Source organism: Novosphingobium sp. ST904, assembly GCF_001298105.1.
Lineage (GTDB): Bacteria > Pseudomonadota > Alphaproteobacteria > Sphingomonadales > Sphingomonadaceae > Novosphingobium.
Genome location: NZ_LGJH01000134.1, coordinates 1 through 55,613, shown reverse-complemented (window position 1 = coordinate 55,613; position 55,613 = coordinate 1). Strand labels below are relative to the sequence as shown.

The window sequence follows — 55,613 nt, the reverse complement described above, 5'->3', positions numbered from 1 at the left end:
CCACAGCGAGCCCGTGCCGATGAGGAGGGCCGCGCAGGCGGCGATGGCACCCGCGCTCACGATCCGGTGCAAGGCGCGGTTCCGCAAGCTGGGAGCCACCGCGTGAGCTGCGGGGGGCAAGTCTTCCAGCAGGCGGCCGGGATGTTCGGCAAGGGCGCCGAGACTGGCCCAGGTCGATCTGGCGTGGGCAAAGGCCGCCGCATGGCGACGATCTGCCTGGAGCCAGGCATCGAGCGCCTGCTTTTCATGCTCGCCGAGAGGTTCGCCGCCGAGCCGGATGATCCATTCCACCGCGATATCGTCGATCCGCTGCCCGTCGGCAGGTGTTTCGCTGTTCATGATCGCCCGCCCCTGACGGAAGATCGCCTCGTGCGATCACCATGGAGGACGGTCGGCGCGTCCATCGGGAGTAAAATTCGCTGCATCGCCATGTCTATTGGAGCTTCAGGCGCTTGATCGCATGGGCCAGCGCCATACGCAGGTGCTTTTGCACGGAACTCTCCGAAATGCCGAGGCGGTCTGCCGTCTCGGCATAGCTGAGGCCCTCGATCTTGTTCAGCACGAACACATGCCGGGTTCGTTCCGGTAACTCGCCTACTACGTCATGCAGGCGTTCGAGCGTCTGCCGAGCCGCGACGGTGTCATCCACCGCGGGGATATCTTCGGGGACATTGGCAATACGCTCGTCATCCGCGTGTTCGGTGTAGCGCCGTTCCGGCTTGCGGACGTGGTCTATCGCGAGGTTGTGCGCGGTGCGATAGAGATAGGACCGGGCATTGCCGATCGTATCCAGCCGTCCGCTCTCCGCGATCCGCACGAAAGCATCCTGAGTGAGGTCTGCGGCCAGAACCGGGTCTCGCAGCTTCCGTGTAAGATAATCCTGCACCGAGCGCTTATGCGTCAGATACAGGCGTTTCAGCGCCCGATCCGCCAAGACTCGCCACCCGTTCAAGCATTACAGAGAGATAGCCGCTAGGGCATTTGCGACCGGTTCGCAACAGTGTTGCCGGCCTTAGGCTGCGTGGAAACTTCGCCGCCTAGCGCAGTGCCATCCGGTCCATCTTCTTGAGCAGGCCTACCCGGGAGAGGCCCAGTTCACGCGCGGTATGCGTGTGATTGTGGCCCGTGCGTTCCAGCGCTTCGGTGATGCGCCGCCGTTCCAGTTCCATCACTTCCTCCTGCAACGACTGGCGGGAGGAAGGCGGCGGGCTTTCGGCGACGGCCGTTGCGGCATCCTCTCCCATGGCGAAGGCGAGGTCGGCGATGCCGATGACCCTGCCACCGGGGCTCTGGGGGGCCAGCGCGGCGGCGCATTCGACTACCGAACGCAGTTCGCGCACGTTTCCGGGCCAGCCATGGCCTTCCAGCCATTCCAGTGCGCCGGGCGCAAAATGGGCGGGAGCACCATCGATGCGCCGCAGGAACACCCTGGCCAGCAGCGCCACGTCTCCGGCTCGGTCCTCAAGGGCCGGCACCTTGAGGACGACGCCTTTCAACCGGTAGTAGAGATCCTCGCGGAAGCTGCCCTCGGCCACGGCGGCGGCAAGGTCGCGGTGCGTGGCGGCAATTATCCGGACATTCGCATGACGAACGTCCCGTGCGCCGACCGGCTGGTAGCTGCCATCGGCGAGAAAGCGCAGCAGCTTGACCTGCATCGCCGCCGGCATCTCACCGATTTCGTCAAGGAACAGGGTTCCGTGCGACGCGGTTTCGACAAGCCCGGGTCGGTCGGCGTGGGCCCCGGTGAAGCTGCCCTTGAGGTGGCCGAACAATTCGCTTTCGAGCAGGTCCGCCGGAACCGCGCCGCAATGGACCGGGACCAGCGTGCGCGCCGCGCGCGGCGAGGCAGCGTGTATCGCCCGCGCCACGAGTTCCTTGCCGGTGCCGCTCGGCCCCAGCACCATGACCGGCAAGGTGGTGGGGGCCACGCGGCGGATCAGGTCGCGCAAGGACACCATGGCCTGCGATTGGCCGATAAGGCCCATGTCTTCGGCGGCATGTTCGCGGGCCTGGGCCGCGGCGAGTTCCCGGGCCAGACGCGCGCGTTCCAGCGCGCGTTCGACGACGACCTTGAGCATGTCCGGGTCGACCGGCTTGGCGAGGAAATCCCATGCACCCGCCTCGATCGCCTTGAGCGCGAGGGGCTGGTCCGCGTGGCCTGTCATCACCACGACCGGAGAGGGCGCGAATTGGCGGATCAGGGCGAGACCGGCTTCGGGATCGTGGTGGGGCGGCATTGCGAGGTCCAGCAGGACCACGTCGGCTCCATGGGCCTCGAAGGCGGACCGCGCCGTGTCGCCGTCACCTGCGGTGATCACCTCGTGTCCCAGCGAGCGCAGCCATCCGGCGGTCAGGCGCTGGAATGCGGGTTCGTCATCGGCCAGCAGGATCATAGGGCTCTCTCGAAAGTCAGGCGAAAGCAGGTTGACCAGCCGGGGCGGTCGGCGAGTGTCACGGTGCCGCCGTGTGCCTCCATGATCCGCCGGACGATGGCGAGGCCAAGGCCCGTCCCTCCCGGACGGCGAGACACGAAGGGGCGGAACAGGTTTGCCGCGATTTCGGGCGCGATGCCCGGGCCATCATCGCAGACGTCGATGGTGACGGCGCGACCATCCTCGGCGATCACCGACACCTGTGTTCCCATGGCGCGGGCATTGTCGATCAGGTTCGTCAGTGCCCTGACCAGGGCCATCCGGTCCGCCATCACTTCCAGGTCCGGCGGCACCTGGGTGTCCACCCCGAACGAGGTGAGCAGTTCACTCAGACGCAGCGGCCGGGGGGCGACCGTCCAGGCGCGGGCATAGTCGAGAATATCGGTGACGAGCGCGTTCATCCGCGCCACCTGCTCGCCGATTTCGGCGCGGACGCCGGGCGGTGCGGCTGTGGCGGCCATCTGGACGATGCCCAGCGGGTTTCGCAGATCGTGCGCCACCGTTGCCGCAAGAGCGCCCAGTTCGGCAAGGCGCGCTTCGCGTTCCGCATCGACGAGGCGGCGTGCGGAGGACAGGCGCCTTGCGCTTTCGGCGGCAATCTCGGCGAAGCGCTCGGCAGCGTGGCGGGTGGCTGCGGGGGCATCTTCCCAACCGCGCAGGGAGACGGAATCCCCGTCTATCCGAAGGTCGGGCCCCCCTGCAGGAAGCGCAAGGTGTCGTTGCAGCAGCTCATTGGCCATGGCCGTCAGTTCTGTCTCGTCGGAAGCCTGTGCCAGAAGGTCGCGCCATCCCGCGATGTCCGCTTCTTCGATCCGCGCGCCGGGAAAGACGAAGCGATCGGCCATGCGCTTGAGCGGGGTGAGGATCGCCAGTCCCAGCATGAGCGTGGCGGCCAGTGCGGTCCAGGTCGCGAGGAAACCCATCGGACGATCCGCAAGGGCCAGCGGCAATGCGGCGATGAATACGCTTGCCCCTCCGGCCCCCGCGATGAGCAGCAGCCAGACCAGGGCGCGGCGTGCCCAGACATCGGCCAGCATGAAGTTGTGGCGCACGATGCCGTAGACGAGCGCAACCGAATAGAGGGGCAGGAGCAGTACCGGCCATGGGTAGGCATCGATCCCGAACGCGGGAAAGGCAAAGCCGGAGAGAGCCGCGAGGCCAAGCAGGCTGGAGACGAATACGGCGCCGGCCTGTTGTCCCTGCAGCCCGGCCTGCCGCCGCCGGACCCGGAGGAGCCGCAGATGTCCCGCGACCGACAGGACGCCGCCACGCCCAGCACACCCCATCCCACCGGCGAAGGGACGAAGAAGCCCGCAAACCCGTGCCAGGGTATGACCTCGCCGACCCCGAAGAGGAGCCCGACCATGGCGGCGAAGCTTGCCAGGGCATAGCTTGCCAGCGCGACAGGGCGCAACGATCCGCATAGCGCGAATGCAAAGACAAGGTGGACGAAGGCAGCAGCGGGCAGGGGCGAGAGAGCGATGAGGGGGACGGTGAACGGCCCGGCCCGCAGGCCGATGACGGCCGGCGCCACTTGCGCGATGCTCCAGATGCCCACTCCGGCAAGGAAGGCGGCGAGCAGTGACGATCCCGGCAGCTTTCGGGCGCGCATCAGCACGAAGCCTCCCAGCAGCAAGCTGGCAATCGCTGTCAGCGTGAGCGCGCCGACGTAGGCAGTGATGCCGATCGCTGTATCCATCGTTGACGGCTCTATCATCGTTTTCCGTTCACGTCGTTAACATCTGCGCGGGCCGGGACCTCGAAAAAGCTCGGATTCCGGGCATTCACGGAATGATCGAGCAATTGGCATGCCACTTGCGAATGGGTTGCCGACGCCGCGCCAAGCCGGAGCGGCGATTCCGAAGGAAACTGCCATGTTGATACCGATTGCCGCCCTTCTGCTGACTTATGCGCTGACTGCGCTGATCGCGACGCTTGCTGCGGTAGTGCTGTGGCGACCGCTCTCGATCCTGCTGGCCGAACTGTGCGGGACGGAGCAGCGCTCGCGGTTCTGGGCAGTCTGGTCGGTGGTGATGATGGTGGCCACGCCGATGCTGTCCGTTTCGCTGAGAGGCGTTGCCACGATCCGACCGAGCTTGTGCAGGGGACCATGACGAGCGCTCTCATGGGTGTGCTTCTGGCGCTCGTCGGCATGGGCTTCGCGGTATGGAGCCGCACCCCCCGCCACGCTTTCCATGACGCCTGAGGAGGAAGGGATGCGGGTACTCGTCGTCGGAGCCGGAGGCTTCATCGGGCGGCATCTGGTAGGACGGCTGGTAGCCGAAGGACTGCAGGTCGTCGCTGCCGGGCGCGAACCGACGAGCCTGTCGCGCAGGCTTGCCGGTGTGGAAACCATCGCCTGCGATCTCGCCCGCGACGATCGCGCGCAATGGGCCGAAAGGCTGCGCGGGGTCGACGCGATCGTGAACTGCGCCGGGATCATCGGACGGGGAGCCGACTATGCCGGCGTGCACGAACACGGTGCCACAGCGCTGTTCGACGCGGCTCTCGCGGCAGGGGTGGGCAGGGTGATCCAGGTTTCGGCGCTGGGGGCTGACCACACCGGCGTCACGCCTTACCATGCAGCAAGCGCGCGGCGGACGATTATCTCGCGCGGCTCGGAGCGGATGGGACAGTGATGGGCTGGGCGGTCGTGCGGCCGTCGCTGGTGCTCGGCAGGGGGGGCGCGAGCATGGCGTTGTTCGCGGCGCTCGCCGCCTTGCCCATCGTTCCGCGTCTCGGAACCGGGCAATGGCAGGTGCAGCCGATCCATGTCGACGATCTCGTCGATATCCTGCTGCGTCTGCTTCGAGCGCCTGCCCCGCTGCATCATCGCCTCGATGCCGTTGGGCCTGAGCCGATGACCACCGATGAACTGACTGCCGTCATCCGGCGCTGGCTGGGCCGGGGCAGGGCGCCGCAGCTTGCTGTCCCCCGCAATCTGCTGGCGCTGGCCGCTCGCCTCGGGATCGGTCCGGCGACACCGGAGAGCCTGGCAATGCTGGAGGCAGGGAACACCGCGCCGATGGCGCACCTTCTTGAAGCGACGGAGGGCAGGCCCAGCCCCGTCGAGCAGATGCTTGCATTGCATCCGGCGACGGCGGCCGACGTGGCGGCAGCCCGGCTGGCGCCGGTGATCCCGGTGGCGCGGTGGTTGCTGGCGCTGGTCTGGCTCGCCGGGGGACTGGTCTCGATCGGAGCGGCGCCGGGCTTCGCGATCGATGCCTGGCTCGCAAAGCTGGGATTGGGCGGCGCGGCTGCTTTCGCCGTGCTCTGGGCCGGATCGCTGGCCGACATTGCGGTGGGACTGGCCATTGCGGCCCGGCGGCACGGCGCCGCGCTTGTGGGCGTGGCGCTGATGGGCGTCTATACCGCGATCCTCACCACGATCGCCCCCGAACTCTGGGCGGACCCGTTCGGGCCGCTCGTCAAGAACCTTGCCGTGCTCGGCCTTTCGCTGGTCGTGCATGTTCTGGAGACGCGCCGTGGATGATTACCTGCTTCTCAAGCTGATCCATATTCTCAGTTCCACGCTGCTGTTCGGAACCGGCCTCGGCACCGCGTTCCACGGCTGGATGGTGAACCGGAGCGGACCGCTGGCCGCGCGTCGGGCGGTGAACCGCAATGTGGTTCTGGCAGACTGGCTGTTCACGACACCCGCCGTTATCGTCCAACCGGTGACGGGCGTGTGGCTGGCGCGGATCGCGGGCTTTCCGCTGACGAGCGGCTGGCTGGTGCTGGCCATGGCGCTCTATGTCGTCGTGGGGGCCTGCTGGGTACCGGTGGTCTTCATCCAGATCGCGATGCGCCGGATCGCCGACGAGACCCCTGATGGCGAAGCGCTGCCGGCGTGCTACTTGCGTCTCTCGCGCTGGTGGTTCGCGCTCGGCTGGCCGGCATTCGCCGGGGTGATCGTCATCTTCTGGCTGATGGTAGCCAAACCGGAGATCGTGTTGTGAGCCCGCCGTTGTTTCGCCAGTTGCTCGGAAAAGAGATGGATGCACTGCCGCCGCTGCTGCAGGAGGCGCATGACGCTTCCGACAGACAGCGTTGGGAGGGGCTTGCCGACATCACGGTCAGCCGTAATCCCGCCGCTTGGCTGCTGTGCCGAGTGATGAATCTGCCTGCGCGGGGCCGGGGCGTGCCGGTTACGGTGATCTTCGAGAGAAGTGAGGGCCATGAGAACTGGCTGCGGACATTCGCTGGCCGCAGCTATCGAAGTGAGCTCTCCGTCAAAGGCGGGCGCGTGGTGGAGCGGATGGGCCCGGCCACAAATGTTTTCCGGCTGTCGGTGAAGGACGGACGGTTGCTGCTGGACCTTGAGGAATTCCGGTTTCTCGGCCTGGGCCTGCCTTCCTGGCTGCGGCCTCGCTGCCACGCCAGCGAGCGGGAGGAGCGGGGGCGCAACATATTCGACGTGCCGGTCAGTGTTCCTTGGCTGGGCCGTGTCATTCGCTACACAGGCAGCATGGAACGGCGCGATGCCTGAAGGTCACCCGATCATCCTGTTCGACGGGAACTGCGTACTTTGCTCCGCCAATGCGCAGTTCGTCCTGAAGCACGACCGGGCGCGGCGGTACCTTCTGGCGCCGATGCAGGGCGAGATCGGGGCTGCGCTGTTCCGGCAGCACGGCGTCGATCTTCTCGACCCTGACACGATTCTGGTGATCGACGGTAAGAAGGTGCTTCGGGACAGCGATGCCGTCATTTCCATTTACGCGGGATTGGGATGGCCGTGGCGCATCGCCGGCGCGGCCCGCTTCGTCCCTCGTTTCGTGCGGGACCGCGCCTATCGCCTGATCGCGCGCAACCGCTATCGGATCTTCGGCCGCCGGGAGACGTGCTGGTTGCCCCTGCCGGAGGATGCGGATCGCATGCTCTGACAGCCGCCCGGATACGGTACGGCGCTCTGCCTACAATTCGCGTCCGATGGGATAGAGCCCTGCGCGGTCGTCGCCGAACGGCGTATGGGCAACAAGCCAGGCAAGGCGCGCATCGGCATCGTTCGCGAATTGCGCGTCCTGCGCCAGCCTGCTCTCGAATTGGGCGCGAACCTGGGGGTCGGCTCGGAGCAGTTCTTCCGCCACGGACAGGCTGGCAAGGCGGTCAGGTGTATCCGGCATCTGGATCATGCCGGGAAAGAAGCCCCAGGCGAGGAACGAATCCACTGCTTCGGGTTCCAGCAATTCGGCGGCAAGCAGCCCGCGCGGCTGATCCCGCGGAATGCGCAGGGAGCCTGAAGGCATCGTTTCCCGGCGGGTCTCGTGAATCATCTCGCCGGCTACCGTCATGCGTCCTTCGCTCACCGGGCCGGGCCGGGCGTGGATCAGCCGCACCATGTCGAGATCCAGGGTGCGCGGAGCCTCGATGCGTTCATAGGCGATGCCGTGCAGGTCTAGCCGCCGGATCACTTCGGTGGCGCCCGCAGGAACCCACCAGGCTTCGGGCAGGGTGACGGTCAGCACGGGCTTCTGCCCGAACACCGGTATTCGCAGTTGGCGGGGCCTGGCGAGGTAGCGCAGTTCCATCTCGCCCGTGGCCGGGGAGCGATAGGTCTCGTGCGCCACGCCGGAAAACGTGATCCATTCCAGCGGACTGTCATCCCGCTGCCAGCGCAGGGCGAGCGTTTCGGGACGCTCGGCACGGTCGCGGGAAATGGCTCCCTGCAAGTGCGGCAGGTCCCGGGCGGTCTGGCGCAGTGCGGCTTCCATCATCGCATAGGCGCCCAGCACCCGCTGGCGGTAGGGCTTGAGGTTGTGCATTTCGACAAGGACCGTCGGTATGCGCGCGAAGTCGCCATAGCCGGTCGAATAGCGCGGTCCTTCGGCGGCGATGCGCAGGCCCTTGTCGAGATCGCGGTCGTCATTGGCGCTCGGATAGAAATGGGGGTTGTGTCCCATCCCGCGCAGGAAGGCATCCACGCCGCTGCGAAACGGGCCGTTCAGCCATTCGGTTATCGCCTGCGACTGGAAATGCCGCCCCCAGCCTGCCGAAGTGTACGTCACGTCATAGGCGTGGTCGAAGCCTTCCGAGACGTGCATGTCAATGTAGAGAACTGGGTCCAGCCGGCGCAAGAGAGACAGCATCGCCTGCGTTTCCGGTGCATCGGCTTGGCATAGTCGCGATTGAGATTGAGACCTTGCGCCGTGGCGACCGTGCCCGGATTGTCGGGGCCGCGCAGGTGCGGGAAGTTTCGCGGGCTGGCGCGCTCGTGGCCGTCGGCATTGTATATCGGAACGAAAACAAGATCGACCTTGTCGAGCAGGTCTGCCTTGCCGCGCAGCGCAATGTCGCGCAGCAGCATGAGACCGGCGTCCTTGCCGTCGATCTCGCCAGCGTGGATGCCTGCCTGTATCAGCACGACCGGCCTGTTGCTGCCGCTGCTGGCGCGGACGTGATAGAGATCCCGGCCTTCGGCGCTCTTGCCGAAGTTCTCCAGCGCCAGCAGCGGCGAGGCGGCGACCAGCTTCTCCAGCCAGGCCCGCGTTTCCTCGTGACTGGGCGTTTTCCGGAAGCCGGCCCATTCGGCGGGGGTGATCCAGGGATCGTCCATCCGGGCGATCGACCTTTCGCTTTTCCCCGACCAGGGCAACACCGGCGGGAGCGCAGGGCGCTCCTGCGCGGCTGCAGGGCCGATGGCAAGGAGCAGGCCGATCACGCCCGTTGCCGCCCCTCTCAGGGAGCGAGACGGGCATCGCAGGCGTCGCGATGGGGTAGACGATTTGTGCACGGCGATTTCGGCCTTTTTTGATCTTGCGTAGCTCGGCACCGGCTTTATGTGACAATATATCATTACGCAATTGCTCCCGCCGAAAATCGGCCGCGGGCAACACTTTGTCAGAAAGCGCTTAGACCATGCGGACCCCGCAAATGCCCGATCGTCCGGTTTCCAACGTGCTTGGTGCCGCTCTCATGCTTGGTGCTGCCACGGCGCCTCTCCCGGTCCTTGCCGCCGAAACCGATCACGAAGAGACGCGTGCCCGGGAAGAGGATCGCGATCACGACCACGCCTCGGTGGACGAGATCGTGGTGCTTGGTCGTAGCCGGATCGACCGGGTAAACGGTTCAGACCTCGTGACCGAGCGCATGTCGCAGGCGAGCATTGCCCTCGACCGGACGATCCTTGACGATTACGGCGTCCGCCGCCTCGCCGATGCGCTGGAACTGGTGAGCGGCATTTCCCAGCAGAACAATCTCGGCGGGCTGCGGGACAATTACGCGATCCGCGGATTTCTAGGCACGCCCGATACGGGCGCGGAGTATTTCGTGGACGGCTTTCTTGCCAATCGCGGCTTTGGCCCGCCGCGCGATCCCGCGAATGTCGAGCGGATCGAGGTGCTGAAAGGCCCGGTGGGGGCGGTGTTCGGTTCGGTGGACCCGGCCGGCGCGGTCAACGTGGTGACCAAGAAGCCGCAATTCGAGCAGGGCGGCACGATGACCGCGAGCGCGGGCTCCTTCGCCACCTGGCGGCTGGAGGGCGACGTGGAATCGCTGCTTGCCGCAAACCTTGCCATCCGGCTGGTCGCGCGATCGAGAACAGCGACGGTTTCCGAGACCATGTGGATTTGCGCCGCCGTCTCTTCGCGCCCTCGATCGGTTGGCGCCTCGCGCCGGGCACGACCCTGATCTACCAGGGCGAGTACATCGCCTTCCGCTCCCCCTTTGACCGGGGCATCCCGGCTATCGGCACGGATACCGAAGCGGTGCCGCGTGACCGTTTTCTCGGCGAGCCTGGCGACGGACGTGTCTCATCGACCAACTGGCGGCATCAACTCACCGTCGAGCAGGATCTGGGGCAGGGCTGGTCGCTGGTCGGCGGGGGTGCCTACCGCGATGCGCGCATCCACGGCTTCTCCTCGGAAGCCTCGACGCTGCTTGCCGATCGTACGGTGCGCCGCCAGCGCCGTTTGCGTGACTGGAATCTTGAAGACCGGTCCGCGCGGGCGGAGCTTCGCGGTGTGTTCGAGGCATTCGGCACGCATCGGCCCAGCCTGGGGGTGACGTGGTACGATCTCGACTTCGACACCTGGCAGGCCCGCTTCCGCCCCACTGCCGACAATTCCTATCCGATCGATGTCTGGAACCCCGTCTATGGCGGCGCGGCAGGATTGCTGACGCCTTTCACGTCGACACTGGAGCACCGGCAGGCCAGCGCCATCTACGCACAGGATATGTGGGAGGCGACCGACAGTCTCAGTTTCGTGGCGGGCATGCGTTACGAGCGTCTTTCGCAGAGCATCGACAACCGGCTGACCGGGCAGTCCAGCAGGATGAAGCGCAAGCCGCTGGAGTTTCGCGGAGGTGTGCGTTTCCGGCCCGATCGTCGCATTGCGTTTCACGCCAACTGGGGTGAGGGCTTCCGGCCCAACTCCAGCGTGGGCAGGGACGGCAACGCCTTCGCGCCGGAAACGGGGAAGGGCTATGAGATCGGCGCAAAGCTGGTGTTTACCGCCTTCCGCGCCGGTGTAAGCTGGTTCAGTGTGTCGAAGCGCAATATCCTGGCGGCCGATCCCGCCGATGCAAACTATCTCGCCACGGTGGGCCGCATCCGTTCGCGAGGGGTGGAGTTCGATGGTGAGATCGATCTTACGTCCCGCATCCGGCTGATCGGCAACTACGCCTACACCGATGCTGAGGCGCGCGATCCGGCGTTTCCCGGCAGCGACGTGCTCAACGTTCCGCGTCATTCCGGAACCGTGCAGCTTTTCGCGAAGCTGCCTCTGGCCGGACGCGACCTCGATCTGAGCGCGGGCGGCACTTATGTCGGGCCGCGCGCGGCGGCGCTCGACGGCGGCGACTTGAGGCTGGACGGCTACCTCAAGGCCAAGGCAAGCCTTGCTTACCCGATTACGCGGCAGCTTATGGCACGGATCGAGGTGGACAACATTCTCGACCAGACTTACGCGCAGAGCAGCTACAGCGCCTTGTGGATCTACCCGGGGGCACCGCGTTCCGTCACCGGATCGTTGGCGATGCGCTTTTGAGGAAACGCGGTTAGTGCTTCTTGCGGGCGCGTCCCTGTTCCTTTCGGGACAGTCGCGCGCCCCGCTTGCAGGTTACGGGTTACAGCTTGCCGCGCAGGGTCACCGTGACGTTGCGCGGCATGCCGTAGCGGGCGCTGCCGAGGAAGAGGCCCGAATAATACGTCTTGTCGAAGACGTTATCGAGGTGGACCGCAAGCGACAGGCGCTGCGAGAAGCGATAGCTAGCCAGCAGGTCGACGACCGCAAGGCTGCCTTGCGTGTAGACTTCGCCGTTGGGCCCTTCACCTTCCGCCGTGGTTTTGCCCTGCCAGCGCAAGTTGCCGCCCAGGGTCAGTCCTTCCAGGTTTCCTGGCAGGCGGTAGGAGGTGAACATCTTAAAGCTGTCCCTGGCGATTTGCGGCAACTGGCGCACGCCGTCGCGGTCCTTCGCCTTTGCATTGGCGAAGCCGCCCGCGACCAGCCAGCCGGGCAGTATCTCGCCGTTCACTTCCAGTTCGAAGCCGGTCGACTTCATGCCCGACACCGCGTGATAGGCGGCGCTGCCGTCGGGTGCGAAGATGCCGGGGCCATCGGCCATGGCATAGTTGTCCTGCTTCATGCGGAAGACCGCCGCGCTGGCGCTCAGCTTGCCGTCGAGGAAATCCGCCTTGAGACCCGCTTCGTAAGTATTGCCTTCGAGCGGGGCGATCACGTTGCCGTCGACGGTGCGCTGGGTCTGCGGCTCAAAGACGCTCGCATAGCTTACATATGCCGAAATGGTCTTGCTGAAGTCCAGCACGAGCCCCGCATAAGGCGTGAAGACGGCCTTTTCATCCGTTTCCCGCGTCCAGGTGCGGATGCCTGACGTGTCCTCGGCATAGCTGTCGCCCTTCCACCAGGTAAGTCGGCCGCCCGCGATCACGGAGAGCGGGGCGATCGGCTTGAGGCGGGCGACACCGGCAGCGGCGCTGGTCCGGATGCGATTGCCGGCAAGGTCGCCGGTGGGCGTCAGGTCGGGCTTGGTGGTCTCGCCGTTCTCGAAGAATTCGAAGGCGTTGACCGATTTCATGTAGTCGCCGCCATACCACCAGCCGGGGTAGGGGGTCTGGTCGTCGTCGAACTGGGCGTGGCTGAGCGAAGCGCGACATGCTGTTCCTGGCCGAATGCCTCGAAGGTGCCGCGAAGGTTGGCATATATCGCATCGAGCGTGAGGTCGGATGCCCAACGGGTGGAATAGAGCGTGCCGCCAAGGCCGGTGTCCTTGTCGATCGCGGTGCCGAAGAAGTATCCGATCGTCTCGTCGTAGGAACCGGACTTGTGCTCGGCATCAACCTGCAAGTGCCAGTTCGGGCTGAAATCGTGCGCCACCGAGGCGAACAGGTTCACGCTCTTGCGGCTGAAATCGGACCAGTTGGCGCCGCCGTTGGTGGAGCGCGAGAAGTGCGTCCGGGTGCCGTCCGTGAAGTAGAGCGGAACGCCTCCGCGTGAAGCGCCCTCGTTGCGGAAGTTCTGGTATTCCACCCCCGCGGTCAGCAGCGTGTTCGGGCCGAGGTCCGCTTCGACCACGCCATAGAGCGCCTGCCGCTTGGCGTGTTCGCGATCGATGAAGGTCTGGTTGTCCTGCCATGCCCCGGCAACGCGGGCGCGGACGTGTCCATCGGATGTCACCGCGCCGCCGAGATCCCCTTCGAGCCGGTACATGTCCCATGAGCCGAGCGTTGCCGAGACGCTGGCGCGGGTGGTTTCACCTGGGCGCTTGCGGATCATGTTGATCGCGGCGGAAGGCTGGCCGGTGCCGGTCATCATGCCGGCGGAACCGCGGATGACCTCGATCCGCTCGTAGGCGATCATGTCGGCGGTGTCTTCGGTGAAGCCGTAGAGGTTGCTCGGGCGCGCAACGCCGTCCACCAGGTAGTTCTTCACCTCGAAACCGCGCGCGGTGTAGTTCGTGCCGTCCGTACCCAGCGCGCTGGATCGGTTCGTCTGGATGCCGACGATCTGCTCCAGCACTTCGGAGATATCGTAGAGCCCCTGTTCCTGCATCCGCTCGCTGTCGATGACCGTGACCGACTGCGGCGTCTCGCGCGAGGAAAGGCTGAGGCCCGTCGTTTCGGTGGCGCCGGTAACGACGATCGCGTCAGGGTCAGGCCCTTCGGTAACGGCTGCGTCAGGGGCGGTTTCTTCGGTGGCGGCTGCGGCATGGGCATTGGCAGCCGTCAACAGGCTGATCGCGAGCACGGATGAAAGGGAACAACACGCGCGGATCTTGGCTCTGACGGACATTCTGGGTTCCCCTCATGGCGATGTCCGGAGAACCCGGCATCAGTTGGGGGCGGCCACTAATGAGAATGCTTCTCACATGCAATATACTGGCAATGTTCGATTGGACGAACAGCAATTTATCGGCCGGATTATGCTATGTTGTTGCAAATAGGTCGCAGTATCGCTTCAAGGGCGACCGTCAGCCCGCGCTGAAGCGTAGCGCGGCGCCGTTCATGCAATAGCGCAGGCCCGTGGGCGGCGGTCCGTCGTCGAAGACATGGCCGAGGTGCCCCGCGCAACGCGCGCAGCGAACTTCCTTGCGGATCATTCCCAGGCTGCGGTCCTGCCGCAAGGTGATCGCGCCGGGAAGATGATCCTGGAAGCTGGGCCAGCCCGTGCCGGTGTCGAACTTGGTTTGCGATGAAAACAGCGGCAGGGCGCAGCCGGCGCAGAGGAACCGGCCCTTGCGGTGTTCGCCGAGGAGCGGGCTCGAATAGGCACGTTCCGTGGCGCCCCGGCGCAGGACGGCGAAGGCCGGCGGCGGCAGGCGGGCCCGCCATTGGGCGTCCGACAGCGAGAGCCACGGCTCTGACGCCGCGCCGAGGCATGGGGCCGAGCAGAGGGCCGCGGCGATGAAGCCGCAACCGGCAAGGAATGCGCGGCGGCTGGGCCCTTGATCCTTGGGGTCTTGATCCTGGGTGTTCATCGGCCGTCATCCTGAAGGATTGCGGAGGCCGTCCACGGGAAGTCGGCTTCCGCCGGAATCCCGTGGATGAGCCGGTTCATCATCTCACGGCATCAGCACCGTGTCGACGACATGGATCACGCCGTTGGACTGCATGACGTCCGCGATGGTGATCCTGGCCTTGCCGCCCTTGGCATCGGTCAGCCACCATGCGCCTGCCTTGTCCTTCCACGCGGTCAGCATTTCGCCTTGCACGGTGGTAAGCATGGCCTTTCCGCCGTGAGCCTTGGCATTCGCGGCGATATCGGCGGCGCTCATCCGTCCCGGCACCACGTGATAGGTCAGTATGCCGGTAAGCATGGCCTTGTTCTCGGGCTTCAGGAGCATATCTACCGTGCCCGCCGGAAGTTTGGAAAACGCGGCATTGGTCGGGGCGAACACCGTGAACGGCCCCGCGCTCTTGAGCGTGTCGACAAGCCCGGCCGCCTTTACCGCGGCGACAAGGGTGGTGTGGTCCCTGGAATTGACGGCATTGTCGATGATGTCCTTGTTCGCATACATCGCGGCCCCGCCGACCATGGGGTCCTTAGCTTCGACGGCCGCCGCGCCGGTCATGAGAACGGCGGTGGCGATGAGGGCTGCTAGTGTTCTGGATCGCACTTTCATCTGAGGCATCCTTCTTCCCGCACTCCATTCTTCTGGAATGCGCGGAAGATACGGAGCCGAAGCGGCGATGGACGCAGCGGCCTTCAGATAGTGGTGATTTTTCCGGTGAGGATCGGCGCGGTGCTGGGTGCCTTGTGCGGCGCGCCGGCGCTGTCTTCCAGCGTGATCGCCAGCGTCGCCCCGTCCGTCAGCATCGGGCGCATGTCGGGCGATATCGCCAGGACCGCCGATTGCATGACCCCCAGCGAACGCGGCACGCCGTCCTCCGGGATGACCCATAGTTCCGGGCTCTTGCCGTTGCCGCCCAGCGAATGGGGGCTGAGGTGGAGCATTCCGGCTTTGGGATCGTAAGCGACCGCCATGGTGGCGGAGCCTTCGGCCCCGGCCAGTTGCGAAACCGACATGGGCATCTTCGTGCGATCTTCGGCCGGACGGACGAGGATGAACAGGGCCAGGCAGGCGGCGATGGAAGCGGCGAAAATCGCGCCCGCGCGCCAGGCACGCAGACGGCGGATGAGCGCCGGTTCCGGGTTCGGGGGCGCGCCGGAATCGATGCGGGCGGCAACCTTGTCCCAGAGGTGTGCTGGAGGTTCTGCCGCAGGGATCGCCGCCAGCAGGGGTGACAGGCGCGCGGCCCATGCATCCACTTCGCCCGCGAAGACCGGATCGGACAGGCGCAGGCGCTGTGCGGCGGCGCGGTCCTCGCCTTCGAGCAGGCCGAGAGCCAGTTCCGCCGCCACATCACTGCGGCCGAAGGGATCGGCGGGGTCAGCCATCGCTTAGGCAGTCCTTCAGTCTCTGCATTCCGCGCCTGATCCAGCTCTTGATCGTCCCGAGCGGCGTCTGCAACTGGTCGGCGAGCTGCTGGTAGGTCAGGCCATCGAGAAAGGCGCGCCGGATCGCGTTGGACTGGTGGCTGTCGAGCCCTTCCAGGCAGCCGAGCAACCGCCGATTTTCCTGCTCATCGGCAAACACGGCATCCGCCAGGGGCGCTTCGTCAGGGATGGCCGCCAGAATTTCTTCCGACACCGCGACATGCCGATGCTGGGACCGGCGCCAGTCGATCGCGCTGTTGTGTGCGATCGCCGCGAGCCAGCTTATCGGGCTGGCGCGCTCCGCATCGAATGCGCCTGCACGGCGCCAGACCTTTACATAGACATCCTGCAAGACATCCTCCGCGGCCCCCCGGTCGCCGCAGATACGCAGGCAGATGCCGAATAGTTTCGGCGCGGTCATTTCGTAGACGGCGCGCAGGCCGGAGGGTTCGCTGGCCGCGGCAAGATGGAGCGCGGCGACGAGCCTTGCCCGCTCCTCCGTTGGTTTAGCGCTGCTCCCGTTTCGCACTGCCAGCTTCTCCGATGCGGCGATCCTGCCCGTTCGCCGCGAGGAGATCAACGATTGTCGCTCGTCGCCTGCCGGCTCACGGCCGGACAAGGACGGGCGTGCTGCGATAGAGCGCGGGGAAGGCCCTTTTGAGCGCGGCGATCTTGGGCTGGTCGTTCGCGCGGATATAGGCGGAATCGGGGTGGAGCGTCAGGAAGTCCTGATGGTAGGCTTCGGCGGGGTAGAAGCCCTTGAACGGTTCGATGCGCGTGACGATCGGCCGCTTCCAGACGCCTGCGGCCGCAAGCTGGTCGATATAGCGCCGGGCGATCTCCTGCTGCCGGGGGGACTGCGGGAAAATGGCGGTTCGATACTGCGTGCCGTGGTCCGGCCCCTGGAAATCGCGCGTGGTCGGGTCGGCGGCCACGGTGAAGAAGATCTGCAGCAGCTTGCCGTAGCTGACCTGTGCCGGATCGAAAGTGATCCGCACCGCTTCGGCATGTCCGGTCCGCCCGCTTGCGACGGCGGCGTAGCTTGCGTTCGTGCGGTCGCCGCCTGAGTAGCCCGAAACGGCGCTGCGCACGCCCTTGACGTGCTGGTAGACGCCCTGGATTCCCCAGAAGCATCCACCGGCAATAACGGCGGTTTCGCTTCTGGCGGGGTTGGGACTGTCGTGGAGAGGGGCGGGAACCTGCACGGCTGCGCGCTGCGGGGCCGCAGTGGAGCGGCTCTCCAGAACGGGCGCCGCGACGGCGAGGCCGCAGGCAAGGAATACGAGGCTGCAAGGAAAAGCCTTCATTTCGTCCTCCCGGCAAAGTTCGAGTACCGGAAGATACGTTCCGGAAAGCCGGAAAGATGCAGGCGCGAAAATATAGTTTCCGATGCGATCGCGGACAGCGCAGGTTCATGCGCCGATGCGCCTGATCGGCAGGCTTCATGTTGGAGGAAACAGCCGATGATCCTCTTTGTCCTTTCCTATCTGGGCGGTGTGCTGACCATCATCAGCCCCTGCATCCTGCCAGTTCTGCCCTTCGTCTTCGCGCGGGCCGATCAGCCGTTCCTGCGCAGCGGATTGCCCATGCTGATCGGCATGGCGGTGACATTCGCGGGCGTTGCCACACTGGCGGCCGTGGGCGGGGGCTGGGCGGTTCAGGCCAACGGCCTGGGGCGGATCGTGGCTCTGGCGGTGCTTGCGCTGTTCGGCTTGCTGCTGCTTTTCCCGTCGTTGGCCGATCGCGCGACCCGGCCGCTGGTGGCGATGGGGGCGCGGCTGTCCCGGTCGGCGGAAGGAGACGTGGGCGGCTCCTCCGCCACGTTCTCCGCGTCGCTCCTGCTCGGGGTTGCCACCGGGCTGTTCTGGGCGCCTTGCGCGGGACCGGTGCTCGGACTTGTCCTGACAGGAGCGGCGCTGAACGGCGCCAGTGCGCATACCTCCCTGTTGCTGCTCGCCTATGCGCTGGGCGCGGCAACTTCGCTGGCGCTGGCGCTGCTGGTGGGCGGGAAGGTGTTTGCGGCGATGAAGCGATCCATCGGCCTTGGCAACGGTGTTCGCCGCGTGCTGGGCGTGGCGGTGCTCGCCGGGGTGGCCGCGATCGCGCTGGGGCTGGATACCGGCCTTCTCACCCGCCTTTCGCTTTCGGGCACGGCGCAAGTCGAAGAGAGGCTGCTCGCCAAGTTCCGCCCCGGTACGCCTGCCGCTTCGGCCATGCGCGCCGGCCGGGCCGAATTGGGAGACGAAGGCGCGTTTCCGTCTTTGGCAGGGGCGAGCGAATGGATGAATTCGCCGCCGCTCACCGCCGAGGCGCTGCGCGGGAAAGTGGTCCTCGTCGATTTCTGGACCTACAGCTGCATCAACTGCCTGCGTTCGCTTCCCTATGTTCGTGCATGGGCGGAAAAGTACAAGGATCAGGGGCTCGTCGTCATCGGCGTTCACGCGCCCGAATTCGCCTTCGAGAAGAACCCGGCGAACGTGAGCCGCGCGATACGCGATCTCGGCATTTCCTATCCAGTGGCGCTCGATAACGATCGCGCGATCTGGCGCGCCTTCCAGAACCTCTATTGGCCCGCGCATTACTTCATCGATGGCAAGGGACGGATCCGCTATCATCATTTCGGCGAGGGGGATTACGCGGAATCCGAAAGGGTCATCCAGCGCCTGCTGGCCGAGAGCGGCAATGCCCCGCCCAGCCTGGAGGTCGTGGCGGTCAAGGGCTCCGGCGTGGGCGAGGCGCCGCAGAAGGCCACCAATCGCTCGCCCGAAACCTATCTGGGCTATTCACGAGGCGAACGTTTCGCTTCGGCGGGCGGTTATGTGCCGGACCGGCCCCACAGCTATGTGCTGGGGCAGTTGCCCGGCCGCAATGACTGGGGAATTGCGGGATCGTGGACCGCCGGGCCGGAGTTCGTCTCGCTGGATGCGGCGGGCGGGCGTATCGCTTTCCGCTTCCATGCCCGCGATCTTCATCTCGTGCTGGGGCCGGGGCCGCAAGGACGCCCGGTCCGCTTCCGCGTCACCGTGGACGGCAAGGCTCCGGGCGGCGATCACGGCATGGACGCGGACGCGGCCGGGCAAGGCACCGTGACCACGCAGCGGCTCTATCAACTGGTTCGCCAGCAGGGCACCGTGACCGACCGGACCTTCACCATCGAGTTCCTCGATCCGGGCGTGCAGGCCTTCGCCTTCACGTTCGGCTGAGGAGGCGGCGCGCGTCTCGGCCCGTCATGCGGGGCTCAGCCGTAGGAAGGGTCTTCCAGCGCGTTCATCCAGGCGGGACATTCGTTCTCCACGCCGCCACGGAACGAAGCGCTGTTGAAGGACAGGAAATCGTGCGCGGCGTCGCGCGCGGTCATCGATGCGGGGATACGATAGCTGGCGGCAACCGCATCGCCGCAGGTTGCCGTCCATCCGGCGATATCCCGTTCGCGCTGCATCCACAGCTGGACGAGCCAGAGGAAGTCGTGTCGCTTGTCCTGTATCGTGGGCATCCCTCGGTCCTTCAAGGTTTCGGATGCCCTAGGTTGCACAACGGCTTTATTCCCGCAATATCCGCCACTTGCGGCACAGGCCGGAAAGGGCGCCGCCCCGCCTCGTTATCCGGGAACTGCCGAAGGGCTTGCATGGCCGCTGTCTTGCCGCCAATCGGTCCGGATGCGTATTGCTCTATTCGAACCCGAAATTGCCGGAAACGTCGGCGCCGTGCTGAGGCTTGGCGCGTGCCTGGGCGCGAGCGTGGATATTATCGAGCCGATGGGCTTCGTATGGGACGATCGGCGCGTAAGGCGGGCTGCCATGGACTATATCGACCATGTCACGATTACACGGCACGCCAGCTTCGATGCCTTCAGGGCCGATATCGGGCTGAGCAGGCTGGTGCTGTTCACGACCAGGAGCAGCCATTCGGCCTATGAATTCGGATTCAGGGCAGACGATGTCCTGCTCTTCGGAAAGGAGAGCGCAGGGGTGCCCCCCTCAGTGGCGGATGTCTGTGATGCGCGCGTGCGCATACCGCTGCGGCCGGAGGTGCGCTCGCTGAATCTCGCCACGTCGGCCGCGCTCGCGCTTGGCGAAGCCCTTCGCCAGACCGCGACTTTGCCGGGGTGACGGCTACCCGGCCCGCTTTCCCGGCGCGGCGGGCGAAAGCATCGCCGTAACAATACCTCACCTGCCAATACACTCTTGAACACATTTCTTGCGTGGGTTAGCGGACTGCAACCGTTTCCTTCTTTCGAAGGCGGCGGGCAAGATCGCGCCGGTGCCTCGAAAGAGGCTTAATAGGGAACGCGGTGAGAGGGCTTCGGCCTTCGAATCCGAGGCTGTCCCTGCAACTGTAAGCGGTGAGCGCGATGCATATCGCGGCAGGCCAAGGAGCCTGGCCGCAGCCACTGGGCCGGACGCTAAATCCTGCGAGGCCTGGGAAGGCCGTGCATCAAGCGATGACCCGCAAGCCAGGAGACCTGCCGGCGTCTGGTCGCTCTCGCTTTGGTCCAGGGGATGGCCGAGGCCCGGTAATTTTTCCGTCTGAGCGACGAACGAGCGGTGGAAGCCGCATCGGTTCGTGTCGCGGTCGCCTCGGGCGTCCGGCCGATGGCGCGTGCCGACCGTCTTGGACGGCACGCTTCCACCTCCAGTCGCAGGCGCCGTGGGAATTGTTATGCAAATCAACACAAAGGCGGCATTCGCCCGCCTCGCCATGGGCGGGATCGTCGCGCTTGCCTCCGTTCCGGCTCTTGCCGGCGAAGTGGCTTCGGACGGGTCGGCTTCGGATGGCGGCAACAGCGAAATCCTGGTTTTCGGACGGGGAGAGACCAACATCGGCGAAGCCCATGCCGCCAGCGAAGGCAGCGTGGCAGGCTCCGACCTGCTGGTCCGTCCGCTGCTGCGCGTGGCCGAACTTCTCGAGGCTATTCCCGGCATGGTCGCCGCCCAGCATTCGGGCAGCGGCAAGGCGAACCAGTATTTCCTGCGCGGGTTCAACCTCGATCATGGTAGCGATTTCACGACCTATATCGACGGCGTGCAGATGAACCTGCGGACCCATGGTCATGGGCAGGGGTATCTCATCTCAACGGTTTGATCCCGGAGATCGTTGCGCGTGAAGACTTCCGCAAAGGGCCTTATCGCGCGGACGGCGGCGATTTCGCCTTGGCGGGCACGGCCTACATGACGACGATCGCCGGCTTCGACCGCCCGTGGGTTTCGCTTGAGGGGGGCTCCTACAACACCGGCCGTCTTGCGGCGGGCGGCACGATCAAAGGGCTTGGTTCCGGCGATCTTACGGTGGTGGGGCAGGCGAAGCGCTATGACGGGCCGTGGCAGCAGGAGGAACACCTGCGCCATTATGCGGGCTTTGCGAAGTACAGCATGCCGCTGGGCGAAGGTGCGCTCCAGGCTTCGCTTCATGCCTACCACGCAACATGGCGTCCAACCGAGCAGATTCCCGAGCGGATCGTCGGTTCCGACATATGCGCTGACGTGTTCTGTTCGCCCGACCCGACGGCGCGCGGCCGGACCACGCGGTTCGTCGGCAATGTGGGGATCACGCAGGCGAGCTGGAGCGCCAACGTCTACGCCCAGTATTACGACTGGAACATGTATTCAAACCCGACTTATGCCGATCCCGACGGGACCAGCGGCCAGATCGACCAGTTCGACAAGCGCTGGGTTACCGGCCTCACGGCACGCAAGCACTGGAATCCGGCGCCGGAACTGGAACTCTCCATCGGCACCGAGAACCGCTTCGACCATATCGGCAGCGTTGGCGTGAATCGCACGGAAAGTCGCGAATTCCTGTACTCGCTGGGCCGTTATCACGTCGAGGAACTTTCCGGTGCGATCCATGGCGAGGCAACCTGGCAGCCGTTGGCGGGCCTGCGCCTGACGGGCGGTCTGCGGGGCGACTACTATCACTATTCCGTGCGCGCCAGAAACGCAGCGGCGGAAGAGCTTGGTGAGGGAAGCGGGCACGATTCGATCGTTTCGCCCAAGTTCTCGGCGGCCTATGAAGTTACCCGGCAGTTCGAACTCTATGCCAACTGGGGGCGCGGATTCCACTCCAACGATGTGCGAGGGGCGGTGAATGCCGAAACGCCGGTGCCTGTTCTGGTACGCGGCACCGGCAAGGAGCTGGGCGCCCGTTTCCAGACGGACGGTTTCTCGCTGACAGGAACCTACTGGTGGCTCGACGTTGGAAGCGAACTGCGTTTCGTCGGTGATTCCAACGCGGTCGAGCCGACCGGCGCCAGCAAGCGTCATGGCTACGAACTTGTCGCTTTCTGGCGGCCGCTGCCCTGGCTTGCGCTTGATGGCAACTATACCGCCAGCCGTTCGCGATACGACAATGGCGACCGCATTCCCAACGCCTTCGAGAATGCAGCGTCAGCGGGGGCGTCCATCGTGCTGGACCCGTGGGAGACGAGCATCCGCATTCGCCATCTCGGCCCGTACCCCCTGGTCGAGGACAACAGCGTGCGGGACAGCGGCAGCACCGTAGTCAATGCCCGTGCCGCCTGGAAGGGAGGCCGGATCGAGATATATGGTGAAGTGCTCAACATCCTCGACAGCCGCGACAAGGACATTGCCTATTATTACGAATCCTACATTCCGGCTTACGATGCGGCAGGTCCCGTCGATGGGCGCCTGAGCAGGGTGATTGAGCCGCGCACTGTCAAGATCGGCGCGCGGTACACCTTCTGAGGACAGGGCGTGCCGCGGCCCTCATGCGCCGCGGCACTACTTGGTGGTTCTAGGTGGTGCTTCCGGGACCGATTGCGGTCATTCGAAGAAGGTGTAAGAGCGCCGCGAGTGCAGTGAATCAGGAACAAGAGACATGCTGGCGGCAATCGAACCGGGCGCGACCTTCAAGGACAATCTTCAGCTATTGCCGCCGATTGACGGCCTGGAACGCATCGACCTGGTCGATGATGCGGGGAACGTGGCGGCCTCCATCGCCAACCAGCCGGGCAAGCAGGGTTCGCTCGCCGTCTACAACTACCTGAAGCAGCGGTTCGACCACCTGGATGCGGCTGCCGCCGAGCATGGCCTTGTGGTGTTCGCCGAACATACCGCGGATGCACGCGAGCGTCCCGGTGCGCATCCGAATGTCGACCTTCTGCTGGATATCGCCGCACGCGGCGGCCGGCTGGGCATCGAGGTCATTCCGGCCGGGCATTGATCGCAGGTACGGGCGGGGGTTGGACCTGACGTCACCCTTTGCGTACGAATTATTCAGTAAAAATTGTTAATCATACGGATGGGATCTTAAGTATAGTTCCCATTCGATCGCGCGTTTACTGTTGTCTGCCCGCGTTGGAAATGTCACTCATTGTCGTGTGCGAAGCGGGGGCTTTGCAGATTGTCATTTCATGACAGCTATCGGGGGGCAGGAATGTGTCCAGCGCACCTACCGGAGAAGAAATCGCGCCGGAACGGCGTGCCGATGCGGCTGCGCCGCTTGCCGAACCCAAGCGGATCGTCGTGTTCTCGGACGGCACGGGCAACAGCAGCCGCGCGTTGTTCCGCACGAACGTCTATCGCCTCTATGATGCGCTCGATCTGGGATCGAGGCCCGGCGGCCCCGATCAGATTGCCTATTACGACAATGGCGTAGGCACTTCGAGTTTTCGTTTCCTGGCGGTTCTGGGCGGCATTTTCGGCTTCGGGCTGAAGCGCAATCTTCTGCGGCTCTACGAATATGTCTGCCGCAACTACAATGGCCAGTATCCCGGCACGGACAAGGGCGACACGATCTATGCCTTCGGGTTCAGCCGGGGCGCGTTCACGATCCGGCTTCTCGTGGCGCTCATCTGCACGCAGGGCATCGTTCCTTATGAGGACGAGCGCGAACTGAAGCGCAATTGCGCCGATGCGGTGCGGCGCTTTCTGGGCGAGAATGCGCCGGACCTGTTCCCCTGGCTCTTCCAGACCGTCCGCTGGTTCAGGGACAGGATCATACAAGGCTGGCGCCGGTTGCGGGGGCAGGCTTTCAACCGCGAGGCGGAGAGTTTCCCGGACATCGAGTTCGTGGGCGTATGGGATACCGTGGCCGCCTATGGCGGGCCCATCGTGGAGATCACGCGCGGTATCGATCAGTACGTCTGGCCGCTAACCATGACCGATTACGAGCTGCATCGCCGGGTCAAGGTGGCACGGCATGCGCTGGCGCTCGATGATGAGCGGGACAGCTTCTGGCCGCTGCTCTGGGATGAAATCGCCGATCAGCGGGCGCATGCCGGCATCAACAAGGAGTGCAGGGACTGGAATGCGGCGGAGCGTCTGCGGGCCGGTTCGCGGTTGAAGCAGGTATGGTTCGCCGGCATGCATTCGGACGTGGGAGGAGGTTATCCCGATGACAGCCTCGCCTATGTGTCGCTCAAGTGGATGATCGACGAGATCAACGCCCTCGGGCCTGACCGGCTGGCGCTGATCCAGAGCGAGGAAGCCCGCATCCGCGCCTTTGCGAACCCGCTGGGGCCGATGCATGATTCCCGAAGCGGGCTTGCCGGATACTATCGCTACCAGCCGCGCAAGATCGCAGCCATGCTTCATCGCAGCATTGCCGATACCGTTGGCATGAACCAGACGCGGGTCCTGCGCGATCCGATCATTGGGGAAAAGCGCCATCGCCCGCAGGGCCTGTTGACAGCGTGCCATGTCCATCGCAGCGTGATCGAGCGGATCTGTCTCGGCAACGACAACTATGCGCCGATCGTGCTGCCCCGCAAGTTCGAGATCGAGCCCCCCTATGCCCCTGCGGACAAGTCCGCGCTGGCCGCCGCGAGCCGCACTTTGCAGGAGCGGGACCCGGCAAAGGGGCGAGGCGAAATCCAGGAAAATGCCTGGGACAATGTCTGGCTGCGGCGGACCTGCTATTTCGCCGTTGTCCTGCTGACCGCGTTCCTGGCGCTCGCTCCGTTCTGGGGGGACGGGTCGGGCTTCACGCCGGGAATGGATTCGCGATGGGTGCTGAGCGACATTTTCGTGCTGGGGCGCAAGTTCGTGCCTTCCTGGCTCCTGGCATGGTACGATCCCTGGACCGCCAACTGGGCCTTGAGCCTTGTGATCCTGGGGCTCATCGGGCTGATAGCCAATGCGATGCGGGCGCTGGAGGCCGACCTCAGGGACCGTGTCCGCATTGCCTGGTGGGACGCGCTGGCCGGGCAGACACTCGAACGGTTCGAGCCCACCGCCCTGCGCGCGCTTCGCAACAGCCTCGGCTATCAGGCAGTGATGCAGTTCTGGAAATGGCGGGTCCTGCCGTTCCTGTTCGGTGTTTCGATCCTCCTGTGCGTACCCTGGCTCGTTCTCGTACTCTGGACGCAGACGAGCCTGATCGGGCTGGAACGCGGCGTGGCCTTCTGCAAGGATCCGCCGAAAACGATACCCCGGCAGCCGTACTCAAAACGCGATCCGCTCCGCTGGCACTCGATCCCAAAAACCCCTGCCTGCCGTTCGCGCCGCTTGCAGCCGGGCGGGGGCAAGCATCGCCCGCGATACAAAGCAAGGCGGCAGTGGCGGCGCACGGCACCGTCGTCAAAGGGCAGCGCTATTATGTCATCCTGACCTGGCCCGAACGGGGCGATCCGTGGCGGGACAAGACTCACCCTGTGGCTGCGGCAGGGCGCAACACTTTCGATTTTCCGTTTCCTGCGAATGTCGTGATGGCGGGCGGGGCGCCGCTGCGGCGCGTGGTCCTCGCGCGCTGGCTTGAGCCGCTGGTCGAGATCCGAGACCCGAAACCTGACCTGTCGCCCAGTGGCTATCGCCGCACGATCATGATCCAGCGGCTGACGCCTGTAGCGCCGGTCATCAAGGAAGCAGACGAGAGCGACAAGGGCCAGCGCAAACCGCCCGCAATCCGCTGGATGGGTTCCTTCGTTCCCACCATGAGCGGAACGGCCTGGATATTCCTCAACGACGCCGCGCTGCCGGAAGGCACGGGAGGCGCGACCTACTTCTATGCCAACAACAAGCGTACCTTCGACAATTCGCCCTCGGCAGGGGCCACGCTGTGGAAAGGGCCGGACTTCGAGCAGACCGCCCGCCAGTGCGAGGCGGCACTCGGAGATTTCGCGAAGATATCCGAATGCCTGAGACGTAAAGGCATCGACCTGAGGCCCACCGCTACAGGCGACCCCGGCTAGCGCCAGAATGTCATCCCCGGCCGGAGAGGCGAAATGTGGCCCAGATCGTGAAGGCGGCCTCTACCGCAGCGGTGCCGAGGGCTTTCCGAAGATCATGAAGCTGGCCCACATCTTCGGATCGTTGGCATAGGGTCTTTCGCCTTTTGCGTTTCGGGCATTCATCGTGGCGAACTGGGCCTTCTGCATGGCGATTTCCGGTACGTCCCCGGCCTTCAGCCGCTCGACGAACCGGGTCATCAGGATTGCGGTGGCCTGATCGCTCACATTCCAGAGGCTGGCCACGACCTGTCCCGCGCCTGCTGTAGTCCAGCTGCGGGCAACGCCGAAGCCGCCGCCGTCGAACACGCGGCCCAGCGCGGTCTGGCAGGCGCTGATGACGACCAGCGGGTGGTGCCGCTTCCAGTCCGGGAAACGGGCCTGCCGGATATCTCCGGCATAATAGTGCCCCTCATTGCCCGACATGGCGATGAACCCGCGGGTAAGAGGGTTCCTGGGGTCGGACACCGCGTGTGTCGCCAGATAGACCAGTCCGGCGTCCGGCCGTGCTGCGATGGCTCGTGTCAGGTTGCCGCGCGTGGCCTGTGTTCCCGTCATCAGCACCGTGGCGGGATCGTCCAGTTCCCTGGAGACCATGACAGCCTCTCGCTGTGCGCCGGGAAGCGGCGCCCAATCGAACTTCCTATCGCTCGACAAGTCCGGGTTGCCCACGACAATGGCCTTGCCGATGTCGAGCGCGCGATAGTCGAACGTGGGATCGGCGCCTGTCAGCGTGTCGACATCGGGAAGGATCACGAAAGACCAGTGCGACACTGCAGTCCCATTGCGAAGCGGCAGCGCGGCATAGGGGGCGGTTCCCGTGTCCATCGCCGGGATCACGAGAAGCCGGCCGCTCCGCGTTCCCAGCGCATCGCCCACCGCGCCGGGCAGCAGCATTTCGCGGGTGCGCTCCAGTGTTTCTCCGCGCAGTTGCACGGGCTCGGGGGAGCGTCCCGGATCAGGTTGCCGCGTTCGACATCGGGCGGCGGGGGCGGCGTGCCTTTGGGCCGGTTGCCGCGCGTGGCGGCGAGACGGCGCACGCCCAGTCCGTCAACCATCAGCGACAGTCCGGTGTAGTCCCGATCGTAGAACCCGTGCGCCACGGCCCCGTCGGGGCCGATGAGCCAGGCGTTCATCGCCGCGCCGCCGCGCAAGGTGTGGATCAGCGCGAAGGTCGGCATGCCATCGCCGGAAAGTGCTGCCAGCCGTTCGCGAATGGTGGCAAGGTCGCGTTCGGCCTTGGCCAGATCGCGCTCCTTTCCAGGCGCCACGACTTTTCCGGTGCGCTCCTTGTTGCGCAGGACCCTGGCGAACAGTTCGGAGCCCGCGATGGCTTCCAGAAGCAGCGCGCGATCCCCGGGGGTAAGCTCCGCAGGCATCGGTGCGGGGGGCGGCGCGGCAGAAGCTGGCGGGGCGGGGGAAGCGGCCTTGCTCTCGCTGCTTGCCGCGCGGTCGGCAGGCGGCTTTCGCGGCTCGGCGTTGCAGCCGGAAAGAACCAGCGCAGACAGGGCGAGGACGGCGACCGGGATCTGGCGCGGTCGCTTCATACCGGAACCGTGATCTGCTTTCCGGCGAAGACCGCCTGCCAGCTTTCGATCTCGGACACGACGATGGAATCCATGTCATGCGCAAGCTGCGCCACCACGGCATAGTCGATCCGCGCCTCATCGTCGGCGGCGAGAATTTCGATACGGCGGTCCAGCCCGTCGAGGCGTTCGGCGGTGATCCGGGAGATTGCGGAAAAGCGCTCGAAATCGCCGAAGTAGCGGATACCCGCGATGGCCGCGCCGAAGGTGGGGAAGCATACGCCGAGGAAAGTGAAGACCTTCGATGCGGCGTGCGGGAACCCCTCGGCAAGCAGGCCCGTGGCCGCGGCGATTTCGATCAGCAGGTAGATTGATACGGAAACCACTGCGAGAATGAACAGCGTCTCGGAAATACGGTCGAGGCTGTGATGGACATGCCGCAACCTCCGTGCCTTGCCGATGTGATAGTCCCGCTGCTCGGCGACGTGGGGGCTGAGCAGGCGCGTCATCGCGGTGCGCAGGTATTCATGCGTCATCGGTGCGGCGGGCAGGCCGACCTCGCGCAAGGCGGCACGTGCATAGTATTCCGGCCAACTGGTGTAGATCCCCTGGGGCCAGCGGCCCGGCGGGCGCGCTACGCCAAGGGCGAGCAGGATCGGGGCGTGACGCAGGTATTCGGCGACCCGGCGGGTGGTGAACCAGCGGCTGTGCCAGCGCCGCCGCACGCCCTGCCAGGTAATCAGGATGATGGCGATCAGCAGCAGGAATTCGATTCCGGCGAAGAACCACTTCTGCGCGCCGAGAGGCTGATAGGCGATGCCGGCGGCGATCGCGAGCGAGGAAAGCACGAAGTTCGCCACCATGCCGCCGCGATAAGCATCGGACAGGTGCGTCGATATCCCGTCCGCCCAGGCGAAGCGGCGTAGCAGGGATCGCTCCACGTTGCCGGCAAAGTCGCCGTCCAGTCCTGGAAGGGCACGTATGTCGGCCAGGAGCGGCGCGCCGCTGCCGCTGGCGAAGGCCTCGGGCGGTTCATAGCGCAGGGCCAGCGGGCGGAACGGCCTGCCGTCGCCGGAAAACATCGCCTCGATCCGGCGGTATCCGCCTGAAAGCGGGTGACTGCGGGAGGGCCAGGCCTCGTCCCCGAGGCTGGCGACGCCTGCCGGAAGCTGGGCATCGCTTTCCGGGCGCAAGGCGGATCGGATGAGCCGGCGCAGCACGGCGTCGCGGCCTTCCGCCGGTGGACGCGTGACGAGCGCTTCGGGAGACTGCATGATCCGCCAGTCCGAAGGCGCGGCGGGATCGATGCAGATCACGGCGCCGTTCTGTTGGAGCGTCCTTGCGATGGTATGCCCGGTACCGCCTACAAGGCTCCGGGTCGCGCCGTCCCACACCGCGATCACGATGTCCGCCTGTTCGATCATCACCCGCCCCGCCAGCGCCACCCGCTCCGAACAGCAGGCGGAGAAGGTCTGGGTCTTGGCGGCACAGCCGGGATCGTCCAGCATGGCGAGAAGAGCGTTCGACACTTCGCTGTCACGTTCGGCCAGTTCGAACAGCCGGACCGTCTCGAAAATTCGATCCAGCGCGAGCGCGCGTTCCAGCACTTGCGGATCGGCGGGAGGACGCCCTTCAAGCAAGGCGCGCGCGTCAGCCCCGGTGGCTGTGTGGCTGGCCACGGCCCGGTAAAGCGCCCGGCCGAACGGCAATGGGGCGATCACTTCCCAGCCGAGCGCCAGTGCCATCGCGGCGACCATCTGGTCGGTTCCGTCAGCCAGCAGGCCGTAGAGGCGCACCGGTTCGATCGGCCCCAGCGCCAGCGCTTCGCCCGCGAGGCCGGACTGGATCGTATCGCAAATCTCGGCAAGCACGGCGGCAACGGCGTGGCGGTGGGCGGCGAAGGAGGGATTGTCTTCCCGGTGGCCGGTAACGCCCAGGGTCAGGCGAAGGGCAGGCAGCGGCGGAACTTGAACCATCTGGCGGCATCCCCCGGATTGCATGGAAACATATCCCGAATTGCCGCCGGTGACGGTAGTGCAAAGTTCCGCGTGTTCATGTTAACAGTCAAGCTATCCTAACGTCTAATACGATAAGGGCGGCGTTCTGCTCAAATTCGGGGGAAGCATGGAAAATTACTCGCCCGATGAAATAGTTGTCCGGACGATATTCCTCAGCTACTCGCGCGATGATCGCGATCGCGTGTTGCCGATCATTGCTGCGCTGGAAAAGCGCGGCCTGATCGTGTGGTGGGACGGTTTGCTGGCGGGCGGGCAACGCTTTGCCCACACCACCGAAAGCGCGCTGGAAAGTGCCGACGTGGTCGTGGTGGTGTGGACGGCCCGCTCCATCCAGTCCCATTGGGTTCGCGATGAAGCCACGCGCGGCCGGGATCGTGGCCGCATGGTCTCTGTCACGCTGGACGGCGCCGAACCGCCGCTGGGCTTTCGGCAGGTGCAGTACATCGATCTCGGCAATTGGGGAAAGCGGACGGCATCCCCGGCATTCCGGGAGCTGCTGCGCGCGATCGAGGCGGTTGCGGCGGACCCCGGAAACTCTCTCAGCGTCGAGCGGCCCGTTCCGGCCGCGCGAGAGGGCGGGACGAAGCTGTCACGGCGGCGGGCATTGATCGCGGGCGGGGCCTGCATCGCGGTGCTGGGCGGCGGGCTTGCGGCATGGCGGCTTGGCGTGCTGTCGCCTAAGGCGGATGGCAACAGCATTGCCGTCCTGCCGTTCGAAAACCTCAGCGACGATCCCGAGCAGACCTATTTCTCCGACGGCCTCTCGGAAGAACTGCGCGCCGCGCTCAGCCTCAATCCGCGGCTTTCCGTTGCCGCGTTGACATCGTCCGACGCCTTTCGCACCGGTGCCCGAACGATTGCCCAGATCGCGCGTGCGCTGGGCGTGGCTTTCGTGCTGGAGGGGAGCGTGCGTCGGGCCGGGGAAAGCCTGCGGGTGACCGCGCGGCTGGTCAACGGGGCGACGGGGTTCCAGTCCTGGTCGGAGACTTTCGATCGCAAGCTGGCCAACGTGCTCGACGTGCAGAACGAGATTGCGGCCAATGTCGTCGATTCCCTGATCGTCTCGCTCGGCGGCAGCGGAGACGGGGCGAGCGGCAAGCAGAGGATCGGAGGCACGTCCAGCGTCGCCGCGTTCGACAGCTATCTGCACGGCATGGCGCTTTACAATCTGGCGGCGGACGAACCCTCCGACCGGGGGGCGCTGGCGGCGTTCGACCGGGCGTTATCCCTCGATCCGGGCTATGCCGCAGCGCAAGCGGCGCGGTCCCGCGCGCTGACGGTGATCGGCAGCAGCTATGCAAGCGGCAAGGAACTGGCCGGGTACTTCGACAAGGCTATCGCGGCGGCCCGCAAGGCGATCGAACTGGCGCCCGGACTGGCGGAGGGCCATTCCGCACTGGGCTTCGTGCTCTCCAACGGGCGGCTCGATCTTGCGGGGGCGCGGCAGCCTTATGAGAAGAGCTTCGAGCTGGGCTATGGCAATGCCGCCATCCTGGGCAGTTTCGCGCTTTATGCCGCTTTCACCGGGTCCTTTGCCGATGCCCGCAAGGCCGTGGCCCGGGCGCTGCGGCTGGACCCGCTCAATGCCTCGGTGCTGCGGACCGAGGCTATCGCCGAGTTCTGTGCGCGCGCTTACGACGCCGCGCAGCAGGCCGTTCGCGGTGCGCTCTCGCTCAATCCCAAGGTCAACAACGTCCATCGCATCCTTGGCGACATTGCCCTGGTGCAGGGCGATTATGGGGCGGCACGCGGCTATTTCGAAGCGGAAACCAGCCCGTTGTCCCGCATTCGCGGGCTGGCGATTGCCGACGCGCGCCTATCAGGCGAAGCCGCCGGACAACGCCATCTGGCGGAAATGGAACGGGAATACGGGGATAATTGCCTTTACCAGCAGGCGCTGGTCTTCGCGCAATGGGGCCGCAAGGACGATGCGCTCGCGGCGCTGGAACGCGGCCTCGCTATCGGAGACGCGGGCCTCGTGCTTGCCAATACCGATCCGCTGCTGGACCCGATTAGACAGGAACCCCGCTTTCAGACAGTCTTGCATCAGATAGGAATCGACCATGATCGAGTCGTTTGAAGGGGAGATGCCATGACAAGGACCTGGATAGCCGCATTGATGGGAACGGCCGTGCTCGCGCTCGCCGCTTGCAGCCCCTCGCCGGATACGACGGTGGTGCCCGATCATACCGAAACCCCGACCTCGCAGCCCACGGCGACTTTCGCGCCGCTGCCGACCGGCGAGCCGACCGCAGACGATGCAGGAGCGATGGTCGACGATGCCGTGCCGGATAACGAGCGTGGCAACGACACGGGACGCAGGCCCTGAGCGGCTGCCGGCTCTTTCGTCAGAGAGCTTCGACTTTGGCGCGTTCTTCCGCAAGGTTGGCAGAGTCCAGCGGGAGATAGCCGTTTTCCTCCCTGCTGTGGCGGGCGATGATGGACTGGCCCTGGTCCGAAAGCAGAAAGCGCAGCAGCGCCTTGGCTTCGGGCGCTGTGCGGCTGCCTGACCCCGGTTCGGGCCGGGCGTCGACGTAGACGTTGAAGAAGTAGGAGATCGGCCATTCGCCCCGGTGGCCATCGGCTGCTGGAAGAACGTAAGGGCTGCCCTGCCGTTTCGACAAGGGAAGCACGCGCACGCCCGCAGGCGCATCTCCCGCATCCATCCACGTTGCATAGCCGATGGCAAGCGGGTCTGCGGCAACGGCGGCGAGGATCGCCTTGCCGCTCGCCATGCTGCGATAGCGGGCGCTGAAGGGCAGGCCGTCCAGCTTCGAGAGGCGCATAGCGGTGCCGAAGCCGCCGTCATCGCGGGCGCCGTAGACGTGGATCGGTGCGGACCGGTCCGAATGCGGGGCGCCTTGCAACTGTCCCCAGTCCGCGATGTCCCCGCCATCGGCACCCGCCGCGAAGATGCGGCGGACCTGCTCCATGGTCAGACCGGAAACAGGATTGCTCGCATTGACGTAGATCGCGGGCGGGGTCTTGCCGTCGGGCCGGGGGCCATGGCTGGCGTAAGCGATGCGGATGCGGGTGGGGGCGTAGCCTTTTACCTGCCGGAATGCATCGATATCGTTCTGCCATGCCTCCCGCCCCATCGGCGCGATCAGCGATGTTCCCGCCGAAAGCGCGGGCATCGCCGTAGAGGAGCCGCGCAAGTCGGTCGTGAACCGAACGTCCGGCGCGCGGCGGGCATAGGCCTGCAGGATGTCCGGTAGCAGTTCGGTAAGCGTGTCACTGCCGACGATCGCGAGGGTGCCGTCCTTGGCCCTATATCCAGAACCGGCCTCTGCGTAAGTCGCGCCGGGAAGGGCGGAAAGAGCTTGCAGGGCCTCGTCCAGCTTTTCAGGAGAGAGCGGCTTGTAGGCGGGCAGAGAGCGGGTCAGTGCCGTCTGGCCGCCGGGCGCGAGCAGGGACGCCGCGATCGGCAGGGCGCGTGCGTCGACCGTGCCCGCCGCGTCGCGGCGAAGATGGGCGTAAAGCCCCTGCATCAGCGGCAGCGTGAACGGCACTCCGCCGGAGAAACGCCGTACCACGGCGCTTTCCATGGCTGTCAATGTGCGCGGCAGGATCGCCAGCATGACCGTGCCCTGCGTGAGCAGCGGCACTGCGCCGTCAGGGCCGGATATCCGGGCCGTCAGCTTGCCTGCCGCCGCGCCTGCCACCTGTTCGGCCTCCGGCCCGCCGCCGATCGTCAGTCGCCCGTCCTCGGCGCGATACCGCGCAACGAGAGGTTTGGGTTCGGGGATCGCCCCTTCCTGCGCGAAAGCGGCAAGGGGAACGAGGGCCGCCGCCAGCAAGGCTGCATATCGCCCGGCCTTCATTTCTTGGCTCCGCAGCTTTTGCGTCCCGATGCCGCCCATGCGATCGCGGCGTCGAACAACTTTCGGCCGGTATCGGTCATCCGGGCGAAGCTGTTGTTCTCCATGCCGATGAACACGCGCCGCGCCGGGGCGAGGTGATCGTGGTCCATCGTTACCCCCGCCTCGTAGCCGAACAGCGTCGCCTTGTCCGGTTCGCCCGGCCAGGTCATGATGATGTCGGCCCGAGGCCGGGCTTGCCCCAACCGGCGGGCGTGCGGGCCTCGGTCCAGGTTCCCAGCCCGGCAGGAACGCCTGCCGCCAGAGGATGCGGCGCGCGGACCAGCCAGATGTAGTGCCCGGTTTCCAGCTCGCCGAAATCGGTATCGCGGCGCAGCCCGGTCATCCACAAGTCGTCGAGCAGGTCGTTCTCCCAGGTCACCAGCGGTACGCCCATGTCGCGCAGCCGCGTGATGACGGTGCGATCGGCGGTGAACTGGTTGGACCGCACCGTGGACGACATCACCACGAGATCGAACCCGCAGGGATCGGGCATAGCGGGCAAGCCTTCGCTCGCGGTCACCCGGTAGCCGAGCTGCTCCAGATGCGCCTTCACTTGCGGATCGGCCGAGCCGCCCGGAGGGTCCGCGCGCATCAGGAACAGGATGCGTCCCGCATCCGCCGCCTGGACGGATGCAGGAAGGACGGCGCCTGCGAGCAGCAGGGCAGCGGCAAACGCCCCCCGCATCGTCAGAAGCTCCCGCTCAGTCCGACGAGGAAGCTGCGGCCTTCACCCGGCACGACCTGCGAGCGCGAAACCGAAGATTCCATGTAGTAGTCGTTGGTGATGTTCTTGACGTTGAGCGTCAGGCGCACCTTGTCGGCCAGCTTGTACCACAGGCTGCTGTCGAGCCGCGTATAGCCGCCGATCGAGAAGGTGTTTTCGAGGTTGCCCTGCCGGTTGCTGGCCGCAAACACGCCGCCGCCCACGCCGAAGTCACGCAGCGGGCCGTCGACCGGCTCCCAGGTCAGCCACACGCTGCCGCTCCACTTGGGCACGCCGATCAGCTGGTTGCCCTTGGCATAGTCGGTCGATTCCCGCACCGTCGCGTCGGTATAGGCGCCGTTGGCGATCACCTTCACGCTGGGGCTGATCGATCCCGACATGTCCAGTTCCACACCGCGAGAGCGCTGGACGCCGGCGTTGATGTTGTAGCCGACGTTGTTGGGGTCCTGCTGCGTCACGTTCTCGCGGGTGAGTTCATAGACCGCCAGGGTGGTGCCGAGCCTGCCGCCGAATAGTTCGGCCTTGATCCCGGCTTCGTACTGCTTGCCCTTCTCGGGATCGATCGGCTTGCCGTCGATCGTCGGTTCGGGCTTGGACTGGAACGAGCGGGTGAAATCGGCGAACAGCGATACGTTCTCGATCGGCTTGTAGACCACGCCGACGCGCGGCGACCAGGCCTTGTCGTTCGACGCATATTGCGTGGTGCCGAAGTCGGACTGCTTCGCATGGTCGTAGCGCACGCCTGCCAGCAGGTTGAAGTGATCGCCGATGTCGATCTGGTCCTGGAAGTAGGCCGAATAGGACTTGGCCTGCACCTTGCGGTCGGCCGCGGGGACGAAAGTGCCGGGCTCGGCGCCGTAGACCGGGTTGTCGATGTCGATGGCCGCCAGCGTGGCGCGGGCGAACGTGCGGAAGCGGTAGGACTTCACATATTCGCCGCCGACGACGACAGTGTGGCCGATGCCGCCGGTGCTGAAGCGCGCGACCATGTCGGCCTGCGCGTCGTAGTTGTGGTTGTTCTCGTGCTGCTCGACGGCGGTGCGCGTGATCGTGCGGGCGCCGGTGGTGGCGTTCACGGCCACGCTGTTGCCGTAGTTGATGCCGAACAGGTCGAGCTTGCCTTCGTCGTAGTGGCCGATCTGGCGGATCGTCAGCCAGTCGGTCAGTTCGCGCTCTATGCGGTAGTTGAACTCGTAGCGTTCGGATTCCGTGGTCGCCCAGCGTTCGCCGAGGAACCGCGTACGCGGGAGATTGACCACCAGATCGCCGTCGGCGTCCGGGGTGGCGACGATGCCGCGGTCCGTCTGGTTATGCTGGTGCGCGTACGTGAGGCTGGCGATCACGCGGGTCTTGTCGTCCGGCTCCCACAGCACCGATCCGGACAGGAACTGGCGGCGGTAGGGCTGGAAGATGTCACGGAAGGTGTCGCCTGTCTGGGCGGCGGCTATGAAGCGCACGGCAAGCGTCTTGGCGGCATCGACCGGGCCGGTCACATCGAGCTGGCCGCGCGCGAAGTCGTTGCTGCCGGCCTGGACCGAGAAGTTCATGCCCCGCTCGAAGCGCGGCTGCTTGGTCACGATATTGATGAGGCCGCCCGGATCGCCGCGACCGTAAAGCACGGAGGCGGGCCCCTTGAGCACTTCGATGCGCTCGATGTTGGCCATGTCGCGGTAGCTGTCGTTGGTCTCGATCGCGGGGCTCAGCATGATCGAGTCGACGGCGTAATAGGATGAACGGAACCCGCGGATCGTGAAGCTTTCCGAACGGTTGCCGGCATTGGTCCCGGCCTGGATGCCGCTGACATTGCGCAGCGCGCTGGTGAGATCGAGGACCTGCTGGTCGTCTATCACATCGCGCGGCACGAACTGGATCGATTGCGGCACGTCCATGATGTCGGTGCCGGTGCGGGTTGCGGTGGTGAGCTGCTCGACCTTGTAGTCCTCGCTGCGCTGTCCCAGCACGGTGATTTCGGACGACTTGACCTGATCCGGCGCGGCCTCGGCTTCATCGGCATGGGCGGCTTGCGGCAGCGAGGCAGCAAGCGCGAGCGTCCAGGCGAGCGTGAGCGAGCAGGCACGGCGGCCCACGGCAAAATCTGACATTCGAAGGTTTCCCTGTTCGACCCTTGTTGGCCGCCAACTATTAAAACTGCGAGTCATTTGCAATAGCAGCGATTGCATTTCACGTTCGCTACAGGAAACCGCCTGGTTTCAGGGGCGGTTCTGGTATCGCAGGGCGCGAGAGGCGGTGCCTTTTCGTTATCTTTGCAGTGTGCCTTCGGCGGCGCCGGGCGTTGTCAGATCGCTGGAAACGCGGATTTTTTTCGAGTCGCTATTGCTCCGCAGGCGCAGGAAGCAGCGTCTCGATCACGTCCTCCATCGTGGCGCCAGATTTGATCAGATGGACGGTTCCTGGTTCGCTCGCCCTGACCAGGCAGATTGCGTGCTTCGGACAGATATCCAGGCAGGAGACCGGCACCACCTTGTAGCGGCCCTTCGTCTTCAGTTCGGACTTGAGCGCTTTTTCAAGCCGCTGTTCGCCCTTCTTGCCGAAACCGCCGGGGAATTTCCTGCTGCACTTGCGGCAAACCAGCAGCACTTCGTCCCACTTCGCCGAAATCTCGCGAATGTGGCTGTTCCCCTTGGCGGCCATTTTCTGGTTCCCTGCATGATCGAGAATGCCACCCTGACACTTCGGCATGGAACCGGCGAATGCGAACTTTCGCTTTGTGAAAACGGGCGGGACGATCAGCCTGCCGGGAGGCAGGCCCGCGTCCGGATTTCAGGCGTTCTGGGCGGTTGAAACCTGATCGCGCATGGCACGGGCGAGCGCGGAGGAGCCGAGCGCGTCCACGATTTCGCCGAATGTCTGCGGGGTTTCGTCCTGCCCCAGTTTGAAGCGCGCATGGCTGGATACCACGCTTGCCCGGAACGCAACGACATGGCGTGCGAGTTCGCCGAACCTGCTGCCCATGCGGGACACGTCCCAGGCGGTGCCTTCCATGGCGAAGACCAGTTCGCGGATCGCTTCCGGCGCGCGTTCCTCCTCAAGCCGGATATCCACTTCGAACTGCGCGAAACGGTAGTTCCAGGTCGGCCCCCAACCGGGCGCGGAAACCATCGAGGGGGAGATGTAGCCATGCGGCCCCAGGAAGGTCACGAGTGCGCGCGGTGTCTGGCGAACCCGCTCGCAATGCGGGTTCGCGCGGGCGAAGTGGCCGACGAAGCCGGTCACCGCGCCGTCTTCGTCGATTTCCGCAAGCAGGGGCAGCGGCGTCGCCAGATAGCCGAGGTCGTCGTGCGTCGTCACCAGGCCGAGCACTTCCTCCGCCACGAGCCGGGCCACGTCTTCAGGGCCGCGCGGGTCGAACAGTCCCATGTCAGTTGGCCAGAGCCGCGAGATCGCCGTGCACCGGCGCGCCCTTGAACAGCGTGACCATGACTTTGGCCGTGCCGATCTGGCGGGCCGGAAGGCGGAAGATATCCTTGTCCAGGACCACGAAATCGGCGCTCTTGCCGGGCACGATGGAGCCGGTTTCCTGGTCGAGGTGGTTCACATAGGCAACGTCCAGCGTATAGGATCGCACTGCCTGCGCGAGGGTCACGGCTTCGGAGGCGCCCAGCGGCGCGCGATCCTCGCCGGGGGCGATGCGGGTGAGGGCGACTTCGATGCCCAGCAGCGGATCGGCTGAGGCAACCGACCAGTCCGCGCCGTAAGCCACGCGGCCACCGAACTTCTCGATGCTGCCCACCGGATAGATGTACTGCGAGCGGACCGGGCCGATGCGCTCCTTGGTAAGATCCATGTAGGGTTCGTTGCAGGTCCAGAGCGGCTGGAAGATCGCGGTTACGCCGAGGCGTGCGAAGCGCGGCTGGTCGGCCGGGTCGATCACGTTCATGTGCGAGATCATCGGCCGGGTATCGGCGGTGCCGTCGAACTTGCGGGCGGTGGCAACGGCGTCGAGCGCCTCGCGCACGGCGGCATCGCCGATGGTGTGGTAGTGCGACTGGATGCCCGCTTCGTCGAGCGCGGTCGTGGCGGCGGCCAGCACGGACGGCTGGATCTGTGGCTTGCCCACTTCCTGCGTGCCTTCATAAGGCTTGAGCATGTAGGCGGTTTGCTGGGGGATCACGCCGTCGATGTAGAACTTCACGCTGCGCGCGGTGATGCCGAGCGTGCGGGCGCGCTCGGAAGCGCGCAGCAGGCCGGGAAGCTGTTCCAGTCCCTTGTCGTTCTTCCACTTGAGGTCGATGGCGACATCGACGGTCAGTGCGCCCTTGTCGGCAACGGCCTTGTAGGCGTCGATCACCGCGCTGGAGCCGTCGTCCTCCCACTCGATCCCGGCATCGTGCCAGCTCGTGATCCCGAGCGAATTGAAGTGGCGCACGGTGTAGGCGATGGCATCCTGGAGATCCTGTGCAGTGGTTTCCGGCATGATCCCGTCGACCAGCGCCTGCGCGGCTTCCTGGAGGCCGCCGACCGGTTCGCCGGTCTTCGGGTCGCGGTCGATCTTGCCGTTAACCGGGTCGGGCGTGGCTTTGGTGATACCGGCAAGCTGGAGCGCTCTGGAATTCACCCAGAGGCTGTGCCCGCCGACCGAGCGGAAGATCAGCGGGCGGGTGGTGGACAGCGCATCGAGGATGTCCTTGGTGGGAACGCCGTTTGGCGGGAACAGGCCGTCTTCCCAGCCGACCCCGAAGATGACCCCACCGTTCGGGCCGGTTTCGGGATTTTCGGCGATGCACCGGGCGATGATGCGGCGATAGTCGTCGATCGACTTGCCCGCGTGAAGCGAACAGCGGGCATGGCTCATGCCGCCGAACACGGGATGGTTGTGCGCATCGCCAAAGGAGGGCAGCAGCAGGCGTCCCTTGAGGTCCACCACGCGGGTCTGCGCATTCTTCTGGGCCGCCACTTCCTTCGCGGTGCCCACGGCGATGATCCGCCCGTCCCGGACGGCCACGGCTTCGGCCCAGGGATGCGCTTCGTCCACCGTGTAGATGCGTCCGTTCGTGAGGATGAGATCGGCCATGCCCTCGGCCATCGCCATGGCGGCGCGGGCGCCAGCGCGGTGAGCGCGGTCGTCGAGGCTGCCGCCAGCGAAAGCGTTGCAATCGCGCGGCGCATGGCGATGCGGAAGGGGGCGTGCTCGGAGCGGATCATGCGCGGGAAGTCCTTGAATTCGGTACGCCGTCAGGCGGAAAAGCGGGAGCCGGTGAGGGCCGGCTCCCGCAGGCAGGGTGGATTGTCAGAACGAGCGGCGCAGCGTCGCCATTACGGTGCGGTCCTTGCCGAGGTAGCAGTAGCCCTCGGTCGCGCTGGGATCGTAGTTGCACAAGGTGTAGGTCTGAACGTCGAAGATGTTGCTGGCGTTCAGGCCGAGCGACCACTTGCCGTAAGTGACCTCGAACATGGCATCGACCAGCGTGTAAGACGGCGTCGTGAAGTTCTCGAAGCTGTCCACTTTCTCGCCGGTATAGCGCACGCCGCCGCCGATGCGGGCGCCGATGTCCTGCGTGAGGGCGAAGTTCTTCGAAGCCCAGATCGAGGCGGCATGTTTCGGCAGGTTGGCGACCTGGAAACCTTCCCGGCCGGTGGTGTCTTCAAGCACCTTGGCGTCGAGATAGGTGTAGGCGGCCGAGACCTGCACGTCGCCGGGCATGCGCAGCGTGCCTTCCAGTTCGATGCCCTTCGAACCGACCTTGCCCGTCTGGATCTGGTTCTGGATGTTGTCCGGGTCGCTGGTGACGCCGTTCTTCTCCGTGATATCGAACACCGAAGCGGTAAGCAGCGCGCCCCGGAAGGGCTGCCACTTGACGCCGGCCTCGTACTGGCGGCCGGTGCGCGGAACGAAGTTCACGCCTTCCACGTTGCGGCCGAACACCGGCAGGAACGATTCCGAATAGCTGACATAGGGCGAGATCGTGTCGGTGAGGTCCGCGACGAGACCCGCGCGGAAGGTCCAGGCGCTGTTGGTCGGCAGCTTCTCGCCGTTGAGTTTCGACGTGGCCCGGTCATGCCGTCCGCCCAGCACGAGCGAGACGCGGTCCCAGGCGCGCATCTGGTCCTGGAAATAGACGCCGAGCTGGGTGTTGGTGGTGCGCGTGAAGTAGAACAGCGAGCGTCGATTTCCTGGCCGTAGACGGGGTCGTAGATGTCGAACGGCGGAAGGTCATACGCCCAGCCTTCGTCGCTGGACTGCTTGAAGCGGGTATAGTCGATGCCGACCAGCAACTGGTGCTCGATCGGGCCGGTGTTGACCTTCACCAGCAGCCGGTTGTCGGTGCCGATGCCCTTGTCATGCTCAAGCCGCTTGTACCATGCGCGGGCGACCTGGGTGCGTTCCGCGTCGTAGTAGCTGGCGAGCCCATAGACTTCCGCATAGTCGACATCGGTGTCGAAGTAGCGGGTGCTGCTGCTGAAGGTCACGTTCGGGCCGAAGCGCTGGGTGAGCAGCACCGTGCCGGCCTTGTAGTCGGTATCGGTGTGGTTGAAGCCCGGTTCGCCGAGGAACGTGTCGGACGAGATCTTCTCGCTGTCGTTGTCCGCGCCGATGGTCTTGCTGATGGGCAGGTAGGTCTGGCTGCCGAGGCGGTCCTTCTGGTAGAGGCCGATCAGCGTGATCTCGGTATCCGGGCCCGGCTTGAAGGTCACGGCAGGCATCGCCAGCAGGCGGTCGTTGCGCTGGCCGGGCTGCTGAAGCTCCGCATCGCGCGCCACGCCCACGAAGCGGGCGGATATGCCATCGGTGATCGGGCCGGTGACGTCGAGATTGAACTGCTTCATCGAATCGGTGCCGACGATCACATCGGCCTCGCCGCCGAAGGTCTCCTGCGGACGCTTCGAAACGCCGTTGAACAGGCCGCCGGCACCGCCCGCGCCGTAAAGCACCGAGGACGGTCCGCGCAGTACCTCGGCGCGTTCCAGCGTGAAGATGTCGAGGCGGCCGCCGTAGACGAAGCTGGGCATCCGGTTCACGCCGTCGAGATACTGGACGGTGGCGAAACCGCGCGCCGCGAAGAAGTCGCCGCGGGTATCCACGCCCTGCGTCTCGGTGGAGACACCGGCGCTGTAGCGGAACACATCCTGGAAGTTCACGGACGCGCGGTCGGTGAATTCCTCGGTGGTGATGACGCTGACCGACTGCGGCAGCTGCATGATGTCGGTGTCGGTCTTGGTGCCGGTGTTGGAGCGGCCGGTGGTGACGATGATGTCGGACTTCGGATCGGCCTCGGCCTGCTGGGCCAGTACCGCGGACGGCAGGAGCGCGACGCCGCAGCAGGCGGACATGACGGTGAGGCGAAGGCGCGCCATGCGGACGCGACCTCGCGAGCTGTACGGGATGCCCATGTTATTCCCCTTGTTCAAAGACGTGGAACCAGATCCCGTGGCTGTTGTTCTGGCCTCCGGGAGGATCCTCCTGCTGAGCCCGCATTCAACAACAGGGCGGCCCGGGAACCACGTCATAATCAGGGTAATCGGGGTGTTTCGACGGGTAAGGTCGCGGCCTGGAGAGGGTCAGGCACCGGTTGGAGGCAGTAAATCCGCCTCTTCGGCGGGAGCGCTCCGCCCGGAAGCAGGCCCCGCTCATGCGAGACGCGCACCGCGTCGCGGCGCTTGTCGACGCCGATCTTGCGGAAGATCGACTTCAATCGATACTTCACCGTATCGGGCGACATGCCGATCAGCCGGGCGATCTCCTTGTTGGAGTAGCCATGGCTGAGATGAAGGAGGATTTCCGCTTCGGCTTCGTTGAGCACGCCGTCGTCCGGGGGCTGCGCCTGACATGACAAGGCACGCGCCAGTCCGCCAAGGAACTGCGCGCGATAGCGGTTTCCTTCGCCTGCTCCGCCGCCCGCATGATCCAGCGCGCCCTGCACGAAGCCGCGCCAGTCCACGAACGGACGCACCAGCGACTGGAACATGGCATTGCCTACGGCCTCGTCGAAAGCGGCGCGGGAATCGCTTTCTTCTCCCGCTTCGCGCAAGGCGTGGGACTGAAGGATGAGGATATCGACCAAGGCGCGGCCGGCGCCGTGTCGTTCCGCCCAGCGCCGGAGCACTGCGATATCCGCAAGCGCGCCTGCATGATCGCCCGCCGCCAGCCTGAGTGCCGCGCGGCACTTCGCGGCGGCGGTGGCGACCGGGCGGTAATGCGGCGATTCCAGCGCCATCTGGTCCGCCAGTCCGTCCAGCCCGATGGCGCCGGCGGCGTCTATTGCCGTTTCGAGCGGGCCCTGCGCCGCGATCGTGATTTCGAGCCTGCACAGGGCGGCAAGCAGGGCGAGCTGCCGGAACCGGCGGGCCGCGGCGACGGCCTGCGCGCGTTCCAGGATCGCGAAGGCCTCCTCCGGCGCATGGCGTGCGGCCGCGCAGCGCGCGGCGGTGAGGTAGGCGGCGGCATAGACGTCCACCCAGCCGTCGGACTGCTCCATGTGCGGCAGCGCCCAGGCCAGCAGCGCGCCCGCATCCTCGATCCGGTTCTGCTCGTAGAGGATCTCCGCCTCGAAGCCGCGCAATTGGCGGCAAGGTCGGAACGGGGGCCGAAATGGGCCTCGATCAGCGTGCGGGCCGAGGCGATGATTGCGGCGGCATCGTTGATGCGCCCCTGGGCATGGCGGATACGCGCTTCGAGGAAGTGAGTGAAGACCTCGCTATAAGGCGATCCCAGCGCCTGATAATGCCCGCGCGCGTTGAGCACCGGTTCCAGCGCACGCTCCAGCCAGCCACCTTCGAGGTACTTGGCGGCGAGGGTCTCGGTGAAGTTGGCAAGCACGAAATGATCGTCGGCGGGGAGGGTGCGCAGCAGGGCCTCGCGCGCCAGCAGGTCATCCAGCGTGACCGGCAGGTTTTCGTAATCGGCCAGAGTGTCACCCACCACGCGCAGTTCGGTGCGCAGGTCCGCCGGCACTTCGCCGTCCATGGCCTCGGCGGCTAGCCTGTCATAGGCTTCTCGTGCGGCGGCCAGTTCGCCGTGCTTGATCTGGAGGTAGATCGCCGCGAGCCCCAGCCTTGCGCTGGCCGAGATCTGGTGAGGGGATATCCGCCCGAGTGCCGTTTCGATCATGGCCTGATGGCCCTGCGGGATCAGGCGCCAGCCGCCGCTCTCTTCCAGGATCGTGCCGACCAGTTCGCGGTCCTCGGCAAGCAGGGCATGCTCGACCGCCGCGGAAATCGCGCCGGAATCGGCGAAATGGCGCGCGGCGCGCCCATGCAGCAGCCGAAACCGGGCAAGATCCTGCCGCGCCAGCCGGTCGCGCAGATATTCGGCGAAAAGCTGGTGGTAGCGATAGGATTCGCGAGCCTCGCTGGCGGGGGCAAGGAAGACGCCCTGTTGCTCCAGCCGTTCGAGCACGAGCCAGCCGTCGGTCCGGTCGCACAGTGCATTCACCGCCTCTCCCGTCAGCCGGTCGAGCAGGGCGGTGCGGATCACCAGATCCTGCGTTTCCGGCGGCAGCGATGTGAGCACCTGCTCCGACAGGTAGCGGGCAAGATCGGAACTGGAGCCGCTGAAGCGCTCCATCAACTTGATGTGATCGATCCCGCGCTTGAGCGAGAGGGAGGTGAGTTGCAGCGCGATCGGCCAGCCTTCGGAACGTTCCACGAGGCGTTGCAGCACGTCGTCCGGCAGTGGCGGCACGTCCGCGCGGTCCAGCAGGGCTTCGGCTTCGGACCGGTTGAACTTTAGATCGTCGCTGGTCAGTTCGATCAGCTGTTCCTCGGCGGCGAGCATCGACTGGCCCAGCCAGGGATAATCGCGCGAGGCGATGACGAAGTGGCAGTTGCCGGGCGCGAGCCGGATCAGGGACTGGAGGAAGGCATTGACCTCGCTGCCCTCCGCGCGATGGAAATCGTCGAAGATGAGGACGACCGGGCGAGGTTCGCGCGCGATACGGTTGACGATCGCGGAAAGGGCGGAGCGGGGCGGCAGGTCGGCCGCCGTGTTTTCGCCGTCCTCCCCGGCGGATTGCCCCGCCGCTTCGTCCAGCGCGAGCAGGATGTAGCGCGGCAGGCGCTGGAGGTCCGAATCCTCCCGTTCCAGGGTAAGCCATGCGGTGACGATGGCGCCATGTTCATGGCGGCTGCGCCACTGCGAAAGCAGGCTGGTCTTGCCGTATCCGGCCGGAGCATGGATCACCGTCAGCCGCCGGGACAGGGCGCCGTCCAGCCGTTCGAGCAGGATGTCCCTGCGGATCTGGCTCCCCAGCCAGATTGGAGGGGCTACCTTTGTGCGGATCAACTCATGCACGCGTCATCGTCCTGTCGCGAAACCCGATTATACTGTTTTCAGGCGTGCTCTCCCTTCGTGGAAGCCTATGTCACGCAGCGGGGATGCTCAAGGGGCGATGCTTGCCGCCTGCGGTCGCTACCCGCGCCGGGGTGCCCGATTACCCGTTTTGCCACGAACCGCACCCGTCTTGCGCGTTGCCGCCGACCCGGCCAGCCTCCTACCCCGTTGGCATTGCTTTCCCGTGGTGCTGCAAGGAGGTTCGTGTGCGGATTGGCGTCGATGTCGGGGGTACGAACACCGACGCGGTACTGATGGACGGCGGGCGCGTGCTCGCCTGGACCAAGCAGCCGACCTCGGCCGATGTGGAGGGCGGCGTTACCGCCGCGATCCGCGCGGTGCTGGAGGATTCCGGCACGAGCGCGGCCCATGTCTCGTCCGTGATGATCGGCACCACGCACTTCGTGAATGCCTTGGTGGAGCGGCGTGAACTGGACCGTGTCGGCGTGCTGCGGCTCGCCAGCCCGTCGGGAGAGGCGCTGCCGCCGTTGACCGGCTGGCCGGAAGACCTCGCCGCCTGCATCGGCCGTCACTATCACCTGCTTCCCGGCGGCTACGAGGTGGACGGGCGGGAAATGGCGCCGCTTGACGAAGTGCGGCTGCGGGATGCCGCGCTGGACCTGAAGGCGCGCGGCATCGCCGCGATCGCCGTGAGCTGCGCCTTCTCGCCGATCAATGCGGCGATGGAACAGCGCGTCGCTGCGCTTCTACGCGAGGTCTGGCCGGAGGCCGCCATCACCCTTTCGAGCGAGATCGGCCGGATCGGTTTCATCGAGCGCGAGAATTCCGCGATCCTCAATGCGGCGCTCACCAGTCTGGCCGCGCGGGTTGTCCGCTCGTTCGGCCGCGCCGTGGCGGCTCTCGGGATCGAGGCGCCGCTGTTCATCTCGCAGAACGACGGTACGCTGGTTTCCGCCGCGCAGGCGGAAGCCTATCCGGTGATGACTATGGGCTCCGGGCCGACGAATTCGATGCGCGGCGCCGCGTTCCTCAGCGGCGTGGCCGATGCGATCGTCATGGACGTGGGCGGCACCACGACCGACATCGGAGTGCTGGCTTCCGGCTATCCGCGCGAATCCTCGATTTCGGTGGATATTGGCGGCGCACGGACCAATTTCCGCATGCCGGACATTCTCGCCATCGGTCTCGGCGGCGGCACGCGCATTCACCTCGATCCCGCGCTTTACGAAGCCGGGGAACCGGCCGGGGCGGCGCTGCGTGTCGGCCCGGATTCGGTGGGCTACCGGCTCGCGCAGGAGGGGATGTTGTTCGGCGGCCAGACCCTGACGGCCAGCGACATCGCGCTGCGCACCGGGCAGGCCGATTTCGGCGATCCCGCACTGCTTCCGGCCATGTCCGACGCGGTCGTGGCGGCGGTTGACGGACGCATCCGCGCCATCCTCGAGGAGGGGCTGGACCGCATGAAGACCGGCCGTGACAAGGTGACGATCCTTGCCGTGGGCGGCGGAAATTTCCTCATTCCCGACAGCCTCGGCGGTGCCGCGCAAGTGATCCGCCCGCCTCATGCCGTGGTGGCCAATGCAGTGGGCGCGGCCATCGCGCAGGTCGGCGCGCAGGTCGAGCGGGTCGTCAGTTACGATGCCCTGGCCCGCGAGGAGGCGATCGAGCAGGTGGCCGCGCTCGCACGGGAGCAAGTGCTGGCGGCGGGCGGCGATCCGGCGAGCCTGACCCTTGCCGATGTCGAGGAAACCTATCTCAGCTACTTGCCGGGCCGCGCCGTGCAGATAAGGGTTCGCGCAGTTGCGGACCTTGCCTTCGAGGCTCCTGCGGGCGGCGAAGCGGCAGCCATCGGAGTTCCTCATGAAGCTTGACCGTCAAGCCCTCGGCGACCTTGCACGCGGCGCCGCTTTCCTCGGATCGGGCGGCGGCGGCGATCCCTACTACGCGCAGCTCCTTGCCGAAGCGGAATTCGAGCGGCGCGGCCCCTTCGAGGTGATCGGCCTCGATGCGCTGGCCGACGATGCCCTCGTGGTGCCCTGCGGCTGGATCGGCGCGCCGACCGTCTCGGTCGAGAAACTGCCGAACGGCCGTGAGGCGGTGGACGGGCTGAAGCGGCTGGAGCAGATCGTCGGGCGCCGGATCGACGCGGTGATCCCCATCGAGATCGGCGGCAGCAACGGCCTGGCACCCCTGTTCGCCGCCGCGCAGTTCGGCGTTCCCGTGCTTGACTGCGACGGCATGGGCCGCGCTTTCCCGGAATCGCAGATGGCGATCTTCAACATTCGCGGCCTGTCCGCCTGCCCCTCGATCCTGACTTCGGCCTGCGGCGCGCTCAGCCTGATCGAGACGGACGACAATCTCATGCACGAACGGCTCGCCCGCGCGCTTTCGGTGGCGGTGGGGGGGATCGCGCACCTCGTCGAATATCCGCTGACCGGGCGGCAGGCGAAGGACCATGCCATCCACGGCACGATCAGCGCGGCACGGGCCGCCGGCGCCGCGATCCGCGAGGCGCGCGAGAGCGGGCAGGATCCCTTCGCCGCGATGTTCGCTGCACTGGCTGCCACCGGGCTCTATCCCCAGGCGGGCGTACTGTTCGACGGCAAGATCGTGGATATCGAGCGCGAGACGCGAGGCGGTTTCTCGGTAGGCCAGGTCTCGTTCGAGAGTTTCGACGGCACGAGCCGCATGGAGCTGGACTTCCAGAACGAGAACCTCATCGCCCGCCGCGACGGGCGGGTGGTGGCGATGGTGCCCGATATCCTGACGGTGATGGACCGGGAAACCGCCGACAGCATCACCACCGAGCGACTGAAATACGGCCAGCGCGTCAAGGTGGTGGGCGCGGCGGCGCCGGCCGCCCTGCGCGAACAGCGGGCGCTGGACTTCGTCGGCCCGCGCGCGTTCGGTTTTGCCGAAGACTATGTACCCATCGAGGAGATCGACGCTTGGCTGAAACCGTGAGCGGGCCTGCAGGCGGCCCGGACGCCCATCACGAACCGGGCGACCAGTACGCCAATGCCCCGCTGCCGGAGCGACTGACCGTGGGCGGCTGGCGGGTGGCGCTGATCATCGCCAGCTTCTCGATCTCGCTGCCGACGTTCCTGAACGGCGCGCAGACCTCGCTGGCGCTGGGCCTGTGGCCTGCGGTGCTGGCGGCTTTCCTTGCCGGCGCCTGCCTGTGCCTCGGCGGCTGTCTCACCTCGCTGGTGGCGGTCCGTTCGCGGCTCAACACGTATCTGCTGATCCGCCGTTCGTTCGGACGGGGCGGGGCAGGACTGGTGAACGTCATCATCGCGGCGGTGCATTTCTGCTGGTTCGGCGTGAACGTCTCGTTTCTGGGGGACGCCATCGCCGCCGCGGGCGAGGGCTTCGGGTTCGCGCCCGATTTCCCGGTCGTGGTGATCTGCGGCGCGGTGCTGATGGCGCTGACCACCCTGGTCGGTTTCCGGGCGCTGGACCGGTTGGCGATGATCGGCGTGCCGCTTCTGGCGGCGATGATCGTCGCCGTCTGCGTGGCAGCTGCCCGCCGCCACGGGATCGTGCTTGCCGCGCCCGCGCAGAGCGAATTCCACATGACTTTCGGCATAGCGCTTTCGGCGCTGATCGGGGCTGACATGCTGACGATCACCACCCTGCCGGACCTTTCGCGCTACACCCGGACCCCGCGCGGCGCGGTGATGAGCATGGCGCTGTCCTACCCGATCACCGCGCCGCTGCTGATGGCGGGCGCGGGCATCGCCGCCCTGGCGACGGGCGAGACCGACATCATGCGCATGATAACCGGCTTCGGCTTCGGTGCCTGGGCGCTGCTGCTGCTCGTCATGCCGACATGGACGCTGAATTCGCTCAACCTCTATTCCGCCAGTCTCTCGCTTCCGCGACCTTCCCGCGCGTGCCGCGCTGGGCCTTCATCCTGCTGGGCACGGTGATCGGCACCGGCCTCGCGCTCGCCGGGATCATCGAGGGGTTCATTCCCTTCCTCGTCCTGCTCGGCGTAACGATCCCGCCGTTCGCGGCGATCTATGTGATCGACGGGTTGACGAGGTTCAGGGGCGCCGATTCCGCGCGTTCGATCGAGAACCTCCAGGGCATCCACTGGCCGGCGGTGGCGACGTGGGCGATCACCAGCGGTCTGGCCGCGATCGCGTTGCATCATGACTTCTCGATCAGCACGGTGCCCGCGCTTGACGCCACGGTCTTCGCGAGCCTGCTCTACCTCGCCCTGCTTCACCTGGCAGGGCGGCGCCCTTTCGCAGCTGTCCCTGCCTGAACGGGGTTCAGGCAGGGCGGGTGCTTGCAACCTAATCGAGCGCGTCTCCCAGCGGCTGGCCGTCAACGAAGACCTGGCGGCGCTTTACCTCGCGGACTTCCACGCGTCCGGCTTTCAGCGCGGCTTCGATGCGGTCGTGCGCTTCCTTGCCGGTGATAAGCGGGCGGGCCGGACTGGTGCTCCACCTGCCGCCCTCCTTCTTCCACAGGCTGCTTTGCGTGCCGGTGACGATCACGGCCTCCTTGCTCCCCGGCTGGTACAGGACGGTGCAGGCATCGCCGAGCGAGCAGGCGTTGTATTCCAGCAGATGCTCCTGCAGCGCTTTGGGGAGCTGCGTGCCGCGCGGCAGGACGAGCAGCCGCTTCGGGTCTATCACCGGATTGTCCTGTTCTATCGAGACAGGATCGATGGCCCAGCGGCTTTGCGCATCGAGCGCCTTTTTCGCGGCCGCCCGGATGTCCGGCGTAGGGCCGCCAGCGGCAAGCTTCCGTGTGGCCGCTTCGCCCGCGCGGCCGAAGTCGAACCGCAGGGCCCGCCAGTCGAACTTGTCCGGCGAAGTCCGGCCGCTGTTCAGGCGGGCGACCTGATCCTGCGCGGAAAGGGCGCCGAAGTTGATCAGCGGTGTCGACAGGACAAGCGCCAGAAGGCACAGCCCGCCTGCGAGGCGCAGGTTCGCCAAGCGCAGGTGCGGCGCGGCCGCCACCCTCCAGTGCAGCAGCACGACGAGGTAGGCGAGTCCGTAAGCGCAGGCGATGCCGGTGAAGACCACGGCCCAGAGCCGGTCCGGCGTCAGGCCGTATTGCTGGATGCGCAGGCCGGTGGAAATCGCGGCGATCACGCCCAGCGGCAGCATGGCGACGCTTAGCGCCGCGACGCTGCCGCGCAGGACCGGGCTGCGCGGCTCATGCGCGGTTTCGTCACCGATCACGGCATTGGCAAGCGAGAGGGCGCCGATCACGCAGCCGAGCAGGATCGGGCTGGTAGAACGGGTTGCATCCCACAAGGGCGCAAGGCCAGTGAACGGGATCGCCGCAAGGAAAACCAGCAGTCCGATCGCCAGCACCGGGGCAAGGACCGAGAGGATCGTCGTCACCACCCGCTGGAGCAGCCGCAGGATGCCGTCGCGATCGCGCAGCAGCCCGATGCCGGCCCCCAGTGCGGCGCCGGTAAGCAGCAGGATCGCCCAGTTCTTTTCGATCAGGTCGTTAAGGAGGTTGATGCCGATGAGGCGGAACAGCTGCCCGAGCAGCAGCACCATGGCCCAGCTCACCCCTACGAAGACCCAGGCCGCGCACCATAGGACGACATTGGTCCAGGCATGGCCATGAGCCTCGGGATAGGGAATGGCGAAACGCCGCCCTTCATCCGCGCTTTCCGCAGCGGTCCGCGCATCCCGCCAGGCCTGGAACAGCGGGGCGGCGATGACGACGGCCAGCACCGCGCAGACGATCCGCCACGGCTCCTCGCCCCTGGCCGCACCGAAAGGCCCGTTCCAGTAGATCGTCAGCGCCACTACCGCCGCACCGATCGCCGCGCTGGCTACGCTCCAGTGAATGCGCGTGCGTTCTACCAGAAACCCGAAGATCAGCGTGCCGATGCCGATGAAGGTGGCCATCGCCATGCGCAGCTGCATGGCGTCAAGATTGCCGACGCAAGGTCCGGCGGGACGATCCAGTGGACCGCGAGACCGGCCAGCCCGCCCAGCAGGGCCAGGCCCCAGGATCGCAAGGGCCAATCGGCGGCAGGTTCGCCGGATGGCAGTGCTTCGGAACTTTCGGGGCTGGTCATCGCCGGTCCTCTCGATCTTGGAAGGTCGCGCTCTAGGTTCAGCAAGCGCTATCTTTAAATTAAGCGATGTTCAATATAAAATTGTACGCTGTACATTTTTTAAGAGGCGATTAGAATCGCCGGCCATGGGAAGACGATCCGACCACAGCCGCCAGGAGCTGGAGCAGATGCTCATCGTAGAAGGCCACAAGCACATGGCCGACGTCGGTTTTTCGCGGTTTTCCGCGCGCGAGGTGGCGAAGCGGATCGGCTACTCGATCGGCACGCTCTACAACGTGATGGGCAATTACGACCAGCTCATCATCGCCATCAACACGCGCACTTTCGTATTGTGGACGGACTACATGCGCGAAGCGCTGGCCGCTTCGGGCGAGGATCGCGTGCGCTGCCTGGTGGAAGGTTATTTCGGTTTTGCCCGGGCCAATCGCAATGCCTGGACGGCGATCTACGACCATCACCTGCCGCCTGACATGGGCCTTCCCGAAGAGCATGACCTGATCCGGGGCAGGCTGACCGATCTCGTGGTGGAGGAAGTGGAGAAAGTCCTCCCTGCGGACCTGCGGGCAAAGGCGCCCCGGCTGGCGCGGTCGCTGGTGGCGACGGTCCATGGCCACTGCGTGTTCGATATCAACGGCAGTTTCGCGCTGATGGGCGAACGGGAGCCGGTGGAAATGGCGCTAGCCCGTGTGCGGGAAAGCCTGGCCGCCGTGCAGGCCGAAGATTGAAGCAGCCGCTTTCCCGCCTTCGCTTCGCATCGGGTTCATCCATAATAGTCACACCTCCGGCGCGCCGCGTGACGCGCCCGATGTGCTAGTCTCCGGCGCCAGCAGCAACTGAAAGAGTCGCTGGAGCCATGACGGAACCGCTCGACGAGGCGAGGCTTCATGCCTTTGTCGGAAAGATGCTGGGAGATCTCGGCGGCGCGCTCAGCGTGCCTACCGTCAGGATCGGAATACGACTTGGCCTGTTCGATGCGCTGGCGCAGGCACCGGCTTCGGCCGAGGAACTGGCAGGCCGGGCCGGGGGTCTTCACGAACGCTATGTCCGCGAATGGGCCATGGCGCAGGCGGCGAACGGCTATCTGGCCTACGATCCGGCGAGCGGCAGGTTCAGCCTTTCACCCGAGCAGGCGATGGTGTTCGTTCACCGGGACAGTCCGGTCTATCTTGCCGGAGCGTTCGAACTTGCCGCTGCGATGATCGAGGCCGAGCCGAAGGTGGAGGCGTGTTTTCGAACCGGGGAAGGGGTGCGCTGGGGCGACCATGCCGGATGTCTGTTCTGTGCCACGGGGGCGTTTTTCCGCCCCGGTTACGTCAACAACATCGTGCAGAACTGGATACCCGCACTTCAAGGTGTGGAGCAGCGGTTGCGCGCCGGCGCGCGGTTGCGGACGTGGGCTGCGGCGTGGGATTCTCCACGCTGCTGATGGCAAAGGCTTATCCCGAGAGCCATTTCACCGGATACGATTTCCACGAACCGTCGATCGAGGAAGCGCGCCGTCATGCTGCCGAACATGGCCTTGCTGAACGGGTCGACTTCCGGGTCGCCAAGGCGAAGGACATTGTGGAAACCGGGTTCGACCTCGTGACCATGTACGACTGTCTGCACGACATGGGCGATCCGCGCGGCTGCGCTGCTCAAATGAGGCGGATTCTGGTTCAGGGCGGCACCTGGATGATCGTCGAGCCGATCGCGGGAGACCGGCCAGAAGACAATCTCAATCCCGTCGGGCGGCTCTATTACAATGCCTCCACGATGATCTGCGTTCCGACTTCGCTCGATCAGGAGGTGGGTGAGGGGCTCGGGGCGCAGGCGGGGGAAGCGAGGCTGGCGCAAATCCTTCATGACGGCGGTTTCCACACTGTCAGGCGGGCCACGGAGGGTCCGTTCAACATGGTTCTGGAAGCCCGGTAGACCGGCTCGGAAATTCCCGAACTGCCAGCTTTGTAAATACTATTGCAAATCATTAGCGTCAATTATAGGCTTCTTCTCCTTACTGGAAGGAGCCGTCCATGCGGGTGCAAACCTCGATCCCCGTCCTTTCCGCTGCTTTCGCGTTCCTGCTTCCCGCCACGGCACTGGCGCATCCGGGCCATGAACATAGGGCCAGCTTCATCGAAGGGCTCGTGCATCCGCTATCCGGAGCCGATCATGTTCTGGCGATGGTGCTGGTGGGTCTGCTCGCCGTGCAACTGGGCGGGCGGGCGATCTGGATTTTGCCGGCGACGTTCCTTGCCGGCATGGCGGCGGGCAGTTCGATCGGCGCTGCGGGGATCGGCGCGTCGGCCGTCGAATTCGGCATCGCTCTATCGGTTATCGCGCTCGGTTTGATCGTCGCGCTGCAGGCGCGCCTGCCGCTGGCGGCAGCGGCAGTGCTTGTCGGAGCCACCGCACTCCTCCACGGCCATGCCCACGGCGCCGAAGCGGACGGGATGGTGTCCAGCCGCTATATCCTCGGCTTCCTTGCCGGCACGCTCGGCCTTCATGCGGCAGGCATCGCGGCGGGCGTCGCCATGGCGGGGCTTGCGCAGGGACGCGCCCGTTCGGCAGCCCGGATCGTCGGCGGTGTCGCGGCTGGGGCCGGGTTGCTGCTGGCGGCGGGCTGATTGCTGTTCGCGCTTTGTCGCCGTTTCGGCAATGTCGCGGTGGATGGAAGCTGTGCCCGCGCGATCGCGCTGCGGTTCATTGACGAGTTTTCTCCCAGACATTGAGGGATTGCCGATGTTCTTCATCAGAAACATGCTCGACCGGATTCCCGGCATCGAGGAAGCCCAGGCCCACTGCGACATTCCCTGGAAGATCTACGATCCCGGCCCGGCGCTGATCGCGGCCGTTTCGGTGGTGCGGATGATGGATATTCTTCACGAGATCGCGGCGAAGGTCGATGCCGATCCGGTGTCCCGGCACAACACCATGTCGCGCAACATCGCGATGAAGGAGATCGAGGCGGAGAAGGTGAAGTCCGAAATCCGCGTTATCTGGGGCGACTATTTCAAGGCGCCCCAGATCGAGAAATATCCCGAGATCCACGACCTGGCGCACCGGATCATGATGGTCGGCAGCGCCTGCAAGCAGGATGTGCACCGGGCCGACGGCGAAAAGCTGGTCGAACTGGTCAATCGCTTTGCCGAGATATTCTGGGCGACCAAGGACATCGAGACGGTGCGCCGTCCCTGTCCCTATCCGCCGTCGATCGAGGTGGTCTACCCGGTGCTGTGAGCGCGGGCTGGTGGCTTGGCTGGATGCTGGTCCGGGTCAGGGGGCGCAGCATGCTCCCGACCTTGCGCGAGGGTGACTACATCCTCCTGCGGCGGCGCGGGCGCTGGTTTTCGCCGGGTGAGGGCGACATCGTCTGTGTGCACCGGTGCGGAGAGCCGATGCTGGTCAAGCGGCTCGGCAGGCGGGCGGGTGATGGCACATATGCGCTGTCGGGCGATGGTGCGGCCTCGCAGCCATCGGTCGATCTGGGCCGGGTCTCCCCCGAAGAGGTGGTGGGCCGCGCTGTCGCCTGCCTGTCGGGGGGATCGATCCGTTTGCTGAGGCGCAGGCCGCGCCGCGCAAGTCGATGCCGCTTTACGCGCTGAATCTTGCGTGTCGCGCAATAGAAAGAAGTTCGGGTGAATTGCCTTGCGCAGTTTCGCGAGTCTCACGGCATTTCGCGTCCGTTGCGATGCAATGGAGGGCTGAGTTGTTGTCACCGCAAGCGTGCGCCTCAGCCCGGATCGGGGCCAATTCGCCGTCGTGATTGCCAAGAGGATGGCAGTCGAACCGGCAGCGGTATCCGCCTGTATCGACATTAAATCCGTAGAAATCGGCCGTTTTAAGACATTTCGTAGCGGAAGGACGCGTCTTGCGTTGGACGTGCAGGGGCACACTTTACGGCTCGGGGAAGGCCAAATCGGTAGGTTGCGCGATTTGCAACCGAAGGCGAGGTGCTTGCATTTGCAGCGAGAGCCATCGGGGATCACATAGCAGACATGTTGCAATGCAGCAGAACGCTGCTTCACGAGGTATCCCGATGTTCTCTCTGATGTCCCTCTATTTCGCCTATCGCCGCGATGTCGTGATGGCCGAACGTCACATGCCCGCTCTTGCGGAAACCGCTGCTGCTGCTGCCGAAGCGCCCGTCGCTGCCGAGCCCGAGACTGTTGCCCGCGAACTGCCGCTGGCCGCCTGAGTGCCAGGGGCGCGCGCGTGATCGCACGCACACCCTTGGACTCCTGATGCAGGTTGCCCGTTAGGGGGCCTGCCGCGCGGATGATCGATTTCGGCCCGCGCCGCCGCCATCGCCAGCCGCCTCTATTCGCAGCGCGCATTCTTGCGGCTGCACTTTTTCCCAGTCGCGAGGATCGACGCGCCGGATAGCGCGCGCCGCGAATGTCGGTGCGGGCGGGCGAACCTCAGCGTTTCGCGCCCTCCGCCGTGCTTTCCTGACGCCATCCGCCGCCAAGGGCCTTGAACAGGTCTACCCGATCCGATGAGAGCTGCGTGAGTGCGGCTGCATGGACGGAGCGTGCTTCCAGCATCGCCGATTGCGCCACCAGCAGGTCGAGCAGCGAGATCGAACCCGCGCGGTAGCGCAGGTCGGCAAGGGCCCACGCCCGCTGGGCGCTGGCTTCGGCTTCGGCAAGATCGTCGAGACGGCGCTGGCCCTGGGCCACGCGGGCAAGCGCCTGTTCGACTTCCTTCAGGGCGGTGAGCACGCGGCCGTCGAACGTCGCCAGCGCCACGTCGCCCTGCGCTTCGGCCTGCCGCAACCGCGTGCGTGCGGTCGCCATGTTGGGGAAGCTCCACGAAACCAGCGGGCCGAGCGAGAAGGACAGGGAATCACTGCCCTTTACCGTTTCGCTGCGCAGGAAGCCGCCAAAACCGCCAAGGCTGATCCGGGGATAGAGATCGGCCGTCGCCACCCCGATCCGCGCGGTGTCCGCCGCCAGCCGTCGTTCGGCCTCGCGCAGGTCCGGCCGCGCCGCAGCAGTGCGGCGCCGTCTCCTATCGGCAGGGCGGTGCGCCGGCGAGATCGGGCGGGCGGGAACAGGCCTGCGCCGCAGCGGGGACGGAACGGCGGTGTCTCCCCCAGCAGCCGCCGCCAGTTCGAACAGCGCGACCTGCCGCTGCCGCTTCCAGCTGCCGGGATGGCCGCGGCGGGAACCGGGCCGCCGGCGG

At 65.7% G+C, this 55,613-nt stretch carries 55 protein-coding genes, 3 pseudogenes and 1 riboswitch (1 of these 59 running past the window's edge); of the genes and pseudogenes, 28 read left to right on the top strand and 30 right to left on the bottom strand.

What is annotated here, in order from left to right; all coding sequences use genetic code 11:
* The 4 genes from ADT71_RS09385 to ADT71_RS09370 all read right to left on the bottom strand — a co-directional run.
* Positions 1-339, bottom strand: the 5' portion of a protein-coding gene (locus ADT71_RS09385; RefSeq protein WP_054436380.1) for a FecR family protein. It extends 666 nt beyond the left edge of the window; only the first 339 of its 1,005 coding nucleotides appear in the window; the start codon lies at positions 337-339; its stop codon lies beyond the left edge, outside the window.
* Between the two features lie 94 nt (positions 340-433).
* Positions 434-934 carry an RNA polymerase sigma factor gene (locus ADT71_RS09380; protein ID WP_054436379.1) on the bottom strand — a complete coding sequence of 167 codons (501 nt, stop codon included), beginning with the start codon at positions 932-934 and terminating at the stop codon, positions 434-436.
* Positions 935-1,037: 103 nt separating this feature from the next.
* A complete protein-coding gene (locus ADT71_RS09375; RefSeq protein WP_054436378.1) occupies positions 1,038-2,393 on the bottom strand; it encodes a sigma-54 dependent transcriptional regulator in 1,356 nt (451 codons plus the stop codon).
* Positions 2,390-3,718, bottom strand: a complete 1,329-nt coding sequence (locus ADT71_RS09370; RefSeq protein WP_231635761.1) for a HAMP domain-containing sensor histidine kinase — start codon at positions 3,716-3,718, stop codon at positions 2,390-2,392. The genes ADT71_RS09375 and ADT71_RS09370 overlap by 4 nt, the downstream gene beginning before the upstream one ends.
* 158 nt (positions 3,719-3,876) lie before the next feature.
* Between ADT71_RS09370 and ADT71_RS33405 the strand changes: the two genes are divergently transcribed.
* The 7 genes from ADT71_RS33405 to ADT71_RS09345 all read left to right on the top strand — a co-directional run bounded on the left by ADT71_RS33405 (position 3,877) and on the right by ADT71_RS09345 (position 7,315).
* Positions 3,877-4,017, top strand: a complete 141-nt coding sequence (locus tag ADT71_RS33405; protein ID WP_231635760.1) for a hypothetical protein — start codon at positions 3,877-3,879, stop codon at positions 4,015-4,017.
* Between the two features lie 289 nt (positions 4,018-4,306).
* Positions 4,307-4,546, top strand: coding sequence for a hypothetical protein (locus ADT71_RS09365; protein ID WP_231635759.1), 240 nt, complete (start codon positions 4,307-4,309; stop codon positions 4,544-4,546).
* 102 nt (positions 4,547-4,648) lie between these two features.
* Positions 4,649-5,071: an SDR family NAD(P)-dependent oxidoreductase gene (locus tag ADT71_RS33400; RefSeq protein ID WP_231635758.1), complete on the top strand. Its 423-nt coding sequence runs from the start codon at positions 4,649-4,651 to the stop codon at positions 5,069-5,071.
* Positions 5,071-5,925, top strand: a complete 855-nt coding sequence (locus ADT71_RS09360; RefSeq protein ID WP_231635763.1) for an SDR family oxidoreductase — start codon at positions 5,071-5,073, stop codon at positions 5,923-5,925. Before ADT71_RS33400 ends, ADT71_RS09360 begins: the two co-directional genes overlap by 1 nt.
* Positions 5,918-6,391, top strand: a complete 474-nt coding sequence (locus ADT71_RS09355) for a DUF2269 domain-containing protein (RefSeq protein ID WP_054436377.1) — start codon at positions 5,918-5,920, stop codon at positions 6,389-6,391. Before ADT71_RS09360 ends, ADT71_RS09355 begins: the two co-directional genes overlap by 8 nt.
* On the top strand, positions 6,388-6,921 hold the full coding sequence (locus ADT71_RS09350) for a DUF4166 domain-containing protein (RefSeq protein WP_054436376.1): 534 nt from the start codon (positions 6,388-6,390) through the stop codon (positions 6,919-6,921). The genes ADT71_RS09355 and ADT71_RS09350 overlap by 4 nt, the downstream gene beginning before the upstream one ends.
* Positions 6,914-7,315 (top strand): thiol-disulfide oxidoreductase DCC family protein, encoded by a 402-nt coding sequence (locus ADT71_RS09345; protein WP_054436375.1) that lies wholly within the window; start codon positions 6,914-6,916, stop codon positions 7,313-7,315. The genes ADT71_RS09350 and ADT71_RS09345 overlap by 8 nt, the downstream gene beginning before the upstream one ends.
* A gap of 30 nt (positions 7,316-7,345) precedes the next feature.
* Here the strand turns inward: ADT71_RS09345 and ADT71_RS33395 are convergent, their stop codons facing one another.
* A complete protein-coding gene (locus tag ADT71_RS33395) occupies positions 7,346-8,518 on the bottom strand; it encodes a hypothetical protein (RefSeq protein ID WP_231635757.1) in 1,173 nt (390 codons plus the stop codon).
* Complete coding sequence (locus ADT71_RS33390; RefSeq protein WP_231635756.1) at positions 8,434-9,090, bottom strand: M14 family zinc carboxypeptidase; 657 nt, start codon at positions 9,088-9,090, stop codon at positions 8,434-8,436. Before ADT71_RS33390 ends, ADT71_RS33395 begins: the two co-directional genes overlap by 85 nt.
* Before the next feature lie 197 nt (positions 9,091-9,287).
* Here ADT71_RS33390 and ADT71_RS09335 point away from each other — a divergent pair, with 197 nt between their 5' ends.
* Positions 9,288-10,058, top strand: coding sequence for a TonB-dependent receptor plug domain-containing protein (locus tag ADT71_RS09335; protein WP_082370251.1), 771 nt, complete (start codon positions 9,288-9,290; stop codon positions 10,056-10,058).
* Positions 9,998-11,416: a TonB-dependent siderophore receptor gene (locus tag ADT71_RS09330; RefSeq protein ID WP_054436373.1), complete on the top strand. Its 1,419-nt coding sequence runs from the start codon at positions 9,998-10,000 to the stop codon at positions 11,414-11,416. The genes ADT71_RS09335 and ADT71_RS09330 overlap by 61 nt, the downstream gene beginning before the upstream one ends.
* Before the next feature lie 79 nt (positions 11,417-11,495).
* Here ADT71_RS09330 and ADT71_RS33385 read toward each other — a convergent pair whose 3' ends face one another.
* The 7 genes from ADT71_RS33385 to msrA form a co-directional block, all read right to left on the bottom strand.
* Positions 11,496-12,464 (bottom strand): TonB-dependent siderophore receptor, encoded by a 969-nt coding sequence (locus ADT71_RS33385; protein ID WP_231635755.1) that lies wholly within the window; start codon positions 12,462-12,464, stop codon positions 11,496-11,498.
* Positions 12,461-13,678, bottom strand: coding sequence for a TonB-dependent siderophore receptor (locus tag ADT71_RS33380; RefSeq protein WP_231635754.1), 1,218 nt, complete (start codon positions 13,676-13,678; stop codon positions 12,461-12,463). The genes ADT71_RS33385 and ADT71_RS33380 overlap by 4 nt, the downstream gene beginning before the upstream one ends.
* Positions 13,679-13,856: 178 nt before the next feature.
* On the bottom strand, positions 13,857-14,363 hold the full coding sequence (msrB, locus tag ADT71_RS09320) for a peptide-methionine (R)-S-oxide reductase MsrB (protein WP_054436372.1): 507 nt from the start codon (positions 14,361-14,363) through the stop codon (positions 13,857-13,859).
* Between the two features lie 84 nt (positions 14,364-14,447).
* The gene (locus tag ADT71_RS09315; protein ID WP_054436391.1) at positions 14,448-15,008 is read right to left on the bottom strand and encodes a fasciclin domain-containing protein; all 561 of its coding nucleotides are present in this window, start codon (positions 15,006-15,008) and stop codon (positions 14,448-14,450) included.
* A gap of 83 nt (positions 15,009-15,091) precedes the next feature.
* The gene (locus ADT71_RS09310) at positions 15,092-15,784 is read right to left on the bottom strand and encodes an anti-sigma factor domain-containing protein (protein ID WP_054436371.1); all 693 of its coding nucleotides are present in this window, start codon (positions 15,782-15,784) and stop codon (positions 15,092-15,094) included.
* A complete protein-coding gene (locus ADT71_RS09305) occupies positions 15,777-16,352 on the bottom strand; it encodes a sigma-70 family RNA polymerase sigma factor (RefSeq protein WP_054436390.1) in 576 nt (191 codons plus the stop codon). The genes ADT71_RS09310 and ADT71_RS09305 overlap by 8 nt, the downstream gene beginning before the upstream one ends.
* A 76-nt stretch (positions 16,353-16,428) precedes the next feature.
* Positions 16,429-17,130: a peptide-methionine (S)-S-oxide reductase MsrA gene (gene msrA, locus ADT71_RS09300; protein WP_054436370.1), complete on the bottom strand. Its 702-nt coding sequence runs from the start codon at positions 17,128-17,130 to the stop codon at positions 16,429-16,431.
* A gap of 156 nt (positions 17,131-17,286) precedes the next feature.
* On the opposite strand from msrA, the gene ADT71_RS09295 reads away from it, so the two are divergent.
* Positions 17,287-19,026: a cytochrome c biogenesis protein DipZ gene (locus ADT71_RS09295; protein WP_054436369.1), complete on the top strand. Its 1,740-nt coding sequence runs from the start codon at positions 17,287-17,289 to the stop codon at positions 19,024-19,026.
* A gap of 35 nt (positions 19,027-19,061) precedes the next feature.
* Here ADT71_RS09295 and ADT71_RS09290 read toward each other — a convergent pair whose 3' ends face one another.
* The gene (locus tag ADT71_RS09290; protein WP_054436368.1) at positions 19,062-19,316 is read right to left on the bottom strand and encodes a hypothetical protein; all 255 of its coding nucleotides are present in this window, start codon (positions 19,314-19,316) and stop codon (positions 19,062-19,064) included.
* Between the two features lie 163 nt (positions 19,317-19,479).
* On the opposite strand from ADT71_RS09290, the gene ADT71_RS09285 reads away from it, so the two are divergent.
* The 5 genes and pseudogenes from ADT71_RS09285 to ADT71_RS09265 all read left to right on the top strand — a co-directional run bounded on the left by ADT71_RS09285 (position 19,480) and on the right by ADT71_RS09265 (position 25,970).
* Positions 19,480-19,932, top strand: coding sequence for a tRNA (cytidine(34)-2'-O)-methyltransferase (locus tag ADT71_RS09285; RefSeq protein ID WP_054436367.1), 453 nt, complete (start codon positions 19,480-19,482; stop codon positions 19,930-19,932).
* Positions 19,933-20,064: 132 nt separating this feature from the next.
* Positions 20,065-20,308, top strand: a riboswitch (cobalamin riboswitch).
* 213 nt (positions 20,309-20,521) lie between these two features.
* Positions 20,522-22,524 (top strand): annotated as a pseudogene (locus ADT71_RS09280) (TonB-dependent receptor).
* A gap of 133 nt (positions 22,525-22,657) precedes the next feature.
* The gene (locus tag ADT71_RS09275; RefSeq protein WP_054436366.1) at positions 22,658-23,002 is read left to right on the top strand and encodes a DUF2322 family protein; all 345 of its coding nucleotides are present in this window, start codon (positions 22,658-22,660) and stop codon (positions 23,000-23,002) included.
* A gap of 215 nt (positions 23,003-23,217) precedes the next feature.
* On the top strand, positions 23,218-25,389 hold the full coding sequence (locus ADT71_RS09270; RefSeq protein WP_054436365.1) for a DUF2235 domain-containing protein: 2,172 nt from the start codon (positions 23,218-23,220) through the stop codon (positions 25,387-25,389).
* Positions 25,338-25,970 (top strand): hypothetical protein, encoded by a 633-nt coding sequence (locus ADT71_RS09265; protein WP_054436364.1) that lies wholly within the window; start codon positions 25,338-25,340, stop codon positions 25,968-25,970. The genes ADT71_RS09270 and ADT71_RS09265 overlap by 52 nt, the downstream gene beginning before the upstream one ends.
* A 60-nt stretch (positions 25,971-26,030) precedes the next feature.
* Here ADT71_RS09265 and ADT71_RS09260 read toward each other — a convergent pair whose 3' ends face one another.
* From ADT71_RS09260 to ADT71_RS09250, 3 genes are read right to left on the bottom strand one after another with little or no spacing between them, the layout of a single operon-like run.
* The gene (locus ADT71_RS09260; protein ID WP_054436363.1) at positions 26,031-26,903 is read right to left on the bottom strand and encodes a CHAT domain-containing protein; all 873 of its coding nucleotides are present in this window, start codon (positions 26,901-26,903) and stop codon (positions 26,031-26,033) included.
* Complete coding sequence (locus tag ADT71_RS09255; RefSeq protein WP_054436362.1) at positions 26,843-27,553, bottom strand: hypothetical protein; 711 nt, start codon at positions 27,551-27,553, stop codon at positions 26,843-26,845. The genes ADT71_RS09260 and ADT71_RS09255 overlap by 61 nt, the downstream gene beginning before the upstream one ends.
* Positions 27,550-29,508 carry a hypothetical protein gene (locus ADT71_RS09250; RefSeq protein ID WP_054436361.1) on the bottom strand — a complete coding sequence of 653 codons (1,959 nt, stop codon included), beginning with the start codon at positions 29,506-29,508 and terminating at the stop codon, positions 27,550-27,552. The genes ADT71_RS09255 and ADT71_RS09250 overlap by 4 nt, the downstream gene beginning before the upstream one ends.
* Positions 29,509-29,656: 148 nt before the next feature.
* On the opposite strand from ADT71_RS09250, the gene ADT71_RS09245 reads away from it, so the two are divergent.
* Positions 29,657-31,630: a TIR domain-containing protein gene (locus ADT71_RS09245; RefSeq protein ID WP_054436360.1), complete on the top strand. Its 1,974-nt coding sequence runs from the start codon at positions 29,657-29,659 to the stop codon at positions 31,628-31,630.
* A 12-nt stretch (positions 31,631-31,642) separates the two neighbouring features.
* The gene (locus ADT71_RS09240; RefSeq protein ID WP_132469219.1) at positions 31,643-31,879 is read left to right on the top strand and encodes a hypothetical protein; all 237 of its coding nucleotides are present in this window, start codon (positions 31,643-31,645) and stop codon (positions 31,877-31,879) included.
* A gap of 19 nt (positions 31,880-31,898) precedes the next feature.
* Here ADT71_RS09240 and ADT71_RS09235 read toward each other — a convergent pair whose 3' ends face one another.
* The 11 genes and pseudogenes from ADT71_RS09235 to ADT71_RS33370 all read right to left on the bottom strand — a co-directional run.
* Positions 31,899-33,374 (bottom strand): PstS family phosphate ABC transporter substrate-binding protein, encoded by a 1,476-nt coding sequence (locus ADT71_RS09235; protein WP_054436358.1) that lies wholly within the window; start codon positions 33,372-33,374, stop codon positions 31,899-31,901.
* Positions 33,371-33,583 (bottom strand): hypothetical protein, encoded by a 213-nt coding sequence (locus tag ADT71_RS31270; RefSeq protein ID WP_054436357.1) that lies wholly within the window; start codon positions 33,581-33,583, stop codon positions 33,371-33,373. Before ADT71_RS31270 ends, ADT71_RS09235 begins: the two co-directional genes overlap by 4 nt.
* Positions 33,580-34,098 carry a hypothetical protein gene (locus tag ADT71_RS09225; RefSeq protein WP_054436356.1) on the bottom strand — a complete coding sequence of 173 codons (519 nt, stop codon included), beginning with the start codon at positions 34,096-34,098 and terminating at the stop codon, positions 33,580-33,582. The genes ADT71_RS31270 and ADT71_RS09225 overlap by 4 nt, the downstream gene beginning before the upstream one ends.
* Positions 34,099-34,100: 2 nt before the next feature.
* Positions 34,101-36,239, bottom strand: a complete 2,139-nt coding sequence (locus tag ADT71_RS09220) for a TonB-dependent siderophore receptor (RefSeq protein ID WP_054436355.1) — start codon at positions 36,237-36,239, stop codon at positions 34,101-34,103.
* A 229-nt stretch (positions 36,240-36,468) separates the two neighbouring features.
* Positions 36,469-36,789, bottom strand: coding sequence for a hypothetical protein (locus tag ADT71_RS09215; RefSeq protein WP_054436354.1), 321 nt, complete (start codon positions 36,787-36,789; stop codon positions 36,469-36,471).
* Positions 36,790-36,918: 129 nt separating this feature from the next.
* On the bottom strand, positions 36,919-37,515 hold the full coding sequence (locus ADT71_RS09210) for an FMN-binding negative transcriptional regulator (protein WP_054436353.1): 597 nt from the start codon (positions 37,513-37,515) through the stop codon (positions 36,919-36,921).
* 1 nt (position 37,516) lies between these two features.
* Entirely contained in the window at positions 37,517-39,187 is a 1,671-nt protein-coding gene (locus tag ADT71_RS09205; protein ID WP_082370247.1) for an amidohydrolase, read from the bottom strand.
* Positions 39,188-39,385: 198 nt separating this feature from the next.
* A complete protein-coding gene (locus ADT71_RS09200) occupies positions 39,386-40,198 on the bottom strand; it encodes a TonB-dependent siderophore receptor (protein WP_231635753.1) in 813 nt (270 codons plus the stop codon).
* 812 nt (positions 40,199-41,010) lie between these two features.
* A pseudogene (locus tag ADT71_RS33375) lies at positions 41,011-41,295 on the bottom strand (TonB-dependent receptor plug domain-containing protein); the annotation flags it as partial.
* 311 nt (positions 41,296-41,606) lie between these two features.
* Positions 41,607-42,656 carry a helix-turn-helix transcriptional regulator gene (locus ADT71_RS30220; protein ID WP_197282973.1) on the bottom strand — a complete coding sequence of 350 codons (1,050 nt, stop codon included), beginning with the start codon at positions 42,654-42,656 and terminating at the stop codon, positions 41,607-41,609.
* Positions 42,657-43,924: 1,268 nt separating this feature from the next.
* Positions 43,925-44,386, bottom strand: a pseudogene (locus ADT71_RS33370) (AAA family ATPase); the annotation flags it as partial.
* A 245-nt stretch (positions 44,387-44,631) separates the two neighbouring features.
* Between ADT71_RS33370 and ADT71_RS09185 the strand changes: the two are divergent.
* From ADT71_RS09185 to ADT71_RS32050, 4 genes are read left to right on the top strand one after another with little or no spacing between them, the layout of a single operon-like run.
* Entirely contained in the window at positions 44,632-46,257 is a 1,626-nt protein-coding gene (locus tag ADT71_RS09185) for a hydantoinase/oxoprolinase N-terminal domain-containing protein (protein WP_054436348.1), read from the top strand.
* A complete protein-coding gene (locus tag ADT71_RS09180; RefSeq protein WP_054436347.1) occupies positions 46,247-47,350 on the top strand; it encodes a DUF917 domain-containing protein in 1,104 nt (367 codons plus the stop codon). Before ADT71_RS09185 ends, ADT71_RS09180 begins: the two co-directional genes overlap by 11 nt.
* Complete coding sequence (locus tag ADT71_RS09175) at positions 47,335-48,318, top strand: cytosine permease (RefSeq protein WP_197282972.1); 984 nt, start codon at positions 47,335-47,337, stop codon at positions 48,316-48,318. The genes ADT71_RS09180 and ADT71_RS09175 overlap by 16 nt, the downstream gene beginning before the upstream one ends.
* Positions 48,282-48,659 carry a hypothetical protein gene (locus ADT71_RS32050; protein ID WP_197282971.1) on the top strand — a complete coding sequence of 126 codons (378 nt, stop codon included), beginning with the start codon at positions 48,282-48,284 and terminating at the stop codon, positions 48,657-48,659. Before ADT71_RS09175 ends, ADT71_RS32050 begins: the two co-directional genes overlap by 37 nt.
* Positions 48,660-48,690: 31 nt before the next feature.
* Here ADT71_RS32050 and ADT71_RS09170 read toward each other — a convergent pair whose 3' ends face one another.
* A complete protein-coding gene (locus tag ADT71_RS09170; RefSeq protein ID WP_231635752.1) occupies positions 48,691-50,280 on the bottom strand; it encodes a DUF4153 domain-containing protein in 1,590 nt (529 codons plus the stop codon).
* A gap of 292 nt (positions 50,281-50,572) precedes the next feature.
* On the opposite strand from ADT71_RS09170, the gene ADT71_RS09165 reads away from it, so the two are divergent.
* The 7 genes from ADT71_RS09165 (at position 50,573) to ADT71_RS32045 (ending at position 54,624) form a co-directional block, all read left to right on the top strand.
* On the top strand, positions 50,573-51,172 hold the full coding sequence (locus ADT71_RS09165; protein WP_054436345.1) for a TetR/AcrR family transcriptional regulator: 600 nt from the start codon (positions 50,573-50,575) through the stop codon (positions 51,170-51,172).
* Between the two features lie 128 nt (positions 51,173-51,300).
* Positions 51,301-51,873, top strand: coding sequence for a hypothetical protein (locus ADT71_RS33365; RefSeq protein WP_231635751.1), 573 nt, complete (start codon positions 51,301-51,303; stop codon positions 51,871-51,873).
* On the top strand, positions 51,780-52,361 hold the full coding sequence (locus tag ADT71_RS33360; RefSeq protein WP_231635762.1) for a class I SAM-dependent methyltransferase: 582 nt from the start codon (positions 51,780-51,782) through the stop codon (positions 52,359-52,361). Before ADT71_RS33365 ends, ADT71_RS33360 begins: the two co-directional genes overlap by 94 nt.
* Positions 52,362-52,459: 98 nt before the next feature.
* Positions 52,460-53,053, top strand: coding sequence for a HupE/UreJ family protein (locus ADT71_RS09155; protein WP_054436344.1), 594 nt, complete (start codon positions 52,460-52,462; stop codon positions 53,051-53,053).
* A 115-nt stretch (positions 53,054-53,168) separates the two neighbouring features.
* On the top strand, positions 53,169-53,666 hold the full coding sequence (sodN, locus tag ADT71_RS09150; protein WP_054436343.1) for a superoxide dismutase, Ni: 498 nt from the start codon (positions 53,169-53,171) through the stop codon (positions 53,664-53,666).
* Positions 53,667-53,689: 23 nt separating this feature from the next.
* Entirely contained in the window at positions 53,690-54,031 is a 342-nt protein-coding gene (locus ADT71_RS09145; protein ID WP_132469226.1) for a S24/S26 family peptidase, read from the top strand.
* A gap of 434 nt (positions 54,032-54,465) precedes the next feature.
* Complete coding sequence (locus ADT71_RS32045) at positions 54,466-54,624, top strand: hypothetical protein (protein ID WP_197282970.1); 159 nt, start codon at positions 54,466-54,468, stop codon at positions 54,622-54,624.
* 223 nt (positions 54,625-54,847) lie between these two features.
* Here the strand turns inward: ADT71_RS32045 and ADT71_RS09140 are convergent.
* The coding region (locus ADT71_RS09140) for a TolC family protein (RefSeq protein WP_231635750.1) at positions 54,848-55,613 on the bottom strand (766 nt) is incomplete at its 5' end.

Coding starts and splice junctions, on each gene's coding strand:
- ADT71_RS09375 (WP_054436378.1), bottom strand. CDS start 2,393: ATGATCCTGCTGGCCGATGACGAACCCGCATTCCAGCGCCTGACCGCC.
- ADT71_RS09370 (WP_231635761.1), bottom strand. CDS start 3,718: ATGGGGTGTGCTGGGCGTGGCGGCGTCCTGTCGGTCGCGGGACATCTG.
- ADT71_RS09365 (WP_231635759.1), top strand. CDS start 4,307: ATGTTGATACCGATTGCCGCCCTTCTGCTGACTTATGCGCTGACTGCG.
- ADT71_RS33400 (WP_231635758.1), top strand. CDS start 4,649: ATGCGGGTACTCGTCGTCGGAGCCGGAGGCTTCATCGGGCGGCATCTG.
- ADT71_RS09360 (WP_231635763.1), top strand. CDS start 5,071: ATGGGCTGGGCGGTCGTGCGGCCGTCGCTGGTGCTCGGCAGGGGGGGC.
- ADT71_RS09345 (WP_054436375.1), top strand. CDS start 6,914: ATGCCTGAAGGTCACCCGATCATCCTGTTCGACGGGAACTGCGTACTT.
- ADT71_RS33395 (WP_231635757.1), bottom strand. CDS start 8,518: ATGCTGTCTCTCTTGCGCCGGCTGGACCCAGTTCTCTACATTGACATG.
- ADT71_RS09335 (WP_082370251.1), top strand. CDS start 9,288: ATGCGGACCCCGCAAATGCCCGATCGTCCGGTTTCCAACGTGCTTGGT.
- ADT71_RS33385 (WP_231635755.1), bottom strand. CDS start 12,464: ATGAAATCGGTCAACGCCTTCGAATTCTTCGAGAACGGCGAGACCACC.
- ADT71_RS33380 (WP_231635754.1), bottom strand. CDS start 13,678: ATGTCCGTCAGAGCCAAGATCCGCGCGTGTTGTTCCCTTTCATCCGTG.
- msrB (WP_054436372.1), bottom strand. CDS start 14,363: ATGAACACCCAGGATCAAGACCCCAAGGATCAAGGGCCCAGCCGCCGC.
- ADT71_RS09315 (WP_054436391.1), bottom strand. CDS start 15,008: ATGAAAGTGCGATCCAGAACACTAGCAGCCCTCATCGCCACCGCCGTT.
- ADT71_RS09310 (WP_054436371.1), bottom strand. CDS start 15,784: ATGGCTGACCCCGCCGATCCCTTCGGCCGCAGTGATGTGGCGGCGGAA.
- msrA (WP_054436370.1), bottom strand. CDS start 17,130: ATGAAGGCTTTTCCTTGCAGCCTCGTATTCCTTGCCTGCGGCCTCGCC.
- ADT71_RS09295 (WP_054436369.1), top strand. CDS start 17,287: ATGATCCTCTTTGTCCTTTCCTATCTGGGCGGTGTGCTGACCATCATC.
- ADT71_RS09290 (WP_054436368.1), bottom strand. CDS start 19,316: ATGCCCACGATACAGGACAAGCGACACGACTTCCTCTGGCTCGTCCAG.
- ADT71_RS09285 (WP_054436367.1), top strand. CDS start 19,480: ATGCGTATTGCTCTATTCGAACCCGAAATTGCCGGAAACGTCGGCGCC.
- ADT71_RS09275 (WP_054436366.1), top strand. CDS start 22,658: ATGCTGGCGGCAATCGAACCGGGCGCGACCTTCAAGGACAATCTTCAG.
- ADT71_RS09260 (WP_054436363.1), bottom strand. CDS start 26,903: ATGCTGCTGCCCGGCGCGGTGGGCGATGCGCTGGGAACGCGGAGCGGC.
- ADT71_RS09255 (WP_054436362.1), bottom strand. CDS start 27,553: ATGAAGCGACCGCGCCAGATCCCGGTCGCCGTCCTCGCCCTGTCTGCG.
- ADT71_RS09250 (WP_054436361.1), bottom strand. CDS start 29,508: ATGGTTCAAGTTCCGCCGCTGCCTGCCCTTCGCCTGACCCTGGGCGTT.
- ADT71_RS09245 (WP_054436360.1), top strand. CDS start 29,657: ATGGAAAATTACTCGCCCGATGAAATAGTTGTCCGGACGATATTCCTC.
- ADT71_RS09240 (WP_132469219.1), top strand. CDS start 31,643: ATGACAAGGACCTGGATAGCCGCATTGATGGGAACGGCCGTGCTCGCG.
- ADT71_RS09235 (WP_054436358.1), bottom strand. CDS start 33,374: ATGAAGGCCGGGCGATATGCAGCCTTGCTGGCGGCGGCCCTCGTTCCC.
- ADT71_RS31270 (WP_054436357.1), bottom strand. CDS start 33,583: ATGACCTGGCCGGGCGAACCGGACAAGGCGACGCTGTTCGGCTACGAG.
- ADT71_RS09225 (WP_054436356.1), bottom strand. CDS start 34,098: ATGCGGGGGGCGTTTGCCGCTGCCCTGCTGCTCGCAGGCGCCGTCCTT.
- ADT71_RS09220 (WP_054436355.1), bottom strand. CDS start 36,239: ATGTCAGATTTTGCCGTGGGCCGCCGTGCCTGCTCGCTCACGCTCGCC.
- ADT71_RS09215 (WP_054436354.1), bottom strand. CDS start 36,789: ATGGCCGCCAAGGGGAACAGCCACATTCGCGAGATTTCGGCGAAGTGG.
- ADT71_RS09210 (WP_054436353.1), bottom strand. CDS start 37,515: ATGGGACTGTTCGACCCGCGCGGCCCTGAAGACGTGGCCCGGCTCGTG.
- ADT71_RS09205 (WP_082370247.1), bottom strand. CDS start 39,187: ATGGCGATGGCCGAGGGCATGGCCGATCTCATCCTCACGAACGGACGC.
- ADT71_RS09200 (WP_231635753.1), bottom strand. CDS start 40,198: ATGCGCGCCTGGGACCGCGTCTCGCTCGTGCTGGGCGGACGGCATGAC.
- ADT71_RS09180 (WP_054436347.1), top strand. CDS start 46,247: ATGAAGCTTGACCGTCAAGCCCTCGGCGACCTTGCACGCGGCGCCGCT.
- ADT71_RS09170 (WP_231635752.1), bottom strand. CDS start 50,280: ATGGCGATGGCCACCTTCATCGGCATCGGCACGCTGATCTTCGGGTTT.
- ADT71_RS09165 (WP_054436345.1), top strand. CDS start 50,573: ATGGGAAGACGATCCGACCACAGCCGCCAGGAGCTGGAGCAGATGCTC.
- ADT71_RS33365 (WP_231635751.1), top strand. CDS start 51,301: ATGACGGAACCGCTCGACGAGGCGAGGCTTCATGCCTTTGTCGGAAAG.
- ADT71_RS09155 (WP_054436344.1), top strand. CDS start 52,460: ATGCGGGTGCAAACCTCGATCCCCGTCCTTTCCGCTGCTTTCGCGTTC.
- sodN (WP_054436343.1), top strand. CDS start 53,169: ATGTTCTTCATCAGAAACATGCTCGACCGGATTCCCGGCATCGAGGAA.
- ADT71_RS09145 (WP_132469226.1), top strand. CDS start 53,690: ATGCTGGTCCGGGTCAGGGGGCGCAGCATGCTCCCGACCTTGCGCGAG.
- ADT71_RS32045 (WP_197282970.1), top strand. CDS start 54,466: ATGTTCTCTCTGATGTCCCTCTATTTCGCCTATCGCCGCGATGTCGTG.